The organism is Bradyrhizobium sp. 2S1, from assembly GCF_011516625.5.
GTDB classification, from domain to species: domain Bacteria; phylum Pseudomonadota; class Alphaproteobacteria; order Rhizobiales; family Xanthobacteraceae; genus Bradyrhizobium; species Bradyrhizobium septentrionale.
The window spans coordinates 2173874-2229196 of record NZ_CP147717.1 but is presented as its reverse complement, the minus strand read 5'-3'; the positions used below and the strand labels follow the sequence as shown (position 1 = coordinate 2229196).

Genomic DNA, 55323 nt, shown 5'->3' with positions numbered 1-55323 from the left:
GCGAACCTGGTCATCGGCGGCGCAATGACCGATGTGAAGGGCGATCGCGGGCGATCGCCGTCGCAGCAGGCCGATCCGGATCTTTTCCTTCACGTCGTTGGCGTCTATGTCAGCGGCGCGAAGGCGCATCAGACGGGCTGCCTGAATTCGCATTGGCTGATCGTGATGCCGACGATGCGACTGGAGGCTGCCGACAACGACTACGCGATCGCCGGCGCCATCCCGGTGGACGCCGACGGCATCACCTACATCTATGGCCGGCAATCCTGTGATACGCGCAGCGCCGAGGAGGGCAACATCGACGCCGGCAACGCGCGGTTCTCGGGCCAGGAAGCGATGATCGTCTTCGAGGAGGTGTTCATTCCGAATGAACTCGTCTTCCTCGACGGGGAGTTCGAGTTTGCCTCCACGCTGGTCGAACGCTTCACCTGCTATCATCGCCGCAGCTATGTGTGCAAAACGGGCGTGGGCGACGTGCTGATCGGCGCGGCCGCCGCGGTCGCGGATTACGACGGTGTCGAGCACGTCTCGCATGTGCGCGACAAGCTCGTCGAGATGACCCATCTCAACGAGACGATCTATGGGACCGGTGTCGCTGCGAGCCATCAGGGGATCGCGATGAAGTCCGGAGCGTATCTTCCGGACGAGATGCTGGCGAATGTGTGCAAACACCACGTCACGCGCTTTCCCTACGAGATCGGCCGCCTGGCGCAGGATCTTGCCGGCGGATTGATGGTCACCCTTCCCTCGGAGCGCGAGCTACGGCACGAAACGGTCGGCCCCCTGATCGAAAAATATCTCAAGGGACGTCCGGAGGTTTCGACCGAGGACAGGATCCGGGTCCTGCGCCTGGTGGAAAATATGACGCTCGGCAGGAACGCCGTGGGATATCTCACCGAGTCCATGCACGGCGCGGGATCACCTCAGGCGCAGCGGATCCAGATCGCCCGTTCGATGCAGATCGAGTTCAAGAAGACGTTGGCGAAGACCCTGGCCGGCGTCGCCGACGCCTCGCGCGCGCAGATATCGAACGACCTGTCCACCTACATGGCGCGGGTGTTCGCGCCGGTTCGCAATTGATGCTCGCTATGCATTCCCGAAAGCCCGGAGACGTTCCATGGCGATGACGATGACTGGAGAGATTCAACTTTCGGCGCCTCGGGAGGCGGTTTGGGAAAAGCTGAATGACCCCGACATCCTGAAGGCCTGCATCCCGGGGTGCGAGGAATTGGAGAAAACCGACGAGGGGGGCTTTCGCGCCGTCGCCCGGATGAAGGTTGGTCCCGTGTCGGCTCGATTTCGCGGGAAAGTCACCTTGAGCGATCTCGATCCTCCCAACGGCTACAAGATTTCAGGGGAAGGCGAGGGCGGTGTGGCGGGCTTCGCGAAGGGCGGCGCCAAGGTCGATCTCGTCGAACGCGAGGGAGGCACGCTTTTGAGCTATCACGTCGATGCCCAGATCGGCGGCAAGCTAGCGCAGCTGGGGCAGCGGCTCATCAACGGCACGGCCAAGAAGATGGCGGACGAGTTCTTCGCCAATTTCGCGCGGGCTCTCTAGAGCATTTCGGTTCCGATTGAATCAGAACCGAAGCTTTAGACTCTTGTTTTGACGCGTTTTCTTCACGGGAACCGGTGTCCACTTCGCTCGAAACGCTCTGGTGGTAGAATCCATCGTGCGGCTTGGCGCCCTGATGCCACCATGGAAGCTCGCGGGAGCTAACAGGATCGGCCTGAGGGCTCCCGTTGCTTCTTTGAACGGTGCCCCAGCATTTTGGAGCACCGATTTGTGTCACCCTGCCGTAGCGCTGTCGGTTGGAACCGCAAGCGATGCTTGAAACAGGACAGCGAGCAGCTGTGCGGGTTCACGTCACGAAAGGCGGGCAGAAGGTTCGAATCCATCGGCAGGATGAAGTCTTTTTGGCTGTCCTGATATCGGATCCACAATCCGGCAAAGTAAATTGCCGGCGCAAGCAGCAGCATCGGCTCGCAAGAGTTGCCATCGTCGATGCTGGACGAGATCGCTTCGCGCACCGAGGGCGCTTGAAGCGCATTGAGAGAACTGGTGACGTATGGCCCCTCGTTCAGTTCGGCCAGGCGGTAATCTCCGTGGTCTGTCAACACAGCATGAGCCGCAGCGATCGGCTCGAGAGCGTCGTTCCTGTCATAGATGAGAAACCGCCAACCGAGGATAGTCACTACGGAATCGAGCGCGGGCAACTCAATTGACGCGGGAGCCTTGGCGCCGTTGTTGGGCCGGATCAGACGACGCAACGTGTTCAATCGCAGCAGTGCAATGCGATGCGGTGCGCAAAGTCGGAGGTCGTCGCGATGGTCGCTGTGTGCGAAGCTTAGCTTGGGCGTCGCAAAGCCCCGCGTGGATGCTCGCTTGACCATGCCGGCAAGGACGGCGTTGCGGGCGCCATCTGAAAGATCAGCTGCTGAGATCGGCATGCGCTGCCCCCTTGGTGTAGTATGTGTCCGTCCAGGTGCCGCAGTTGATATAGCCGCGCGGGAATTCCTCGGCGTCGATGTCCGAGAGGCCCCACCAGGGGTCCGCGATTGCCAGGCCGCGGTCATCTTGCTGCTGCGCACCGGGCGCGGATTCACCGGCGTAGCCTTTGATCGTGACAAGGTGGGCCCCGCCGCCATTCCACACGATGCGCATGCATAGCGGGCGGGTGCCGCCGATCTCTTCCTGGGTCTCCTGAAAGGACGCGGGTCGGCGCGCCGTCCATTTGCTGAAATGGCCAACGCGGAACAGCGACGACATCAGGTAGCCGTAGACATTACATGTCTCGTTGCCGCCCACGCAGCAATCATCCTGGCCCAGTTGTCCGTTCGCGATGTCGCATTGGGTTACTGTGCTGGAGGGCCGATAAAAATGGGCAACGCACGCCGCGACCGCGGCCCAGCACCAGTTTGACTTCTCCTGCTGCTGGTTCTTGAAGTTGAGCAGCCGCCATCTTGATTGCGTGAGCGGAGGCAATTCAATCGGTACGCAGGTTGCGTTCACGAGAGAAACGGTTTCGTCTGCTGTTGACGTCATGATCGCTCCTCCGGTTTCGCAGTGGAGGTCGAATATCCGGATGGCAGGGTTAGTGTCCCGGCCCCGCCAGGCTCGCGTTTGGCCTCGATCAATGTCGTCTTGAATGTCGGACAAGTTTTAAGGATATCGAACGCCTGGCGTGCAATGTCCCTCCCCGCAGCCGTGTCGCTCGGATAATGGACGCCCGCCACCTCGCGATTGCGGCCAATGCGATCGGCCAATGCAACGAGTGCCCTTTTGGGATGCTGAGGATCGATCTCCGCAAGCGACAGCGCGATCAGGTGGCTTTCGAGCGAATGCGCGCTCGGAAATGAGGCGTGCCCCGGCGAATTGATCAACGGAACGAGAGCAGGACAGATCTGTTGCGGTCGAGCCCGATTGAATTTGAGTTTGAAGTGAATCGCGACCATTTGAGCGGTACGCATACGACGGAGGCCGCCTGATTGACGCATGCGCGCGGGCACGGCGAGGTCTATGATGGCATTGGGTGAAGGGTGAAGGTCAGGCGGCCTGCTGATTGGCTGGCTTGTCGGCCTGGCGCAGGAGCTTCCATTCCCAGGGCAAGAGCTCGTGCAGACGCGATGCGGGATGATCGGCGATACGGGCCAGGACGTCGGCGAGCCAGGCCTTGGGATCGACGTCGTTGAGGCGACAGGTCGTGATCATCGTCAGCATGATGGCGGCACGGTCGGCGCCGCGCTGGCTGCCGGCGAAGGTCCAGTTGCGCCTTCCCAAGGCGATGCCTCTCAATGCGCGCTCAGCGCAATTGTTGGTCAAGCAGATCCTGCCGTCGTCGAGGAAGCGGGCGAAGCCGTCCCAGCGCCTGAGCATGTAGTTAATCGGCTTCAGGACCTCGGAGGAACGCGAGAGGGTTTCGCGCTCGCGGAGCAGCCAGGCATGCATGTCCTCGAGAAGTGACTTACTCTGTTCCTGGCGAGCGGCACGCCGCTCGCCGGCACCGCGGCCGTTGATGGCGCGCTCGATCTCGAACAACGTATCGAGGCGTCTGACAGCCTCCAGCGCGATCGGGGAGACCGGTTTGCCTTTCTTGCCTTCCCGAGCATTTTTCTCGATATCAGCCAGCTCGAAGAAGCCCCGCCGCGCATGGGCCACGCAAAACGCCGGCGTAATCGGCAGCGCCTTCTTCTGCGGGTCGAACAGCGGCTCGAAGCCGCTGTAGCAATCCGCCTGCAAGATGCCGGCGAAGGCGGCCAGATGTCTCTGTGGATGCTCGCCTCGTCGGTCGCTCGAGGCGTAATAGACCGCTGCCGGCGGCGCAGGCCCGGCGAACGGCCGGTCATCCCGCACATAAGTCCAGATCCGCCCGGTCGTGCACTTGCCCTTCGCCAGAATACGGATGGTGGTGTCGTCGCCATGAAGGCGCTCGGCAGCGAGCACGTGGCGTTCGATCAAGTGGAAGAGCGGCATGACGGCGAAGGTCCCGTGGCCGACCTGGTCGGCCAGCGTCGACAACGGCAGGTCGATCCCCTCGGCCTTAAAGCGCGCACTCTGGCGGTTGAGCGGGATATGCATGCCGAACTTGTCGAACAGGATCGTCGCCAGCAATTGTGGGCCGATGAAGCCGCGCGGCGTGGCATGGAACGGCGCGGGCGGCTGGCTGATCTTCTCGCAATCGCGGCAGGTGAACTTCTCGCGTACCGTCTCGATCAGCTTGAAGCGGCGCGGGATCTCCTCCAGCGTCTTGGTCACATCCTCACCGATCTTCGCCAGCCGCGATCCACCGCAGCAGGCGCAGGTCGTTGGAGTCTCAATGACGACGCGCTCGCGTTCGATATCGTCAGGCCATGGCTTGCGCACCGGCCGCTTGCGCATGAAGGGGCGGACGTTCTGCGTCTTCGCCGCTGCGGCCTGTGCGGCAAGCTCATCCTCGCTCGCCGTGGTGACGAGTTCTTCGAGCTCCAACTCCAACTGCTCGAGCAGCCGTGCCGAGCGCTCGGATCGCTGCCCGTGCAGTTCGCGCTTCAGCTTCTCGATGCGCAACTCGAGATGAGCGATCAGCGCCTCGGTATCCGACAGTTTCGCCTGCGCATTCGCGGCTTGCGCCTGCCAGTTGGCGGCCTTCGCCTCGGCTTTCTGTCGCGCCTCACGCTCGGCCTGCAGCGCCGCCAGGGCACTGACAAGGTCCGATGGAAGATCATCCGGCTTCGATATCATGGAGCCATTGAATCAGATCGAGCAGCAGATTCAAACCGTAAAACGACTATCCGACCCGCGTCGGACGCTGGGTTTCTTGAGGGTTGCGCCAATCGATCCCGGACAACAGATAGCTCAACTGCGCCGGAGAGATCGTTACCGATTCACCAGCAACCGATGGCCAGATGAACCTGCCTCTCTCGAGTCTTTTGGTGAACAAGCAGGCGCCCTGGCCATCGTGCCAAATGACCTTCAATAGATCACCGCGTTTGCCCCGGAAGCAGAAAAGACCGCCGCCCATGGCGTCGCGCTTGAGCACTTCCTGCACGCGCAGAGCCAGGCTCGGAAAGCCGCACCGCATGTCGGTATGGCCCGTCGCCAGCCACACCCGCACGCCCGTCGGGATCGGGATCATCGGCGCGCCAGGCCCCGAGCAATTCGAACGACCGCCTCGATATCCGCACCGGGGCCGAAGACCACGCGCAGCCCCTGAGGGCTCACGATTTCGATCTGACCTGTCTCGACAGCTTCCGTCGTTGGCGGCGTACTTGCCGCAACTATCGCAGGGACGAATGTCGGGCCGATCGAATCCTCTTCGGCCGGATCATGACAGGTCCAAGCCTTGCGCCAGCTCAGCAGAAGCTGACGTGATATCCCATACCGGCGAGCCGTCGCCGACACCAGTCGTGCCCCCGAGAAGCTCTCCTCTACGATTCTGAGCTTCTCCGCACGCGTCCAGCGTCGCCGCCGACCGGTCTCCACCAAATCCATGCGGCTCAGCACCGCACTGTCCTTATGTCCGTCCATAAGGACAGTCAGCTACAGATCGGAAAAACTCGCAAGACGGCCGCCCTCGGACGGATACTTTGAGCGACCCGGATCGCCATCTCAATGATCTTGAGCGTGTTGGGATGTGACCACGCTGACATCATCAAGACCTCGGCAAAATAGCCGCGGAGTCTCGCATTTTGATCGAGAATTTCCCCGATCAGGCGCGGGCGCTCGTCGCGAGCCATGGCGGCCAGCTGATCAATTTCGACAACAATTCTTGCATGATCCGTTGGCGGACCGTCGTGCTGAATATAGCGGCGCCAATTGGTCTCGCCGAACTCCGCCAGGGCGATCACGCCAAAGAGGTCGGGTTGCCACCCCGACCAAGGGAAAACCGCATTGAAATTGAATTCCGACTCACGGATTTCACCGCCCAGCGGATCGAAGATCAGGAAAGGTGCGCCCTGCGGCGGTGGCGAACCAACATAGGCTCCGCCTGCACCATAGCTCTGACCGCCACCACCGCCGCCACCGCCATCCCCGCCGCCGTCGCCGCCACCGTCCCCGCCGCCATCACGCAAATGAAATTGCATTGCAACCTCCCAGCTCCAATGATCATTTTGTCAAATCGGGTCACTCCAATTCACGCAGGAAGTCCTGCGGCTTCCAGTCTTTGCACGTAAAGTGAGGCCTGCTCCGCCTTGAAAGGGCAACGCGGCGCATAGTGAGATACAGTGAACTGCGGCAAGACCAACCGATGATGCTTCGCCATCAGCGAGGCGTCCTCATCCCGGCCGACGGCCACCAGGCTTGCCGCGGCGATCCGGATCGCGTTTCCATACCGTGGATTGAGGCTGAGTGCCTTTCGCGACCAGCGAATGGCTTCCTCATAGGTGCCGTTCAAATAATGATTTTGGCAGAGCCGTGAATAATTGACGAAGGCTTGTTGATCCAGCGGGGACAGCCGAATGGCCCGTTCGGCGCGCTCAATTCCCGACGCTGCCTGGCCGATGAAGCCGTATGTTGCGCTGCTGAACATCCATGCCCAGGGATTGTTTGGCGACGCCGCAAGGGCACGATCAAAGCAGTCCAAAGCCGTGTCATAGTCAAAATGGAATGCACTCCGCGCGTGCCCTTGCAGTGAAAGAGCAAGTGCGTCGGATGGATCGCGTTCGATGGCGCAGTTCGAGAGCCGAATGATCTCGGCGACTTCGGCGTCGGGATCGGTCGATCGGCCCTCGGCAATGTTCAGCATATGCCAACGCCCAGAAAATGCATATGGTGCCGCATAGCCGTCGTCCTCCTCGCGCGCCCGCTCCAACAGGGTCCGAGCCCGCGAAAAGCTCGCGAAGTCCAGCTTGTAGAGGAGGTCAAGGGCGCGCAGAAAATAATCGTACGAGTTCAGATTGTGAGGACGCTTCCGCATCGCGCGTTTGACTTCGGCCTGTTGCACATGCGCCGAGATGCGACCCACGATCATGAGGGCGATTTCGTCCTGCACCCCGAAGATCTGCTCGATATCCGTCTCGTATTTTTCCGCCCATATGACCGATGCCGTCGATAAGTCCCCGAGCTCGACAGAGAGCCGAATTCGACCGCCGGCGCGCCGGATCTTGCCACTGAGAAAATATCGCACGCCAAGCCGTTCGCCGGCCACCGTTCCGTGATCGACGGCGCGGCGATCGATCATCATGGTCGATCCGCGAGCAACAACCAGAAGATGACGAATATTGCTGAGCGTTGCGATGATATCGTCGACGAATCCCTCAGCGAAATAATTGTCGTCGGCGTCGTCTGAAAGACTGACGAATGGCAGGACCGCGATCGAGGGCAGTCTTGCGCGTTTCGAAGGCGAGCCCGCGAACCCGACTGCCGCACCGCGATCCACCCCCGGCAATCGTAACGAGAACGCGGTGACGGCCCGCGTCAAATTCTTCAGCCGAAGGTCGCCAAGACTGTCGAATTTCAGTTCTCCGACGCCATCAAGATTATCGAGCATGGCCGACGACACCACGATTCCGCCCGCCGGCGCAGCCGTCTGAAGGCGCGCGGCGATATTGACGGCGCTTCCGTAGACGTCATCGAGATCGAATATGACGGGCTCCCAATGAAGACCAATTCGAAATGCGATGCGACGCTCGGGAGAATGCTGGCTTTCCCGAACCGGGATTTCCTGCTGCAACTCGGTCGCGCACTCCAGCGCATCCAACGGGCTCTCGAATACCGCGAGAAACCCGTCACCGGTATTCTTTACGATTTCACCGCGATGGGAGACGATGGTCGGATCGGTGATTTCGACACGTAGAGTCCGAAGGTGTTGATGGGTTTCGAACTCGGCCGCTTCCATCAGCCGGGTATAACCAACCACATCAGCCGCAAGGACAGCGCGATAAGCCCGCTCAAAGGGAGGCGTCACTTGAGGGGACAAGACAGGGTCAGTCTGCACTGCCATGCTCGATACACCGGCGCGTTGTGACCTTCTCTGTACTCTAGTACCCAGAATCAGAGCTGAGTGATACGGCGGCCTTTGAAACGGCGTTGACGGACCTTTTTCTTGGTCCAGACGAAGGGCTCGGCTCTGTCGTTGTATGCGTTGACGTAGGCATCGATGTGCTCCTGAAGCTGCGTGAGGCTTGTGAAGGAGGTGCCGCTGAGCGACTGCCCCTGCAAGATCGAAAACCATACCTCGACCTGATTGAGCCAAGACGCACTTGTCGGCGTGAAATGAAATTGCACGTTGGGGTGGGCCTTGAGCCAATGCTCGTTCTTCTTGTGGGTGTTGAGGTTGTCGAGGATGACGTGAAGCTTCCGGTTCGGAAAAGCCGCGGTGACGCTGTTCATGAAGTCGAGAAACTCGACGCGGCGTCGGCGTTTTGAATGCGCCGCGATGATCTTTCCGGTGGCGACTTCGAGCGCCGCAAACAATGTTGTGGTGCCATGCCGCTTGTAATCGTGGCTCTGGCCGGTCAAGGCGCGGCCATTGGGCAACTTCAGATAACCCTGCGCTCGCTCCAAAGCCTGGATCGAGGGCTTCTCGTCCACGCACAGCACAATGGCCTTCGCGGGCGGGGCGACATAGAGGCCGACAACATCGGCGGCTTTGGCCGTAAAGTTCGGGTCGCTGCTCTCACACCAGGACTTACGAGCCGCGAGGTCAATCTTGTGGCTGCGCAGGAACCGCCAGACATATTGGACGTCAACATCGCCCAGCGCCCCGGCCAGCAGGGGCCCGGTCCAGCGTGCGAACCCGTCCGGCGGCGGCTTGTCCAGCAGCTTCAGAATCCGCTTGTCGGTGGCCTTCGTATAGATTGGCTGCTTGCCCGGTCGCGGCTTGTCTTGCAGCCCTTCAAGGCCTTGGTCGGCATAGCGATGCCGCCAAAGGCTGACAATCCGCGGCTGGACCCCAACTTCCTTGGCGATCGACCGAGTGCTGCGTCCATCCGCCGCCAACAGAACTATCCGCGCCCGCTTCAAATCGCGCTGCAACGTCACCGGGGAGCGGCAACACGCCTCAAGCACCTTGCGATCTTTCCTCGAAAGGTGGACTTCTCTTGCTTCGGGTATCATCCCGACCTTGAATCACGACTCACGCTTTAAGAACAGTAGGTACTAGTACCCAGAATCAGAGCTGAGTGATACGGCGGCCTTTGAAACGGCGTTGACGGACCTTTTTCTTGGTCCAGACGAAGGGCTCGGCTCTGTCGTTGTATGCGTTGACGTAGGCATCGATGTGCTCCTGAAGCTGCGTGAGGCTTGTGAAGGAGGTGCCGCTGAGCGACTGCCCCTGCAAGATCGAAAACCATACCTCGACCTGATTGAGCCAAGACGCACTTGTCGGCGTGAAATGAAATTGCACGTTGGGGTGGGCCTTGAGCCAATGCTCGTTCTTCTTGTGGGTGTTGAGGTTGTCGAGGATGACGTGAAGCTTCCGGTTCGGAAAAGCCGCGGTGACGCTGTTCATGAAGTCGAGAAACTCGACGCGGCGTCGGCGTTTTGAATGCGCCGCGATGATCTTTCCGGTGGCGACTTCGAGCGCCGCAAACAATGTTGTGGTGCCATGCCGCTTGTAATCGTGGCTCTGGCCGGTCAAGGCGCGGCCATTGGGCAACTTCAGATAACCCTGCGCTCGCTCCAAAGCCTGGATCGAGGGCTTCTCGTCCACGCACAGCACAATGGCCTTCGCGGGCGGGGCGACATAGAGGCCGACAACATCGGCGGCTTTGGCCGTAAAGTTCGGGTCGTTGCTCTCACACCAGGACTTACGAGCCGCGAGGTCAATCTTGTGGCTGCGCAGGAACCGCCAGACATATTGGACGTCAACATCGCCCAGCGCCCCGGCCAGCAGGGGCCCGGTCCAGCGTGCGAACCCGTCCGGCGGCGGCTTGTCCAGCAGCTTCAGAATCCGCTTGTCGGTGGCCTTCGTATAGATTGGCTGCTTGCCCGGTCGCGGCTTGTCTTGCAGCCCTTCAAGGCCTTGGTCGGCATAGCGATGCCGCCAAAGGCTGACAATCCGCGGCTGGACCCCAACTTCCTTGGCGATCGACCGAGTGCTGCGTCCATCCGCCGCCAACAGAACTATCCGCGCCCGCTTCAAATCGCGCTGCAACGTCACCGGGGAGCGGCAACACGCCTCAAGCACCTTGCGATCTTTCCTCGAAAGGTGGACTTCTCTTGCTTCGGGTATCATCCCGACCTTGAATCACGACTCACGCTTTAAGAACAGTAGGTACTAGCATGAGGAAACGACGCTGTCGCCACCGGGTTGGGAGTCATCGGTGGGCGAGAACCGCCACAAAGGGGCTGGCAGAGGCCTGCTATGCGGGAATCAGGTGCAGATGACGGCCAGCAGTCGGTGCCGACATATCTCCTCCACGGATGGAAAGGACCAAGCGATAGCCCGACAGGGTGGCGGCGCAGCCAGCCCGGTCGCATTTCGATAAGAGCTATCACCGGGTTGAGAATTCCTACTTTGCGCTATGCAAATCGAGCCAGCTCGCGCAAGTGCCCGTCGATCACAGCGTCGACCTCGTCCGGGTGATCCACCTGGGGCAGATGCCCGGCGCCGGGGATGATCGTCAGCCGGCAACTCAGCATCGCCGCTAGCTCGGTCATCGGCTGCACCAGCAACTGGTCGCGCGCGCCCACGATCATCGTAAGCGGCAGCCGCATCGTCTTCACACCGTCGAGATAGGCGAGGTCTTGAATCGCGCGGGCGCAGCCGATGAAGCCTTCGGGATCGGTCTCGTTGATGCAGTTCAGCAGCGCAGCTGTGATCGTCGGATGCGCCGTGAGAAAGGCGGAGCCGAACCAGCGCTCGGCGGTCGGCGCGGCCAGCGGCGCTATGCCGCGCTCGCGCACCAGCGCGATCCGGTCGTCCGATGCCGCGGCAAACGGCGGCGGCGCATCGGCGCGTGCGGCGATTGCGCACAGGCTGAGCAGGCGGTCGGGATGACGCACGCCGAGACCGAATGCCGTCATGCCGCCCTGCGAGACGCCGATCACATGAGCTTGCCGGATGCCGAAGTGATCGAGCACCGCGACCGCATCCGCCACCAGATCATCCATGGTGTAGGGGCCGCGCGGCGCTTCCGAGTGTCCGTGACCGCGGCTGTCCAGTGCGAGCACGCGATAGCCGCGCCCGGCAAGGGCGATCGCCTGCCGATGCCAGATCGCGCTGCTGGTCAGGATCGAATGGCAGAGCAGCACCGGCGCCCCGCGCTCGGGGCCGCCGGCACGGACGCTGAGCCGTCCGGCTTTGCCCTGCACATCGAGCCGGACAAAGCCCTGCCATGCGGCTGTTACGATCGGGGCCGGTTCAGTCGACAAGACCCATCTCCGCGAAGACATCCTTGGCAATGCGGAAGCTGTCGAGCCCGGCGGGCATGCCGCAATAAACCGCGATCTGCAGGAACACCTCGCGCAGCTCGGTCTTGCTCAGCCCGTTGTTGAGCGCGCCGCGGATATGTACCTTGAGCTCGTGCGGCCGATTGAGCGCCGCGATCATGCCGAGGTTGAGCAGGCTGCGGCCGCGCTTGTCGAGATCCGGGCGATTCCAGATCTCGTCCCAGCAATATTCGGTCGCGAGCTTCTGGATCGGCCAGTTGAAATCGTCGGCAGCCTTCAGCGATCGCTCGACATAGGCGTCGCCGAGCACGGTGCGGCGGGTCTTGAGGCCGCGCTCGAATTTCTCGCCGCGGGGATTTGCGTCGGTCATCGTCTTCTCCTGTTGAGCTGTGGTCAGGCCAGCGCCGGCTCGGCGAGTGGCGCGGTCCAGGCGTCGTAGCCGTAGACCCAGTCCGGATCGGTCGGGTTCTTGAGCCAGGTGTTGGTCCGCGAGCTCGACTGCACGCGCGAGGTCCTGGGCTTGCGCGTCGCCTCGGAGCGGCGGAAGGCCTCGGCGACGCCGTCGCGATCGACGCCCTTCAGGCAGCGCGACAGCACCGCCGCATCCTCGATCGCCATCGCCGCGCCCTGCGCCATGTAGGGCGTCATCGGATGGCAGGCGTCGCCGAGCAGCGTGATGTTGCCGTCGCTCCAGCGCGGCAGCGGGTCGCGGTCGACCAGCGCCCATTTGTGTACCGACGGGCAGGCCTCGAGCACATGGCGGACCTGGGGATGGAAGCCGTCGAACGCCTTGCGCAATTCGCTGACGTCGCCGGTGGCCGACCATGATTCCACGGTGAAGCCGGGCTCCGGCTGGCTGGTCACGAAGTAGACCTCGCTACGGTCAGGCTTGACGTAATAGATGACGATGTGGCGATCCGGCCCCCACCATTTGGTGCAATCGTCGATCGGATAGCCGTTGAGCAGCGCCGCCGGGAACACGGTGCGATAGGCGATGCGGCCGGTGAAGTTTGGCTCGTCGCGGCCGAACAGGCGCTCCTTGACGAAGGAATGCACGCCGTCTGCGGCCACCACGGCGTCGACCGTCGTGGTGTGACCGTTGGCGAAGGTCAGCGCCACCGAGCGGTCGGCGCGCTGTTCGATCGCGGTCAGCTTGTGGTCGAGACGGATCAGGTGGTCAGGCACGGCGCTGGCGAGCGCCGCATGCAGGTCGCCGCGATGCCCGAGCAGATAGGGTGCGTCATAGCGCTCCTCGGCGACGAGACCGAACACCATGTCGAAGCGCACCGCGCCGGTGTCGTATTCCTTGTTGTTCCAGGAGCGCGGATAGAACGCCTCGCGGCGCAGTACCGGCTCCAGGTCCCACGCCCGCATCACCTTCATGGCGTTGCAGCCGATCTGGATGCCGGCGCCGAGCCGCGTGAAGCGTTGGGCCTGTTCGTACACCGTCACATCGATCCCTGCGCGGGTCAGCGCCGCGGCGGAGGCAAGCCCGCCCATGCCGGCGCCGATCACCGCCACCGAAAGTCTGCTCATTGTTGCTCCTCGTCCCTTGCGCCGGTTGACGGCCGGCTTCCCCATCCTTGTCGGTCAAACGGGGAGGCGCCCGCAAACGAGTAATGCTGACGGAGCGTGAGGTAGGCTCACGCGGCCTGCCGTCGGCCGCGCGCCCTTCGAATCAGGCCGACTCCGGCCTGTGAGCTGAGGTCACGCTGCCTGAGCTTAACTCGTTTGCGCTTTACGCAATCGCCCGCCAACGTCCCGCCGCTGCCGCATCGGTGCGTTTGCCGATGAAGTCACTCGCGCGGCCAACATCAAGATGTCCCGAGGATCGACGCCCATGTCCACCATCACCAATGACGGCGCCACCCGTCTCGACGCCGTCGCAACGCCCTGGCATGCGCGTCTTTACGTCCAGGTGCTGATCGGCATCGCGCTGGGCGCGCTGGTCGGCTATCTCTGGCCGGATGTCGGCGCAGCGCTGAAGCCGCTCGGCGACGCGCTGATCAAGATGATCAAGATGGCGATCGCGCCGATCGTCTTCCTCACCGTCGTGCACGGCATTGCGAGCCTCGGCGATATGCGCAAGGCCGGACGGATCGGCGTGAAAGCCCTGATCTATTTCGAGGTTGCGACGACGGCGGCGCTGATCCTCGGTCTGATCGTGATCAATCTGGCGCGCCCCGGCGTCGGCATGCACGTCTCGCCTGATACGCTGGATTCCCGCCTCGTCGCCTCCTACGTCACCCAGTCGCACGACCAGTCGGTCGTCGGCTTCCTGATGAACATCATTCCCTCGACCGTCGGCGGCGCGTTCACCAGCGGCGACACGCTCCAGGTGCTGTTCTTCGCCGTGCTGTTCGGCATTGCCCTGCAACGCTATGGCGAAGGCGGCAAGCCGGTGCTGCAGGCGATCGAGCGGCTGTCGAAGATCCTCTTCATCCTGATCGGCATGATCATGCGGATTGCGCCGATCGGCGCGTTCGGCGCCATGGCCTTCACCATCGGCAAATACGGCGTCGGCTCGATCGTCGCATTGTCGCACTTCATGCTGGTGTTCTATCTCACCTGCCTGCTGTTCGTGATCGTCGGGCTCGGCATCGTGTCGCGTCTTGCGGGCTTCAGCATCTTCAAGCTGATCCGCTATCTCCGGGAAGAGCTGCTGCTGGTGCTCGGACTATCAGGCTCGGAATCGGTGATGCCGCGTTTCATCGACAAGATGAAAGCCGCCGGCTGCGCGGAATCCATCGTCGGCCTCGTGATCCCGACCGGGTACACCTTCAATCTCGACGGCACCTGCATCTATTTGACCATGGCCAGCGTGTTTCTCGCCCAGGCCACCGATACGCCGATGTCGCTGGTCCAACAGATCGGTCTCGTCGTGGTCTGTCTTTTGACGTCGAAGGGCGCAGCCGCCGTGCCGGGCAGCGGCTTCATCGTGCTTGCGGCGACGCTGGGCTCGATCGGCCATGTTCCGGTGGCGAGCATCGCGCTGTTGCTCGGCATCGACCGCTTCATGTCCGAAGCGCGGGCGCTGACCAACTTCATCGGCACGGCGGTCGCGACCGTGGTGGTGTCGCGCTGGGAAGGCGACCTCGACCGCGCTCAGTTCGTCCGCGCCCTCGACAATCCGGACGCCACCGCGCTATCGTCCTGAGCCTTCCGGAGACGCGACACGATCATGAGAAAGTTGCCACCGCTCAATGCGGTGCGAACATTCGAGGCGGCGGCGCGGCATGTCAGCTTCACCAAGGCCGCCGAAGAGCTGCTCGTCACCCACGGCGCCGTCAGCCGCCAGGTCGCGCTTCTCGAGGAGTGGTTCGGCGTCAAGCTGTTCCGCCGCGCGCCCTCGCAACTGACGCTGACCGCAGCCGGGCAGATTTACTATCGCGAGGTCACGGCGATCCTCGATCGGCTTGCGCTCGCCTCGATGGACATGAAGCAGTACGGCTTGCCGTCGGTGCTGCGCGTCAGCGCGCCGCCGACGTTTGCGATGCGCTGGCTGATCCGCCGCATCTCCTCGTTCCAGCGCATGCGCGCCGATGTCGAGCTACGGTTATTGACCTCGATCGGGCCGCTCAACGTCAACGACCGCTCGTTCGACGTCGCGATCCGCGGCAATGTCGGCGAGCCGGTCGGCTGGATGTCGCAGCACTTCATGACCGAGCTGATCGCGCCGGTCTGCCATGTCGATCTGCTGACGCGCGGGCGGCTCGCCACTCCCGACGACCTGCGGCATCATACCCTGATCACCTATTTGACCGAGCCCTACGACTGGCCGCGCTGGCTGGCCCAGGCCGGCGCCGAGATGAGCGCGGATCAGGAGACCTTGCGGTTCGAGCAGATGTTCTTCGCGCTGCAGGCGACGCTGGAGCGCATCGGCATCGGGCTGTTTCCGCTGTTCCTCGTGATCGACGAATTGATCGCCGGCCAGCTCTGCCTGCCGTTCGGCGACCTCGGCTTGCGCAAGCGCGAATACCGCTCGTTCTATCTCGCCGACAATGAAAGCGTCGGCGCGATCGCCGACTTCACCGCATGGCTCGCCGATGCCGGTCGCGAGACCGAGCAATTCATGATGGACTGGGGCACGTCGAAGGGCTGGAGCTTCTAGGGACGTCTTCGGGCTGGACCGCGCGGCGATGCCGGCTCTATGACAGCACGAGGGGGAACGCACATGCCCAACATGTCTCGCCGGCCATTCCTGCAGCTCGCACTCGGCGCGGCGACGCTGCCGCTTGCTTCGTTTGGCGCACGCGCGGAAGCGCTTGCGCGTCCGGTCACGATGATCGTGCCGTTCGCCGCCGGCGGGCCGACCGATGTGCTGGCGCGGATCCTCGCCGAATACATGCGCAACACGCTCGGCCATCCCGTCATCATCGAGAATGTCACGGGCGCCTCCGGCACGGTCGCGGGGCTGCGCGCGTCGCGCGCGGCGCCTGATGGCACCACGATCACGATCGGGCATTGGGGCACGCATTGCCTCAACGGCGCGATCTATCAGCTGCAATATGACGTGCGCGAGTTCGCGCCGATTGCGCTGATCGCAAGCGGGCCGCAGCTCGTGATCGGCCGGCCCGATCTGCCGGCGCAAAATCTGAAGGAGTTGATCGGCTGGCTCAAGGCCAATGGCGGCAAGGCGACATCGGGCACCGCAGGTCCGGGATCGGGCGCGCATGTTGCAGGCGTGTTCTTCCAGCAGCTCACGGAGACGAATTTCTCCTTCGTGCCGTATCGCGGCGCCGGTCCGGCGCTGAACGATTTGATGGCCGGACATATCGACATCATGTTCGATCAGGCCTCCAACTCGCTGCCGCAGGTGAAGAGCGGGACCGTGAAGGCGTTTGCGGTGACCCAGTCGTCGCGCCTCGCATCGGCGCCGGAGATTCCGACGGTCGATGAAGCCGGATTGCCGGGTCTCTATATCGCCTATTGGCACGGCATCTGGGCGCCGAAGGGCGCGCCCGCCGAGATCGTGTCGACGCTGTCGAAGGCGGTGATGTCAGCGCTGGCCGAACCTGCCGTCCGGCAACGCTTCGCCGAACTCGGGCAGGAGATCCCGCCGCCGGACAGGCAGACCCCCGCGGCGCTGCGCAGCCATCAGTCTGCCGAGGTCGAGAAATGGTGGCCGATCGTCAAGTCCGCCAATATCAAGGCGGAATAGCCATGCGATCCTCGTGAAGGTCGCGTGTGCGTTTCTTGATATTTCCAGCAACGCCCTTCGCATCCAGCGACGCGTTGACCCGCTTCGTCCCGTCTCCTACAGGTTGCAAACGTGAGTGGCCGAACCGGCTCGACATCTGGGGCGGGCGATGAAATTACCCGAGCGAACCGACCAGCCGACCTTCTGGTTGTATGCCGTCCCATTGGCGCTCGCGCATCTCGCGTTGGGCTTTATCCTCATCAAGGGCAGCAATGGTGGGTTGGGCGGGATCGATACGGTCGTGATCATCGCGCTCGCGGCAGTGGTTGGAGGGCGGTTCAAGGATATCGGGTGGCCGGGCTGGATCGGTCCGACATTCATGCTCGGCACGATGCTGGTGATCCCGATCCTGGTCGCGGCCTACGCGATCACGAACAAGCTTCCGCCGGATCAGTTCATGGCGTTGATGAATCCGGTCGGACTGGTGGTCGGGGTTGCAAATTTTGTGTTGCTGGTCGTTGCCGGCACGATGCCGGGCAAGGAGCCCGCTGCGGCTGCTACCGCTCCCGCCGTCGAATCGGTGCAAGCCGCGGTCCAGCCTGATCCGTCGCTAACGGCCCCCGTCGCTGCCGCCGAGCCGCGTAAGGCGGATCCAATGGTGATCGGGGCCATCGCCATATTCGCTCTCGCGGTGGTTGGGCTGGTCGTCGTCTTGGTGCTGTTTCCGCAGCAGCACGCAAGCCAGGCCCTGTCATCCCCGCCGGCCCCTCCGGCTTCAGTGTCCGCGCCATCAACTGCCGTCAGGCCGAATCAGGTGCAAGGCTATGGCCTGACCAAGGACACCGCCGACTTCCTGCGGCAAATGTCGCAGCAGCCGCGCGGGGCAAACCAATAGCGCCACGCAACTGAGCTGCCGCCTCCGTCGGCTGTTGCGAGGAGAGTGGCTAGAGCTGGCCGTTCGCGGCGTTGCCGGTCATGGTCCGTTCGCGGGGGTTCCTCCCGTCAGCCCCTCCCAACCAAATCCGTGAAAACACCCAGCTTCGTTAACCATTGATTAACCATGCGGGCCGATTGTTAACCATTCGAAAAGACAGCCGAGTCAGGGTCGATGGACGCAACTCAACAGGTCGCACGTCAGCAGGTCCGCATGCGCGGCCGTTCCTATGTTGCGTTCGTTTTCTCGCCCGTCGTGCCGGTCGTGTCCTGGCTTGCCGAGATTGATGCGACACTGGCGAAATCGCCGGGCTTCTTCACCGGCAAGCCCATCGTGCTCGATCTGTCGGCCGTCGATCTCAGCCAGGCCGCGATCGCGCATCTGGTCGGCAGCCTGGGGGAACGCAACATCCGCATCCTCGGCATCGAGGGTGTCGACGAATCAAAGCTCGCCGCCAACATGCCGCCGCTTCTGACCGGCGGCCGGGCCTGCGCGATCACCCATGTCGAACCGAAGACGCCGCAGGTGCAGGAAAAAAACAAGGACAAGGACAAGAGCAAATTGCCGTCGCTGCTGCTGGAGAGCCCGGTCCGCTCCGGCCAGTCGATCGTGTTTGCCGAGGGCGACGTCACCGTGCTCGGTTCGGTCGGTTCCGGCGCCGAGGTTGTCGCCGGCGGCTCGATCCATGTCTACGGCACGCTGCGCGGCCGCGCGATGGCGGGAATCAACGGAAATTCGGCGGCTCGAATCTTCTGCCAGAGGATAGAGGCCGAGCTGCTCGCCATCGACGGCTATTACCAGACCGCGGAAGAAATCTCTGACAGCTTGCGCAACCGGCCCGCCCAGGCGTGGCTCGAGGGCGAAATGCTGCGCATCACCGCTTTGAACTGACCGACCACAAGGAGAGAGAGAAATGGCCAAGGTTTTGGTCGTGACGTCTGGGAAGGGAGGAGTCGGCAAGACGACCTCCACCGCCGCGCTTGGCGCGGCGCTCGCGCAAATGGGCCAGAACGTCGTCGTCATCGACTTCGACGTCGGCCTGCGTAACCTCGATTTGGTGATGGGCGCGGAGCGCCGGGTCGTATTCGACCTCATCAACGTGGTGCAAGGGGTTGCGAAACTGCCGCAGGCCCTGATCCGCGACAAGCGGCTGGAGAACCTCTGGCTGTTGCCGGCGTCGCAGACCCGCGACAAGGACGCCCTGACGGAAGAGGGCGTCAAGCGCGTCATCGCCGACCTCAAGACCAAGTTCGACTGGATCCTGTGCGACAGCCCGGCCGGCATCGAACGTGGCGCGACGCTCGCGATGCGCTACGCCGACGAGGCCATCATCGTCACCAATCCCGAAGTGTCGTCGGTGCGCGACTCCGACCGCATCATCGGCATGCTGGATTCCAAGACGGCCCGCGCCGAACGCGGCGAGCGGGTCGAGAAGCATCTGCTGGTCACCCGCTACGATGCCGGCCGTGCCGCGCGCGGCGAGATGCTGTCGATCGACGATATCCTGGAAATCCTTGCGACCCCCTTGCTCGGCATTGTCCCGGAAAGCCAGGACGTGCTGCGCGCCTCCAATGTCGGCTGTCCGGTGACGCTGAACAATGCCGGCAGCGCGCCGGCGCGCGCATATAGCGACGCGGTGCGGCGCCTGATGGGCGAGCAGATCGAAATGAAGGTGCCGGTCGAGCGAAAGGGGCTCATGGACCGGCTGCTGCGACGGAGGGCTGCGTGATGAACCTGATGCGGCTCTTTGGCGGCCGTGCAGGGTCCGCCCCCGTGGCACGGGAGCGGCTGCAAATCCTGCTCGCGCATGAGCGTGGCCGGAGCGGTGCGCCCGATCTTCTGGAGACCCTCCGCTCGGAAATCCTGAGCGTGGTGTCCAAACATGTCGATCTCGATCCCGACAAGATCGTGATCCGGATGGATCGCGGCAAGTTCGTCTCGATGCTCGAGGTCGACATCGAGGTTCCCAACGGCGTGCAACGATCAAAGATGGTGGCGGCCTCATGACGGCAGACAGCGACAGCCATATTGCCTGGCAGCGCGCGCAGCTCAAAAAGCTCCGCGCGGCGTTGAAGGCGATCGAGGCCGATCAGCTCGGCAAGGCCAATTGCGGCCGCGCCACGCAGATGACGATCGACGAATTGCAGCGCAAGATCGGCGAGTCAGGCCGCTGCATCGCCGAGTATGAGCGCCGCACCCGTCGCCCGCTGGCGACGGACCAGCGCAGCCTCGCCAGCGTGAGCTGGACGCATTGGAACGCCAACATGCCGATGGCCAAATCGCAGCGCCATCGGGCGTAGAGCGCCGGCGAGCGAGCGCTGATCTACAGCAGGAACGACAGCGCGGTCTCGCACTGGTCCTCGACCTTGAGCGTGAGCAGGTCGTCGGCGCGGGTGCGCCCGAGATTGACGGCGGCAATCGGCAACCCGCGTTGCTCGGCCATCCGCACGAAGCGGAAGCCGGAATAGACCATCAGCGAGGAGCCAACGATCAGCAGCGCGTCGGCCTGTTCGAGATGCGTCTGCGCCGAAGCGACCGTGTCGCCCGGCACGTTCTCGCCAAAGAACACCACATCAGGCTTCAGCACGCCGCCGCAGGCCTCGCAGGCCGGCACCACGAACGATGAAAAATCCTGTTCTAGGTCGGCGTCACCGTCGGGTGCATCGGTGGCATCGAGCGCGAGCCAGGCCGGGTTCAGCCGCGCCAGTTCGCCCTGAAATTGTTCGCGCGGCATCGTCGCAGAGCAGCCGAGGCAGCGGACCACATCGAGCCGGCCGTGCAGGTCGATCACGCGCTGGCTGCCCGCGGCCTGGTGCAAACGATCGACATTCTGGGTCACGAGCTGCTCGCAGCGGCCCTGTTGCTCGAGCTTGGCCAGCGCGCGATGCGCACCATTCGGTATCGCGCGGCCGAACCGCCGCCAGCCGACCATGCTGCGCGCCCAATAGCGCTGCCGCGTCGCCGCCTCGCCCAAAAATGCCTGGATGGTGACCGGCCGCGTCCGCTTCCAGTTGCCGTCGCTGTCGCGATAGTCGGGAATCCCGGAATTGGTGCTGCAGCCGGCTCCGGTCAGGACAAACAGGCGTTGATGGCTGGCAATGAAATTCTGGAGAGCGGGGTGCTGCATGGCAGCACATCTAGTGTGGCGGCTGGGCGTGCGCCAGATGCAGGGGCTTGGCGCGCGAGGACCTTTCATGCGGCCTCTGCGTTGACGGCATGGCACAAGCGACGCGGTGTTGCGAGCTTGCGCAATTGCCGACGGAGTGATCGATGCGGCCCAGATTTTTCATCGTCCTGCTTTGCGCACTGGCGTTCCTGCCGCTGCGGCGGTCCCATGGCCAGGATGCGGGCGTGTCCGGCGAGCAGGCGTTCAACAATTCCTGCCGCACCTGCCACACGGTGAAGGACGGCGATAACCGCGCCGGCCCGAACCTGCACAACATCATCGGCCGCAAGGCCGGATCGGTGGCGAATTTTCCCTACTCGGAGGCGATGAAATCATCCGACATCGTCTGGGATGAGCGCACGCTGTTGCGCTTCATCGAGGATTCGGAAGCCGTGGTGTCGGGCAACGGCATGAAGCCGTATACCGGCGTGCGTTCGGCGGAGGATCGCGCCGGGATCGTGGCCTTCCTGAAATCTCCGGGCAAATGACCGCCGGCGGAATGCCGATCTCACCGCGCCGGCAGGACGAAAACCTGGCCGGGATAGATCAAGTTCGGATTGCGGATCTGCTGCTGGTTGGCCCGATAGATCACCGCGTAGCGCTGTCCGGCGCCGAGTGCGCGCTGGCTGATCCGCCACAGACTGTCACCGCGGGCCACGGTCGTTGTCGTGATCTTCGGCACGATCACGGCGGAGGGCGAGCTCACTGCCGCGGTGGTTGTCGCCGCCGCGAGCTGCGGTGTGGCCACATCCGCGCGGCCGGACGACGCTGCAGGCGCCGGGATCGACGCGGTCGACGTCGCATCGGGAACGTTGAACGGCACCTCGGCGCGCGCGCGGACCTTGCCGGAGCCGGGATCGACGTCGTCAAGCCGGACCCGATAATCGCCGGCCGCTACGCCCTTGTTGATGGTGACCGAGAGGTGCCCCGCCTCGTCGGCCGTGGCGGATGTGATCAAGCTGTCGTTGAGATAGAGCCTGACGGTCGCGCCGGGAGCTGCCCGACCGCTGACATGGAGCTTGCCGCCCGGCTCGGTCTCGACGGCCTCGACAGCCACCTTTCCGGCCGCAGGCGCCGCGGCCGCAGGTTGCGACAGCACCCGGATCGGTTTGTCCGGCGCCATCAGCGCCACCATCGGCCGCTCCCTTGCCGCAGCCTCGAGCGCCACGGCCACGCTCTGCTTGGAAGTCACCTGCTTGCCGTCACGCGTGATGCGCAGGGTCAGGTCATAGTTTCCCGGCGGAAGCGGGCGCGGCACCATGACGAACTGGCCGGATGCATCAGCCACGATGCGATCGTGCACCTCGCCATTGCGCAGCAATTCCACCGTCGCGCCCGGCGCTGCCCTGCCGGCGACAACGGTCTCGCCGGTCGGCTCGATGCTGACAACGTCGAACTCCGGCACCGCATCGCCGCCCGGTGCTGGCGGCGGCCCTGCCAGCGCGTTGGCGAGCGCCGCGGTCTCGGTTTGCGCCTTTGCCAGCGGCGTCTTGTCCTCGTCTTGCGCGGGAACCGCCGGCGCGGATGGCGCCGTCGCCATCAAAGGCGTGCTCACGCCGAGGATTTGCTGGGTTTGGTGGATGCCGTAGACGAGCGCCGCCGTGCCGCCGGCGGCAAGTGCCAGCAACGGTATCACCAGTCTGATCGCCGTGACGTTCATGATCGTCATCCGCGGATGTCCCCGCGCGTCCGCGCGCGCCCCTGCAGCCTGAGGGGATTCCGGGTGAGACTGCGCCGATTTGCGCTGCCCATCAAGTCGAATGAGAGGATTACTCCCCCCCGGGCCGCCCGGCCGACCGAGCTCACCGCCACTCTGCGGCATTGATCAGTCAGGCTCAAAACTCCGGTGCCGCATGGTCCACCACCTCCTTCATAACGAAGAAGGAGCGGGTCTGCCGCACGCCGGACGGCGCGCTCAACCGGTTGCCATGGAGGCGCTTGAAGCCGTCGACCTGCGCCGATTTTCGACGGCTGCGCATTGCCTATTGAGAGTACGACAGCTGCTCTTCCGTCACCACGCGCTCGATGTTGCCTGCTTTGCTCCTGATGCGGTATCGAAGCCGCCCGTCTGCTTCAATCGGCATGCGTTGAACGATGGTGTAGACCGCCGGCTGATCGGCCTCGGCACGACCTTGCGGCCCCTGGGCCCGGTGGTGAACGTCTTCATTCAGCTTGTAGGCATATGACATCTGTCCACCTCTGCAGTGTAGGGGGTGCTCTAGAGCATTTTCGGCTCTGATCAAATCAGAACCGAAGCTCCAGCTTTTTGTTTTGACGCGTTTTCTTCACGCGAACCGGTGTCCACTTCGCTCGAAAACGCTCTAACGCAGGACTGGGCTGTGACGCAATGGAGCTGTGGCTTCCCGTATCGACGCAACTTGCTGCTACGATTGCCGCGTCAGGCCTCTCCGGAGTCCGCAGGAGCACGTAAGTCACATTGACCGAATACGCCGCAAATAGCCACCGAATACTCGCCTTCGACGAAGGCTGTATGAGGGCGTTGGAAGGGGTTCCCCGGTCGTTTTTGCGGCCTCAATTGCCATTTGGTCTCCGCAGGCAGATGCTGCCAGCAAAAAGCGCAAGGGAGAGCAGCATGAGCAAGCCAGGTCTCGACAATCGGCATCCCAACAAGGACGGCGAAATCAGCGGCAAGCACGGCGACACGCTGCTGCGCACCCTGCGCAAGGTTTACGGGCCGGGTTTCGCGGCGGGTTATCCCGAAACCGAGAAGCTGAGCGATGTCCTGGCCGCACTGAATGAGACGTCGCTGAGCCAACTCCGCAGAGATCATCAGACCGGCCATCTCGGGCACAAGATCGCCAAGGCATCGAAGTAAGTTGCCGAGCGGAGCTAAAGCATGATCCGGAAAAGTGCGAAGTGGTTTTCCCTCGCGACAAACGCGGAACGCATTTGCGCGGAGATCATGCTCAAACAACGAGCTAAAGCGCGATGACGATTCAACCCAATCTCATCGCGCTTTAGCGGCTCAAAACTCCAGCGCCGCATTGTCCACCACCTCCTTCATCACGAAGAAGGTACGGGTCTGCCGTACGCCGGGCAGTGCGATCAGCTGGTCGCCATGGATGCGCTTGAAGTCGTCGACGTCGCCGGCGCGGATCTTGAGGAAGTAGTCGAAATCGCCGGCGACGAGGTGGCAGTCGAGCACGCATTTGAGCTTCGCCACCGCCTGCTCGAAGCTCGCAAAGCTCTCCGGCGTCGAGCGGTCGAGCACGACGCCGACCATCACCAGCGTGCCCTTGCCGAGCTTGCGCGGCGCCACCATGGCGCGGACGCCGCTGACATAGCCCTCGTCGAACAGCGCTTGCGTCCGGCGATGGCAGGTGGCGGGGCTGACGCCGACCTGATCGGCCAGATCGGCATTGCTGAGCCGGCCGTTCTTCTGCAGCAATCTCAACATCTTGAGGTCAATGCGATCGAGCCGGGCGGACATGGAAGAATCTCTCACTGTTGGGCTGGTTATGAAAGAAAACATAGCATCTGCGCCAGAATCAGCAATCATCAGTAGCTGCGAGGGCTGAGTTAGAGAACACCTTTCGCGCCTGGGGTGATAGGTGTCGCCGCCGTTCCAGACCACCAAAGAGGATGCCAGTATGCTGGAGAAGTTCGCGCGCTATCCGCTCACCTTCGGACCGACCGCCATCGAGAAGCTCGATCGGCTGTCAAAGCATCTCGGCGGCAAGGTCGAGCTCTATGGCAAGCGCGAGGATTGCAATTCCGGGCTCGCCTTCGGCGGCAACAAGCTGCGCAAGCTCGAATACATCATCCCCGACGCGATCGCCTCCAACGCCGACACGCTTGTCTCGATCGGCGGCGTGCAGTCCAACCACACCCGCATGGTTGCCGCCGTCGCGGCCAAGATCGGCATGAAGTGCCGGCTGGTGCAAGAAAGCTGGGTGCCGCACGAGGACGCGGTTTACGACCGTGTCGGCAACATCCTGCTCTCGCGCGTGATGGGCGCCGATGTGCGCCTGGTCGACGAAGGTTTCGACATCGGCATCCGCAAGAGCTGGGAGCAGGCGCTCGAGGAGGTGAAGGCCGCGGGCGGCAAGCCCTACGCCATTCCGGCCGGCGCTTCCGTGCACAAATATGGCGGGCTCGGTTATGTCGGCTTTGCTGAAGAGGTGCGTGCGCAGGAGCGCCAGCTCGGCGTCAAGTTCGATTACATCGTCGTCTGCACGGTGACCGGCTCGACCCATGCCGGCATGCTGGTCGGCTTCGCCGCCGATGGGCGCGCGCGCAACGTGATCGGCATCGACGGTTCGTTCACGCCCGCGCAGACCAAGGCGCAGGTGCTGTCGATCGCGCAGAACACCGCGAAGCTTATCGAGCTCGGCCGCGATATCGTCGAGGACGATGTCGTGCTGATCGAGGATTACGCCTATCCCGCCTATGGCGTGCCGTCGGAAGAGACGAAGGAGGCGATCCGCCTCAGCGCGCGGCTCGAAGGCATGATCACCGACCCCGTCTATGAGGGGAAATCGATGCAGGGCATGATCGATCTGGTGCAGAAGGGCTTCTTCCCGGCCGGATCGAAGGTGCTCTACGCCCATCTCGGCGGCGCACCGGCGCTCAACGGCTACGCCTACGCGTTCCGGAACGGCTGAGGCGGCTATGCTGCTCCAAACCTCCCCTTGAAAAGGGGAGGTCGCTTTGCTCGCCAGAGCAAAGCGGGTGGGGATCTGCTTTCTCCGCTTGCAGCGTCGCCTGCGGCTGACCCCCATCCCGACCTTCCCCCTTTCAGGGCAACAGATTTGGCAAGTCTTAGCGGAAAAACTGCCACGATATCAATGCATTGTAAATTTGAGGCTTTGATCGTGTCCTGTCAGTGTCCCGGCGAGATTTTAAGGCCCGCCGCAGGCTCACAGCGTGGCCCGTGGTGAGCTGACGAGGCTTGGCCGGTGGTCCTATAGCCCGGCGCTGGCGGGGGTCTGTATGGCCTTCCTGCGGTCCGCACTGAGGCGGCGCGGTTGCCGTAGTTGGACCGATTACTTTTTTTGCTCGGTGGTTATGGTGCCGTCGCGGGTGTCTCGTCGCTCGGCGCGTCCTGTGCGCCGCTCCTGACGCCGCTCTGCGCGTCCCGTGCGTCGTTCTTGTCGTCGTTCCGCTCGCCCGCTTCGCCGTTCCTGTCGCCGCTCCGTGCCAGACCTCGCGGCATCCGTGGGCGGTGTCGTTGGCGCGGTGGGCGTCGTGGTGGTTTGGGCTTCAGCCTGCGAGACGGTCAGCACCGCAGAAGAAGCGACAAGCCCAAATGCAGCCGCGTGTCCAAGGAAAGCGAGTGCGCTGCGACGACAAACTTGTTTCGGCTCCGAACGTTCATTCATTTTCAGGCTCCCGGTTTGCTGCCCTGTCGGAGCATGTCACTTAAGGTCGAGAGCCTAGTTATTGATCTGGATCAACTTGGCCGCGCGGTTCAAGCCACGCTGGAATTTCCACCGATGGGATTGATACTCTTGGCAGGTGCGGGAGGAGGGTCCCCGCAGTAACGATCAATCCGTCGTTGAATTTGGCTCGCGCAAAATCCTTAGCCTCTGCCTCTGTTGCGAACGTCTTGGTTAAGCGCGGATGTCGCCGCCTTGACAGCGTGCCATCTGTCGGAACTTCAAAAGTGACATACCACGTGTGCTTCATACCGCGATGCCGCCACCCAGTATCGGTCGCCTGTCCTCCGCGCCGGGACGATAAAAAGCCATCACCGGGACGAAGCGGTGACGGCTTCTCCTTCGCTCGTGACCGCGAACAAGCTCTTACCGCCGCGCCCCAACGCGATTGACGCCACCATTCATGTTGCCACCGGCGTTATGACGGACCGCAGCGCGCGCCACCGGACGAGGCCTCAGCACGACGCCTGCCCGGGCAACGCAGCCAGCCGGATACTCGGTGTACTGGCAGTACACGACCGCCTTGGCTGGCGCTGGATTGAGGGTGACGCCTGCAAGCCCCAACAGGGCGCTAGCAGCAATCCCGGCAACAGTCGCTGACTTGATCGAAAGACGCGGATGCATGGCGGACCTCCCTCTCGTGCTGTTTGAACACAGCCTGAGTGCCAAAGGATCGCTGACGTTGACCTAGATCAAGGGAGGGCCTGTCTCGCGCGGCTGACGATGGTGGCGCGGTTTAGGCAGGCCCCGAAGGACGAGAAGAAGTAGTCCCGAGAACGGATTGAGACGTTCACTTCGGGGGCGCGCGGGCAGTGTTTTTCCCAGTATCGGCGCCCCCCAGAAACGTTCTAACCGTCACCTACGACACGGCATGTAGGTGAGGAAATATGTCCTTTGACCCGATGGCCGCTGCGGTTGATTGGCTAGACGCCTACCGCGCTGGCGATATTGAAGCTGTCCTTGGCATGTATGCCGATGATGCAGTGATCTACTGTGAATGCGGGGGTACGAAAACCCTGACTGGCCGAGCAGCGCTTCGCGCCTATTGGGTTGATCGCCTCAAGAGTTCGCCAGCATTCGAGCTGGATGACCTCCAGCTAAGCCGAAACGAACCCGTGATTTCGTATTTCACGAGCAGCGGCCTCGTCAAAGCGGTTCTTGTGTTTAACGCTGCCGGACAAATTAGGGCGCTTAGCTGCGGACCCGTTAAGTGAGGCGGCCCCTTATAGAGAATGGCCCCAGCAACCTTGGGGGCCTGTGTAGGGGCAGGCGGTTGCTGGGGCCATCTACCAGCCCGTTTGGTGCGGGCGGGCTAGGTAGTCACATGAACAAAACAAATGCAGCAAGGGCGAGCGGGCAAATTCCCAGCACGACAATGCCGATGTAAAAGAAAATCTCTGGCATAGAGCAAGCCTCTGGTGCTTGCTAAATCAGCACACGGCTCGGCTCTCGTCTGAGCAAAATTGTTCACTTTTCCTCTCTTGCAGGGAGCGCCCGACTACATCAAATTAGGACCAGCACGGAAAGTGCGATTGTGGCGCAACCGGCTATCGTTATTGCGTCCCATTTCATGCTGTGAACGCTGGAGCCGTTGCCGTTCCGCTCGTTGATTTGGATCAAGAACGAATTGCGACCTATTGAAATTTATGTGCCTAGAACAGTGAATAGGCTTCTCGATGTAAGCGATGGCGAGTTTATTTCGCTATGTATGTCGATGGCTTGCCGCCCGTAGAGATCAGCCCGCGTGACACTGCAAAAAAAGCCATGGGCGCGGCAAGTGTGTCCGAGATCGCACTTTTTCGTCGGCTTCCGGGCGTATTGCGGGTGTGGGATTATCATCATCACCGCCCTGCCTTCGGCTGTTATCGGTGACTGAGAGTGTTGCGCTCCCGCCTGCCCCATGGGGAGCGCATCACATGCCGGAATGTCATTCCCCTCGCATGATCGAGCGATCTCGATGCCCCAAGTGCGACATTCGCATGATGCTGGTCGGCGTCGAGCGCAGCTTTGCTGGTCCCGATTTGTGCACGCTTGTATGCCCTAAGTGCGAACTGGCCTACAAGGCGCTGGCAGACCAATGAAAGAACCAAGCGGCTGGCTCATCCGCCCTTTCACCAGAGCCGCCGGTCGTCAACGATCAGGCCAACAGCCGCGCCACCACCCTGCTTGATTTTTGGGTCCCTTGGGGCATGTCATAAACCGGGGGGTCCGCGCGACGGCACGCTTTCAGCATATTTGCAGTTTTCGTTTTTCGTGTTTCGTTTGGCCGATCCGTTCGAAAGGGAACGCGAATGCGGCGCATCGATCTGGCTGCGATAACTCTGGAAAGCTGGTCGAGGCTGGATGATCTCCAGCGCCAGCGGTTTGCCGAGATGTTCCTGCGGGCGGCATTGCGGCTCGGCGGGACCGAGCTTCGCCGTTGGCTTCGGCGGCGTGTCAGGACCGCGCCGCTCGCGGCTCCGGTCGATCCGGCGCGCTTCGCAATCTCGGATCGCGACATCGCCGCGCTGCTGAGGGCATTGCCCTTCGGGCCGGACGACGCCGATCGCGGGACCGGGCTGTGATGCGCAACCACGGATTTTCTCGCACCAGATATCCTCAGTAAGTCCGGTAGCGCGGTCCCGGCATTATCTCGCGGCCTTCACAGTAACTTAGTTTGGGGGTACGTCATCGGCACGTCGAGCAGCTCCATTCTGAGGTCCTTCCCGGAAAAAATCTGGAGCGACCCAAGGTATCCGCTGATGGCATCGCGTCTTGGAAACCTGTTGTACTGGATTGCCTCATGGATCGCCGTGATCGTGATCGCTGGTGGGATCGTCGTCTGGCTCTTCTTCGCTCGGCCGAACTACGATCCCTTAGGATTGTTGATCAGTGCGTGGGGCGTCATCATTTGGCTTGGCGGTCGTGTGATCCGGTATTGGCTTGGTGGTCGATAGACATTCGCCCCTGTAACTGTAACCACGGATTTTCTGGTACCTAATATCCTCGATAAGCCCGATGGCGCGTTCCCGGCGGTTACCTACGCTCACAGAAGGACCCAAAATTTAGTGGCGGGTCCATGGAGACTGAAGCGCGCAGTAGTGGCCTCCGATGCGATTTGCCGCACGGGACCGTCCTTCTGATGAGTTAACGTTAGGGAAGATGGCTGGCCTGACGGAGGATCGCCGCTATGGGGTCGTTTGAAGCACTCGCCATCGTCGTTCTTTTTGTTGTGGCAGCAGTGGTCGTGACCATGCTCGTGCGAGCCCGGAGACGATAGCAGGAGGGCGTCACGATCCAAGACACAGCCGTCGCGCATCACGTCACCACGCAACACGGTGCAAACCATCAACGAAGGGGGTGTCCGTTTTTGGGGCCAAAGCAGACGTGCGCTGGTCGGCCCGGAATTTCGCCTTTTGACCCATGGCAGACATCGGCCAACCTATCTATCCAGTGTCACTTTTGCATGCAGATGGGCCTAAGCGTCTCGTCAAGGCCACGGGCCTTGGCGTAGTCGATCACTGCCTGCCGGGCTGCTTCGCAACGCTCTGCGCTCGTAAATTCCTGTGTCGATATCGCGGCGCCATTGACAGCCCCGAGCCAGCTCATGACGATTAGAACATGGGTCATAATATCCTCATCACCGTCTCGTTTGGCGGCTCATCACCTCAAAAAGGCGCACGTTGCGCCTGTGCACTTTGCGCCCAATGAGCGGCTGACAATTGATCTGTATCAACGCGAAACACTGACCGGCCGGTGCTGCTGGCCAGCGCCGGTTGCATCTCAATCGCACTTTCCGTGCTGGTCCTGTCGCGCTGGGAATTTGCACGGTCGCCCTGACTGCATTTGCTTTCTTCATCTGACCATCTGGGCCGTCCGCTCCAAGCGGGCGGGTAGATGGCCCCAGCAATTGCCTGACCCCCTACACAAGGCCCCAAGTTGCTGGGGCCATTCTCTATAAGGGGCCGCCTCACTTAACGGGTCCGCAGCTAAGCGCCCTAATTTGTCCGGCAGCGTTAAACACAAGAACCGCTTTGACGAGGCCGCTGCTCGTGAAATACGAAATCACGGGTTCGTTTCGGCTTAGCTGGAGGTCATCCAGCTCGAATGCTGGCGAACTCTTGAGGCGATCAACCCAATAGGCGCGAAGCGCTGCTCGGCCAGTCAGGGTTTTCGTACCCCCGCATTCACAGTAGATCACTGCATCATCGGCATACATGCCAAGGACAGCTTCAATATCGCCAGCGCGGTAGGCGTCTAGCCAATCAACCGCAGCGGCCATCGGGTAAAGGACATATTCCTCACCTACATGCCGTGTGTAGGAGAGGCTAGAACAGTTCTAGAGGTTTCGCCAATATTAGGGCGCGTCTCCGGTGAAATCACCGATGCCCACGACGACCGCGCGTCATGCAGCGGCGGGTGCAGTCAATGCCGACGATGCCGTGGCACGACGACGGGCGGTGATCTTCCCGATGTCGGGAACACTCATCCTCAGGAAAACCTGAGTGTCAGCGCAAAGCGGCGCGCGTGGGCAACAGGATGACGCAACCTATTCGATTTTGATGGAGACCTTGACGGTGCCGCCCACAAGAATTTCCCTGATGCCCGTCGGCGCGCCGGTCCAGTATGACTTCGCGGTAGCTACGCTCGTATCGACGAAGGCACCTTGATGGGCGTCGGTCAACGCGTCGTAGTTGCCAGCGTGCGTGTTTACGGTGTCTTCAACCTCTACTTGGTAGGTGCTTTCCCCGGTAGCGAACCGGTCTCGAAACGCCTTTGCGCTCTCAATGTCCTCGGTGCAGAACACGCAGTAGTGAGCGTCGATGATTATCTGTGAGGGCGTCGCCGGTTCGTGCATGGCGGTTGCCGTCCCAAGGCGCACAGCCTCTTCCTGCCCTCGCTGGTTCAATCCAATGACGTCGATCGGCCCATAGTCCGGCGTGAAGCCCTGCTCACGCATCACCATATAAGCCTGCCGCAGATCATGCTCGGTGATCCCAAGCGCCGATTTAACTTGGTCTCTCTTCACTCCCCATGCGTACTGACCCGCGCCGTGTTCGTAGACGTAGCGAATGACGTTGTCGCGCACGGTCTTCAGGCGCTTCGGATCAATGGGTTGTTCAGGCATTTATTGGTCTCTCTCTCGGTTGCAAATCAGGTGCCCCAACGATGGCACAATGCAGGGTAGTGATGGGGAGGCCGGGACGGCTATTGCGGGCTATCCACAGAGGTAACCACAGCAAATCAGGCGGGGATGGGCGCGGCCCGGCTCCCGCTCTATCCTCCCACCCATGATCCAGCGGCGGCGTCCCTCCGGCTTCGTCGAACCGTGCCTGCCGTCGAAGGTGGCGCGGCCCGCTGTGGGCCACGAAATCAAGTACGATGGTTACGGGCTGATGGTGCGCCGGGACGGCGCGCGCAATCTGCCGCTTCACGCGCAACGGCTTATGACTGGTGACCGCTGCCCGCGATGGAGCGAGTGACGGAACAATCCCGTTCACGTAGATGAACGCGAGGTTTGTTTGATCCAAGTCAAGGGCGTGAAGCTCCCGCGCGCGAGGCTTCGGACAGACCCGCGGTCCGGCGCGATGCGCAGGTGCCTGCGGCGTCATCTCTCTCCCGAAGGAGTACGCTGATGTTGCGTCGAATTCTCATCGCTTCGGCAGCTGCGGCCATGCTGCTAGTCACCTTCACGCCCGACGACGCCGATGCTCGCGGTCGCGGAGGGGGCGGCTATCGGGCCGGTGGCGGAGGCTACCGCGGCGGCGCTGTAGCAGTTCGAGGGGCTCGGGGCGGCGCTGTCGCAGTGCGCGGCGGGCGCTACGGCTATCGTGGTGGGGCCTATCGCGGCTACGGCTATCGCGGCTACGGTGTCGGTGCGGCAGCGGTGGGCGCCGCTGCGGTCGGAGCAGCCGCGGCTGGGGCCTACCGCGGCAACTGCTACGACGCCTACGGCAACTACGTTTGCGGCGGGTACCGTCCGTACTAGCGGCGCGATGCGGTTGGCCTATGGTATTCGAAGCCGTGATGAGGTCATTTGCATAGGCGGACCTTCATAGTCGGGCGGCACACCCTGCGCCAGCGAGGTGGCCGCTCTGACACGTTAGATTGCCGGGCTGGCAGGCGGCGCCCCGGCTGCACGATCGGTGTCATCGCTGTCGCCCTCCAGCGAGGTCCCACGCGTGGCCGTAGCTGGTGCCTGATGGCTCTGCACGCGGTACGGTGCGAAGAGCCACCCCGATCGCGCACATCGGCGTCGTGTCGGCCCTGAAATCAAGAATTTCGCCGCGCTCGGCAGCGGCCCAAATCAAGCTGCACTCGGCTCTCTCCGCAGCCAGCCTGTCTGCGCTGATGGTCGCAAGCATTTCCGCGCGCTGCCGCTCGTCGAGGGCATCGCCGTCCGCAATCTCACGGAAACCGCCGCTGATTTTTTTCAAAAGCTCCGGGCCGAACAACCAACAAATCAACCCGATAGCGTCTTCGCTCTCGATGAATGCGATGGCTCCGCGCGCATCGACATTGTGAACCAACCCCGACAACCGTGTCGTCGCAAAGCTGATCGGTTGCCCATGTTCGATTGCGTTTTCGAGGTTGGGCCTGCCAGCGTCCCCACGTCTCGCGATCAGATCGACCGCATCGGCTTCGCCCACCGAAACCGGCCACTGCTGCGAGCGCACCCTGTGAGCATCGGCATCACACTCCCTCTGCCGCAATCTGTACCGCTCGACTCCGTCGCTTAGAGTTTCGTTTTTCTTCAGCAACTCGGCAACCGGTGCATCCGAAACCACGTCGAGCACACAATCGGTGGGAATTCCGCGCAAAACCCAATCGTTGACGGATTGACGCAGTTGTCCGGTAGCAGTCGATCTGACCGTGCGGGTTTCCTTCAACTCGGTCACTCGCGCGAGTTCTTTTTCGGCGCGCTCCAGTTTCTTGCGTTCGGCGCGGACCTGCGGCGCATCCTGCGGCAAGCCGAAGCCGCCTTCGCTCTGATGCCGGGTCAGATCACCGATGCGATTTTTGTAGCCGAGTGTTTCGAGCCGTACCTCTTGCTCCTGTTCAAAGGTTGGTATCTGCGAAAACAAATCGGCGTGGCGCTGGTCGATCCATGTCCATTTGTCCAGCGGACGACCATCGAGCAGCACTGCCGGATCGTACGGCGTTCGGTCGCCGTGAAAGGTGACCGGCCCAAAGTCCGCCGCTGTTGCCGGTGTGAAGCCGCCTGTTGCTTGTTCTGTGGTCGCCTCCATTCGCGGCGACATCTCGATCACGCTTTGCCGCCAATCCTTGTCCTGCTGTTTCGCCATGGGGTCACCTCCATCGATGTCGATGACCGAAGCGAAACACAGCGCGTGGGCAACGAATAATCGAAAGATCACTGGCGCGCGCGAGCCGCCGCCGCTCTGACCATCCGGTCGCACGGAATGTGATCGTGCAGCGTAAGTAGCGCCCAAAACAGTAACCTGTAGCCTGCATATTGTGGCGGGCAAGGCGCAGCGCGGTCTCTGTCCCATCGACCATTGCGGTACACCTTGAGCGCGTCGAGAAGCTTCCTCGCAGTCTCGCGATTACTGTCGGAAGGAAAGTACCCTGCGGCCATCTCCAGCAGGATGTCGCGCGCTCTGATCATCCGCAGAGTGTGATCGTAGCGCTTGCCTCGATAATCGGCGGGTTCGGCGTTCGTGACCGGCTTCATCGCGGGTCCAGCCATTTGCCGTTCGCGATGATGGATCGAAGCGCCCTTGCTGCCTCGCGTTCGACAACATCCAGATCACGCCAGCATTGATCGCAGAATGCCGTCACGCTGGCGTTTGTCGGCGCGACCGCTGTTGTCGAGAACAGGAACGCGCCGGGAGTGACGTTGTTGCGGGTAGCCATGGTGTCGCTCCACTCTCTGGGCGACCTCTCAAGTACCCACTTTTCCCCAGCAACGCAGCAACGGAAAAGAGATAAAGCAGTTCTTGTTAAGCATCAACTTCGAGTTGCGTTCGACGGACGCCGTCGCTCAGCCGGTTTTACGGCATGCTAACAGGCGCTTCTTAAATTCGGGAACCGGAAAGTCGGGTCGTTCGGTCCCTCGTCTCTAGCACAACCCTCGCTGGCGGTCGGGGACGACTTACGCCGCCGCCCTGCGCATCCTCGCTCATCGTAGCATCGGAACGACGTTGCCAGCCACAGGCGCGTCGATGTCGAACACCGCCCGGCGCATCTGCTCGTCGCCGTGATGGGCGATGTGCTTCGAGTAGGTCTTCTCGATCATGGCGACCGATGTGTCGAAGCTCGACGCGACCAGCCTGACCGGGACGCCAGCGAGCAGCGCGCGCGTGATCGCGGTATGCCGCAAGCAATAGATCGTTGCACCGTCCGGCAGGCGTGCGGCCTGAGCGGCAGCGGCGAACAGCAGGCGATGATCCGCCGAACTCCAGCGGTCGCCGTTCGAATTCATCAGCAGCAGCGGCTCGTTGGCATCGCGTCCCGCTGCGAGAGCCTTCAACCGCTTCGCCAGACTTGGCGCGATCGGGATCGGCTTTCGGGTCCGCGTCTTGCGGTTCTTGCCCTTCAGCGAACTCGGCATCATCAGCTTCGGTTCTTTGCCAGCGTGCAGGTCGCCGACATCGAGCAGGGCGATCTGGCCGGAGCGCGCGCCGGTCGCGGCATGGACTTCGACGTACACGCCGAAGGTCTTGGCATCGATGCCATAGGGCGCGGTGATGGCCTCGTCATAGGCGATGCTGACGACATCGCGGCGCTGATCGTCGCTCAGCACGATGTTGCTTCCGGTGTCGTCGTCCTCTGGGATCGCGGCAAGCCCGGTCGTCCACGCCTTGGCGTTGGTGATGCGGTCGTCGTGCGAGGCAGCGAGGTTGAGCGCGGCCTTCAGCGCCTTGCACATGCGGTTGATGGTGCTGGCCTTAACGCCATCGGTAAGCAGCGCATTGCGCCAGTTCCGAAGCTCTTTGACCGTCAGCATGCTGACCGGCTTGCTCAAAAGCGCGGGCGTCAAATGGTGGCGCGGATAGGTCGCGTTGCCCGCGTTTGCGCCGCGCACGGAAAGGTCGGCGGCATAGTCGGTCAGGGCTTCGTCGACGGTCGAGGGACGACCCGCGTCGGCATCCTGCCCCCGCGCAAGTTGCTTCGCCTTGTCGGCTGCCTGCCAGAAGTCGAGGACGTTCGCGCCGTCGCTGTCCTCGTGATCGTCGGCGACGGCAAAGCCCTTGATCCAGTTGCCGCCCTTGCCGTCAGCGGCGCGGACGTTCCACGCGCCGGGTCCGGCATTGCGGCGGTAGCCAAGCGCGATGCCGGGCGCGACGGCGACGAAGTACGGCTTGCGTTGCTGCGCCAACTTCGCGCGTGCGGAACGGGTTTCGAGTATGCTGGAGCGGATACGGCGAGCCATTTTGGGGGGCAGGGTCCTGTGTCAGTGTCCCGGATGTGTCCCGGCCACGGGTGTGGAAGCGTATGGACGCCAGCATAGCCCAAAGGGAAGTAGTTCAGCAAGAACAATGGCTTAATGGAAGATCAGTGGAACGGTATGGAAGCGTAGGAAGTGCAAATAACCCCTTTCAGGGGGAAGGAGAAGACAGCACCCTCTGCGGAAATACCGTCCCGGATTTCGCGGAGCCTGTCATCGGGCGCGCGTTCGCGCGACCCGTTGGCTCCATCCGGGCTGCAAGCCCCCTCCGTTGCCGCGTCAGGTCCGCGTCAGCTTCGCCCGGTATTTTCATCGTGCCGGGCGAGTCGGGAGACCTTCGCGTGAGGATGATGAATGCGGCCGGCCGAGCCATCGCCGCGCTCGGCATTGGCATCGTCGCCGTGGGACATTGGTTCTGGGTCTACCAGAACCATGGCTACATGCCGCGCACCCACTTGCTGGCGCTGAACAGCGAGGTCGAGCTCTATGCCGGCATCTTCCTGATCGGCGTCGGCGTGCATGCCCTCGCATCCTGGTACTGGTTCAGCGATCCGGATCCGCCGGCGCAGCCCTCGGTTCGGGAGCCGCAATAGCATCCGGTCTGGCAGCGCTGGATCATGTCCGGGTTGACATCTTAGGAACAAAATAGGAACATGTCGCCCTGTAACCTGAGGGTGTGGCGAACGCCTCATCCGCGGCGGTATTGCGTGGCCGCAGGACCAAAGACCAAGCCGCGCACCACTTGCGGATGAATTTCTCCGCCTCCTATGATGGGGTTGTGGCTGGGGAGTGCGCATCATGAGAGTTGTGATCTGGGCGGTCGTTGCGGCCGCTTGCCTGCTTGTGTCTGCAGCTCCGTCGAGCGCCCGCGGCCCCTACGGCTCGATCACGGTCGGCAACTGGAAGGGCGGCGCCTTCACGGACGACAAGAGCGGCGCGTTCACGCATTGCTCGGCGGGGTCGACCTACCAGAGCGGCATCTTCTTCATGGTGGCGATCGCCGAAAATGGCAGCTGGCGGTTGGGCTTTGCCCATGAGAGCTGGCGTCTGACGCCGGGCGAGGCCTTTCCGCTTGCGCTGACCTTTGACGGCCAGCCGGCGTTCAATGTCTACGGCATGCCGCTCGGCACCACGCTCGTGAATGTCGAGATGCCGGTGAACTCCAACCTGATCAATCAGTTCCGCAAGGCGCGCCAGATGACGGCATTCGCGCAGGGACAATTGTTTCAGTTCAACCTGAATCAGACCGGACAATTGCTGCCGGCGCTGCTCAACTGCGTCATGTCGGTGAAGAAGAACGGCGTCGCCAGTGCCGGGGAATTCGCGGTCGCGGCGAAGCCGGTGGCGGCCCCGCAGGCTGCACCGGCGCAGTCTGCACCGAACCCGCCACAGAAACAGGCCAGGGGCGGGACCGGCACCGGTTTCGTGGTCAGCAGCACCGGCCATGTCGTCACCAACCATCATGTCATCGACGGCTGCAGCGAGGTCACGGGCAATCTCAGTGGCGAGGCGCCAGTCAAGCTGCGGCTGGTGTCGAGCGATGAAACCAACGATCTCGCGCTGCTGCAGGCGCCATCGCCGTTCAAGGACGTTGCCAAGATCAGGCAGAATGCCATTCCGGTCGGCAACGGCGTCGTGGCGATCGGTTACCCCTATCACGGGCTGCTGACATCAGATTTCACCGTGACCACGGGCATCGTCTCTTCGCTGAGCGGCATCCTCAACGACACCCGTTTCCTGCAGATCAGCGCCGCGGTGCAGCCCGGCAACAGCGGCGGGCCGCTGTTCGATCTCGGCGGCGGTGTGGTCGGCGTCGTGGCCGCGAAGCTCGACGCGGTCAGGGTCGCGCGGGCCACGGGAAGCATCCCGGAGAACATCAATTTCGCGATCAAGACCGGCGCGTTGCGCGATTTCCTCGACAACAGCGCGGTGCAGTACCAGATCGCCGAATGGCATGATGCGTCAAAGCGGGAGACCTCCGAGATCGCAAAGGACGCGCGCGGCTATACGCTCCTGATCGTTTGCAAGGTGAACGAACAAAGCGCGGGCGCGAAGAAGCCTTGATGGTGGCGCTGCGGTCTGCGGCGTCAATCGCCGAGGCGGCGCAGCGTGTGCACCGTGATCTCGGCCGGGCAGTTCAGCCGCACCGGCGCCAGGCTGGTGCCGGCACCGGCCGATGTGTATCCGGCAAGCGTCTGGAAGCGCCAGGCGCCTCTGCCCATGCGGCGCGGCAGCCGCGCCTCCAGCTTGATCGCGATGCCGCCGGGCAGGCAGAGCTGGCCGCCATGGGTATGGCCGCTCAGCATCAGGTCGAAGCCGGCCGCCGCCGCCGCGCGATAGGATTCCGGCGTATGCGCCAGCAGGATCGAGAACGCAGCGCGCGGGATCGCCGCTGCGGCCTTCGGAATGTCGTCGGTGCGATAGAAATGCGCGTCATCGATCCCGGCGAGATGGATCGTCGCGCCGTCGTGCGTGATCGGCTCCTGCTCGTTGAACAACATCCTGATGCCCATCGCCTCCAGCGCCGGCGTCATGCGGATGCTGTCATGATTGCCGAGGATGCCATAGCGCGGCAGCTTGATCCGCGCGCAGAGATCCCTCATCAGCGCGAGGCTTTTCTCGAACGAGCCAAACGTCTTGCCGCGATAGTCGCCGGTCAGGACGCAGATGTCGCAGGCGATGGTGTGCACGATATCCGTGAGATGCTGCATCGCGCCGGCGCTGATGTCGGCGTGGAGATCGCTGAGCTGAAGGATGGTGAAGCCGTCAAACGCTGCAGGCAGGCGTGCCGACGTCACCAGATTGCGTCGTACCTCGACCCGGTCGGCGTTGTGCCGCGCGCGGCCGTAGAGTCCGGCCGCCCTAAGCGCGGTCGTGACGATCCGCGGCGCCAGATTCCAGTTCTCGACATTGAACACCAATGTGCCTTGGCCGAACAGCTGCTTCTCGTGCGCGGCCTCGATCGCAAGCCGGCGCACCACGTGATGTGCGCCGATCCGCTCGACCAATCCCTGCAGTGCCGTGTCGGCCATCGTCCCCCGTGCGGCCCGCGATGCGCAGCGCGGGCCGGGACGACACTATCATGCGCGATCCCGGTGGGGATACCACTGCTGCTCAGACCATGGGAACGCGCCTGGCGGCGACCGCGGCCGGCGAGATCACCTCGATGTCGAGCGGCACCTGCCAGCGCTCGGTGAAGCGCACCTGCGGCGGCGAATTGCCGTTGCGGCCGCCCTGCAGCACGAAGCCGTCATAGCCCGAATTCATCACCTCATTGCATTTCTGCACATAGATCGGGAAGCCGCCGATATAGGGCATGAACACGCGGGGACGGCCCGGGATGTTGGCGCCGACATACCAGGAGCTGCAGGTCGAGCGCAGCGAAACCGTGGAGACGTCGTTGACATGGGCGACCCAGGCGTCCTCGTCGTCGCGCACCGCCTCGATCGTGCCGGCGCCGATGTCGCGCATATGACTGATGCAATCCGCCAGCCAGTCGACATGCTGCTCGATCGCCTGGATCATGCTCGCGAGCACCGACGGGCTGCCGGGTCCGGTGATCATGAACAGGTTCGGAAAGCCTTCCGAGGCGAGGCCGAGATAGGCGCGCGGGCCGGCGCGCCATTTCTCGGCGAGCGTCTGCCCGCCGCGGCCGGTGATCGCGATCTTGTCGAACGAGCCGGTCATCGCGGCAAAGCCGGTCGCGGAGACGATCGCATCACACCTGTACTCGGTGCCGTCGACCACGATGGCATCGCCCGTGATGTGTTGGATCGGCGTCTTCGACACGTCGACCAGCTTCACATGCGGCAGATTGTAGGTCTCGAAATAATTGGTATCGACGCAGAGCCGCTTGCAGCCGAACACGTTTTGCGGACACAGCAGCTCGGCTGTTGCGGGATCCTTGACGATGCCGCGGATCTTCTCCCGCGCGAAATCGGCGATGGTGTCGTTGGCGGCCTGCTCGAACAGGAGGTCGCCGAACGCGCCGAGGAAGGGCAGGCCGCCGCGCTGCCAGGCTTCCTCATAGAGCCGCTCGCGTTCCTGCTCGCTCGCCTGCAAAGCCGGCTGGGCATTGAACTGAAAATAGAAGCCGGTCGGGCGCGCGCGGGCTTTGGCACGCAGCTCCGGATAATGCGCCTTGGCCTCCTTCAGATACTCCGCCGACAGCCGCTCGTTCCACGCCGGCACCGACCAGGTCGCGGTGCGCTGGAACACCGTGAGCTCGGACGCCTGCTGCGCGATGATCGGGATCGACTGGATTGCGGACGAGCCGGTGCCGATGACGCCGACGCGCAAGCCGGTGAAGTCGACGCCCTCATGCGGCCATTCGCCGGTGTGATAGATCGGCCCGCGGAAATCCTCCATCCCGGTGAAGGCCGGACGGTTCGGCGCCGACAGGCAGCCCACCGCCATGATGCAGAATTTCGCGGTGACCCTGTCGCCGCGGTCGGTCTCGATCAGCCAGCTGCCGGCCGTCTCGTCGAAGGTCGCCGCGGTGACGCGGGTGTCGAACACGATCTGGCTGCGCAGGTCGAAGCGGTCGGCGACGTGGTTGGCGTAGGCGAGAATTTCGGGCTGCGGAGAATACTTCTCCGACCAGCTCCAGTCCTGGTCGAGCTCCTCGGAGAATGAGAAGGAGTATTGCAGGCTCTCGACGTCGCAGCGCGCGCCGGGATAGCGATTCCAGTACCAGGTGCCGCCGACGCCGCCGCCGGCCTCGAACACCCGGGCCGTGAAGCCGAGCCCGCGCAACCGATGCAGCATGTACATGCCGGCAAACCCCGCGCCGATTACCACGGCATCAAATGAACCGGTTTCGGCAGGGCGCGCAATCTTGCGCGCGGTGCTCTCCTGAGCCATGGCCCGTCTCTTCCCTATGTCTTGTCGTTATGGCTTGTCGTTGTATCGTTGACTCGGCCGCGCCTCGTTGGACGGGCGAGGCAAACATTAGGGCGAGCGCGGCGCGGCCCGCAAGCGCATGCGTTGCCGCGCCGGGTATGGCTCCTATGCCGCTGCGTTGACAGCAGCGGTATCCGGGCGCCGGTTCACTCCAGCCGCTCGACCTTGTGCAGCGAGGGGAACAATTTCATCCAGAGCAGCGCCACCGCGACCGTGCCGAGGCCGCCGATCAGGGCGGCGGGCACCGCACCGAACAGCGCGGCGGTGATGCCGCTCTCGAACTCGCCGAGCTGGTTGGAGGCGTTGACGAACAGATAGTTCACGGCGCCGACGCGGCCGCGCATCTCGTCCGGGGTTGCAAGCTGCACCAGCGAGACGCGGATCACGACGCTGATCGTGTCGGCGGCGCCCATCGCGGCGAGCGCCAGTGTCGACAGCCAGATCTGCCGCGACAGCGCGAATACGCAGATTGCCAGCCCGAAGGCGATCACCGCCTGGAACATGCGCAATCCCACCCGCTGCGCGATCGGATGCCGCGTCAGCACGGCCGTCATCACGAGCGCGCCGACCGCGGGCGCGGCGCGCATCACGCCGAGCGCCCAGGGGCCGGCTTGCAAAATGTCGCGCGCATAAATCGGCAGCAGAGCACTGGCGCCGCCCAGCAGCACCGCGAACAGATCGAGCGAGATGGTGCCGAGGATCGCCGGATTGCCGCGAACGAATTTGACGCCGGCGAACAATTGCCCGAGCGACGGCGGATCCGGCTCGGCCGCCGGCCGTTCCAGCCGGATCGCGCCACAGCAGATGGCCGCGAGCAGCCAGAACGTCGCCATCACGGCGTAGGGGACGGCCGGCGAGATCGCGTAGGTGAGGCCGCCGATCGCCGGACCCGTGACGATCGCGACCTGCCAAGCGCCGGTCGACAGCGCGGTGGTGCGCTGCAGCTGGCCCTCCGGCGCCACGGCCGGCAGCAGCGCCGAGGCGGCCGGGTCCCCGAATGCCCCGGCGACACCGAACGCGATCAGCACCGAGAAGATTTCCGGCACCGTCAGATCGCCGGCAAAGCTGCGCCAGCCGAGATAGGCGGCCGCCAGCCCCCTGGATGATCTGGCAGGCCTGAACGACGCGGCGGCGATCGTAGCGGTCGGCGGCGTGGCCTGCGATGAAGACCAACAACGCGTTCGGGATGAACTGCACCAGCCCGACGAGGCCGAGATAGACGGCGCTGCCGGTCAGCGCGTAGACCTGCCAGCCGATCGCAACGGTGGCGATCTGGTAGGCGAATTCGGAGAAGCTGCGCGAGGCCACGAACAGCAGCAGTGGCGGGTGCCGGAGCAGCTCGGCGGACGCGGTCTCGGATTGCGCGGACATGCGCCACGGATGGCGGAACAGGAGACGGTCGTCAATCTCTGTGATCTGGAGACCCTCGAATCTCGTTGGGGCCGGCGCGGTCGGATATATTCGGGCTACCGAACCTCCTGAGAGCAATAGGCATGCACATGGCGCAAGCCCGAAAGCGATCCGCCTCCGACATTGAAGCCGTGGTTCGGACCGACCGATTCGATCTTGCGGCGTTGCGGGAGATCGCTGGTGACAAAATCTTCGCTCGCGGCAGCGCTTATCAGGCGGATGGCCGGGTGGAGATCATGACGATCGGCGAGGCCCGCGTGGTTGCGCGGGTGGCTGGTACCGAAATCTATCGCTGTGAACTGACCGGGCGAGGCAAGAGCTTTTCCGGCGATTGTACTTGTCAGGCCTTCGCTGATCGGGGCTTCTGCAAGCATCTGACAGCGGTAGCCTTGACCGTCAATAATCTGGGGCCGGGCGAACTGGGGCAGGCCTCGAACCGGCTTGGCAAGATACGTGACCATCTACGCGCGAAGGGTATCGATCGCCTTGTCGAGATGGTTATTGGGCTCGCTGAGCGCGATCCCAAGTTGCTTGAAGAACTGCAACTGTTGGCCGCGCTCGACACGGCAGACGATGCCACGCTGAGCGCGCAACTCAAGAAAGCCATCACTGACGCGACCCGAGTCCGAGGCTACATCGAATATCGCGATATGCGCGACTGGGCTCGTCAGATTGATGGCGCCCTTGATCGCATTTCGGTTCTGCTCGAAGGCGGGAGAGCGTTGCTTGTCCTTGCGCTGCTGGATCACTTCTTCGCGCGAATGGACGAGGCCTTGACCAAGGTCGATGATTCCGATGGCGGCGGAGGAGCCTGCTACGCACGGGCTTGCGAAATTCATCATGCTGCCTGCGAGCAGGCAAAGCCTGATCCCATCGGATTGGCGCGCGTGTTGTTTGCCCGCGAAGTCAATTCCGACTGGGAGTTCTTCTTTGGCGCGAGCGAGATACCTATGCTGACGTCCTCGGTGCGGTGGGGCTCGCCGAATATCGCAGGCTGGCAACCGAAGCGTGGCAAAAGGTGAAATCCAGGCGAGGGAGGCGAGCAGAGGTCCAGCCCGGCGGAGAATATGCGCTTCGAACCATGATGGAGCGTTTTGCTGAACGAGACGATGATGTCGACGGGATCATCGCCATTCGGGCGAATGATCTGTCGACCGCGTATCACTATCTCGGTGTTGCTCAGCTCTGTCTCGACAAGGGGCGGGAACAGGAGGCGCTGAAATGGGCCGAAGAGGGGCTGTGGAAATTCGAGGATGAGCCCGACAAACATCTGGTTCTCTTTGCTTGTGATCTGCTTCAGCGCAGCGGACGAAATGAAGACGCCAACGAACGGCTCTGGAAGCTGTTCAGTCGGGAACCCAGCGTCGAACTGTACTTGCGATTGAAATCTGCCGCCGGCGATGACAAGGCCCAGATCCTCGTCCGCGACAAGGCCATCGCTGCGCTGAGCGTCCGGGCTGGGAACTCGGGCCCGCAATCGGAATGGAGCGTATTCGGAGCAGCCGACGTTCTAGTTCGAGTGCTCATGGCGGAGGGACTGCTGGCGGACGCATGGGCGGCGGCCGGCAAGCACGGATGCCGCGAAATTCTGATGGAAGAACTTGCCAAGGCGAGCGAAGCGGATCTCCCTGCCGAGGCGTTGAAGGCCTATGCTCAATTGGTAGAGCGCAAGGTTCGGCTAGAGCATTTTCCGATCACGTTGCGTCGTAACCAGCCGCGACGAGATAATTTTGGCATTCCTCGGGTGAGAAGCGCTTGAGAGCGTTGGCGATTGCTTGCCAGAGATCGGGCATGGTGCGCGCTGCGGCGGCCCGCAACAGGGCTTTCAGTTTAGAGAAGGCCATTTCGATCGGGTTGAAGTCTGGACTGTAGGGCGGAAGATAGAGCAGGCTTGCTCCGACCGCCCGGATGGCCTCTCGAACGCCATGGACCTTGTGAGCGGGCAAGTTGTCCATGATAACGGTATCGCCCGGCCGCAGCGATGGGGCGAGCAATTGCTCGACGTAGGCCAGGAAAGCGTCGCCATCCATTGGACCGTCCAGAACAAGCGGCGCGATCAGACCGTCGGAGCGCAATCCAGCGGTGAATGTCGTCGTCTTCCAATGTCCGTGTGGGATAGCTGCACGACATCGCTCGCCGCGTGGCGAGCGGCCGTAAAGCCGCGCCATTTTGGTGTTGGCACTGGTTTCGTCGATGAAGACGAGACGCTCAGGGTCAAGATCGATTTGCCCTTCGAACCACTCCTCACGCGCGGCATTTATATCGCCGCGCCGTTGCTCGGCGGCGTGCGCTGTCTTTTTTTAAGTGTGATCTTTCTGCGCTGGAAAAAACGCCAGAGCGACGCGATGCCAGTCGATATTCCACGACGTTTCAACAGTTCTCGCAACTCGGCGAGCGTGATATCCGGCTTCGCTGTCACTGCCTCCAGAATCAATTGCGAATGCGCTTCGATGCGCTGCGATTTGCGGTCACCGCCCTGGCGTTTAGGAACGATGTCGCCAACTTCCTTGAGGCGACCGCGCCAGCGGATCGCACTGGCCGCGCTGACACCAAAGCGCTCAGCAGCCTGTCGACAGGACATGCCACCGTCAATCGCGGCTATCACCCTTTGACGAAGATCAACCGAAAGCGCCCTGGCCATACATGCTGGCCTCCCTCGCCAGCATGCAGCTTGAATCTGACTCGCGCCGTTTTGGGAATCCCCACCCGATTCATTCCGGTCGGAAAATGCTCTAGGTGGCCAGAGCAACTACGGCGACGCACACGCCATGATCAAGCGGATGCGGCGGCTTGACGGAGCCGCCCAGCATTCGGCCTACCTCGCCGATCTCATGACGCGCCACAAGGCGAAGCGGAATTTTATCAAGCTGCTGACGTCGAAGAAGACCTCGTGAGGAAGGTTCAGCCGTCGTTCGCCTTCACCAGCCTGATCAGCTCGTCGCCATAATGCTCGAGCTTCTTGTCGCCAATCCCGGCAATGTTGCGCAGCTCATTCAGCGTGTCCGGCCGCATCGCGGCGATGCCGTCGATGGTGGAATCGTGCAGCACGACATAGGCCGGCACGCCACGCTGCCGAGCCACCTCGGAGCGCCAGGCGCGCAGCGCTGCATGGAGCGCGGGGTTGGCCGCCGCGCCCTTGCCGTCGGTAGCCGGCGCCAGCTCACCGCGGCGCGACTTGCCGCGGATCGCGCGGTTGCGTGCGCCTTCCGGCTGCTCGCGCAACATCACCGCGGTCTCGCCCTTCAGCACGCCGCGCGCGCTGTCCGTCAGCTTCAGCGCGCCAAAGGCGTCGCTGTCGGCGCGCAGATGGCCCATCGCCACCAACTGGCGCAGCACCGCGCGCCATTGCTTCTCGTTGAGCTCGCGGCCGATGCCGAATACCGACAACTGGTCGTGGCCGAACTGCTTGACGCGCTCGGTAAGCCGCCCGACCAGCACGTCGATCAGGTGCATGGCGCCAAAACGCTGCCCGGTGCGATAGGCGCAAGAGAGCAGTTTCTGTGCGAGCACCTTGCCGTCGCGGACCCGCGGCGGCGTCAGGCAGTTGTCGCAATTGCTGCAGCTTTCCTCCGCGCGGGTCTCGCCAAAATAGCCGAGCAGGCGCTGCCGCCGGCAATGCACGGTTTCAGCCAGCGCAACCAGCGCATCGAGCTTGCCGATCGAGACGCGCTTGAAGGCGTCGGAGCCGGTCGATTCGTCGATCATGCGGCGCTGCTGCACGATGTCGGAGAGGCCGTACGCCATCCACGCGGCCGAGGGCTTGCCGTCACGGCCGGCGCGGCCGGTCTCCTGGTAATAGGCCTCGATGCTCTTGGGCAAATCGAGATGCGCGACGAAGCGCACGTCCGGCTTGTCGATACCCATGCCGAAGGCGATGGTCGCGACGATCACGATGCCGTCCTCGTTGAGGAAGCGGTCCTGATGCCGGGCGCGCACCGACGCGTCGAGCCCGGCATGATAGGGCAGCGCCGTAATGCCGGCCTCGCTGAGCGACGCCGCGACGTCCTCGACCTTGGCGCGGGACAGGCAATAGACCACGCCGGCGTCGCCGGCATGCCGCTCCTTGATGAAGCTCTTCAGCTGCGTGGTCGCGTTCTGCTTGTCGACGATCTCGTAGCGGATGTTGGGCCGGTCGAAGCTCGCGACGAATTGCGGCGCGTCGGTGAGCTGCAGCCGCTCGGCGATCTCCTTCCGCGTCGACGCATCCGCGGTCGCGGTGAGTGCGATGCGCGGCACCTTGGGGAAGCGCTCGGCCAGCGCCGACAGCCCGATATATTCCGGCCGGAAGTCATGGCCCCATTGCGACACGCAATGCGCCTCGTCGATCGCAAACAGCGCGATCTGCGCCTGGCCGAGCAGATTGAGGCAGCGCGGCGTCAGCAGCCGTTCCGGCGCGACATAGAGCAAATCGAGATCGCCGGCGAGCAGCCGTCGCTCGACCTCAGAGGCTTCCTGATAGGACAGCGTCGAATTCAGCACCGCGGCGTTGACCCCGGCTTCGGTGAGGCCGGCGACCTGGTCGCGCATCAGCGCGATCAGGGGCGACACCACGATGCCGCAGCCGTCGCGCAGCAGCGACGGCAGCTGGTAGCACAGCGACTTGCCGCCGCCGGTCGGCATCAGCACCAGGCAATTGCCGCCATCGGTGACGTGGCCGATGATCTCTTCCTGCGCGCCGCGGAAGCCCGGCAGGCCGAACACGGAACTGAGCACGGCGCGCGCGTCGCGAGGCGGCGTGGATGCGTGGTCGAGGGCGGGCTGGGCAGTCATGATCCGAGATAGGGTGATTCGAGTTCCGTGGTCGAACGATTCCGGAACAGAACGTGTTAATACACCCTCCCGCGATAAACTCAATTCAGGCGTTGGCTGCCTGTCGCCTGTACGTCTGTGTCACCTGCAAGCGGCCGAGCCACAGCCGCAAGCGGATCGGGCGCAGTCGATCGACGTGCAGCGACGTCACACCGTCGGAGCAGGTGGGGCCGGTGGCGGCGTCATCGGCTCGACCTTGTAGGTGGTCGGCAGGTTGATCGGCCGGTAGGTCGGATCCTTCTCCATCCGCTCCAGCACCGAAGCATGGATGGTGGAGTTGTCCGGAATCAGCCGCGGCTCGCCCATCGGCAGATAGAAGCCGAGGAAGGATTTGCGCGCGGGCCATTCCTTCCATTTGTCGCTCTTCGGAATCCATTCCAGGATTTCCCAGGCGCCCGTCAGTGAATTGTGCAATGGGGCCGTCGCGCTTGGCGGCACGTAGACATGCGTGCGCGGCGGCAGCGGCATCCCCCAGGCGAGATGATCGATCAGCGCCTGGTCCATAGGCAGCCCGGCGGCCTTGACCTGTTCGAGCATCCAGATCAGCGGAAATTTCGACGGCCCGCTCTGGTCCTCCGGATAGCCGCCGCCGACGTCGGAATGCACGCCGGCGAACCAGACCTGTCGGATGTCCTGCTCAATCGCGGTCGACGGGTCGAACGAATCGGAGCGGAATTTCTGCGGCTCGATCCAGCGGTTGAGGCGGAACATGCGCCTGCGCTCGTCGATCGAGATCGCCTGGCGGAAGCGCTTGACGCTCGAATTGGTGCGGGTGAACAGCAGCGTCTGCAGATCGAACAGGAAGTTGTCCTGCCGCGGCACGATGATCGAGGCCACGGTGTCCCAGACCCCGACGAACTCGATATCGATGTTGCGGCCGCCGGCGATCTGGCTGAAGTGCCAGGCCTCCTTCAGCGGGGCTTCGTCGAACGTTCCGTCCGGCTTCTGGGCGTCGGAGCTGGCTTTCTTGTAGGTGTTGAACGCGTAGTCGGCAATGTCGAGCTGGTCGACCGGCAGCAGGCCCATCACATGGACGAAGGCAGCCAGCACGCGCACGGTGTAGGCGCCGCGGCTGAAGCCGAACATCCAGACCCGGTCGCCTGGCTCCCACGTCCGGCACAGGAACTGGTAGGCGCCGAGCGTGTCCTTGTCGAGACCGGCGCCGAAGGCCAGCCCGAACAGGCCGCGCACCTGCTGCTTGAAGCGGCCCCAGGTGTTTTGCAGGCCGATCGTGCCGAGGCCGGGATGGTAATAGACCCGCTCGCGCTCGTTCTTGTCGGTGACGCGAAACAGCTTCAGCACATTGGAAATATTGGCGCCGATCTCGTTGCCGGTGCCGTCGCAACAAATCACAATATCCTTCGGCATCCGTTGCCCCCGCGGTCGCCGTGAAAATCCGCGGCCTCAATGTACGGCAGAACGCGGGCAAGATTCAATCTCCAATTGAATACGGTTCTGTGTACCCGGCGTGAACGCGGCCGCCGCGCAACCCGAATCCTCTGGCCGCCATTGGCATCAGCTGCATACTGGCACTTGAGGACGATCCGCAGAATTCAATTGCAACACTTTGGAAAAGGTGGGAATCTGCCTCCTGATCATTACAGTATTGCGTCGATATTTTCTCCCTTTCGGGGATTTCACCGGTGCGCGCGATCGTCTCGCCTGCGGCTTTGCGCAGCGTCCTCACCATGGACAGAAGCGGATCGGCATGAGCCATCAAGCTCTCGTGACGGTCATTCTCGCGGGTCTGGTGGTGATTGCGTTCGGACTGTTCTGGTGGGTCGGCAGCTATTCCGATCGCGTCTTTGCCAACAGATTCCGCAGCCGCTTTCCCGAGAAGACGTTGAGCTACAGCGGCGACCAGCTCGGCGAGCTGGTCCAGTCCGATCTCCGGATGAAGTATGTCTTCCCGATCCTGTTCCCGCTCGATCTCGCCGTCATGCTGGCGCTGGCCGGCGCGATGGGGGCGGCGTCATCGTACTGGCTCAACCTGTCCTACCCGCCGGCGGCGTGGCTCGGCCTCGTGGTCCCGGCGGTCTATCTGCTGAGCGACCTGATCGAGGATTTCCTGCTGGGCTGGCTGTTGCTGCGCGGCGATCCGCATGGAGCAGCGCGATCGGCCTCGATCCTGAAGGCGATCACGACGATCAAGCTTGTCAGTATCTCGGCGTCGGTCGCGCTGACGCTGATTGCATTCGCCGGGTGGCTGTTCCACGGCGACGCGCTTCGTCTCTAGAGCATTTCGGTTCTGATTGAATCAGAACCGAAGCTCTAGCCTTTTGTTTTGACGCGTTTTCTTCACGCTAACCGGTGTCCACTTCGCTCGAAAACGCTCTAAAGCGCGACAAGCATGATCTTCCCGGAAAACCGCGTCGCACTTTTCCGGGGCATGCTTTAGGCCGCCAGCGGCCTATTGATACGTCGCCACGATGTCGGAGACGGCGCGCTCGAGCTGCTGCGCAGTCGCGCATTGGCGCACCACGGTGCAGAACGTCGCGTAGCGCGGCATCTCGGAATCGCCAAAGCCCCAGACCATGCGGCCCTCGGGGTTGAGCCACACCAACCGCTTGGAGCGCTCGCCGATGCGGCGCAGGATGTCGGCGCGCGGATCGAGATTGTTGCTGCGGGCGTCGCCGAGCACGATTACCGTGGTCTGCGGCGTGATCGCGCTCATCCAATTGTCCTCGAAATCGGCGAAGGAATTGCCGTAGTCGGACGAGCCGAAGCCGACCTTGGACATGATCTCCTTCATCGCCTCTTCCGGCGATTTCGATTCCAGGATGTCGCTGACCTCCATCAGATGGCCCGAGAAGGCGAATGAGCGGACGTCGTCGACGACCTCGTGCAGGCTGTGGATCAGCAGCAGGAAGAAGTCCGAGACGCGTGCGACCGAGCCCGAGACGTCGCACAGCGCCACGATCTTGGGCCGATCGCGATGCTTGCGCTTCCACGCGGTGAGGAACGGCACGCCGCCCCAGGCCGCGTTCCGCCGCAGCGTGCGGCGGACGTCGAGATGGCCGCGGCGCTGACGTTTGCGCGGCTTGGAGTAACGCTCGCGCAGCCGGCGTGCGATCCGGCGGATCAGCGCGCGCATCTGCTCGACCTGACGCGGCTCGATCCGCGCCAGCGGCGCGTTGCGCAGGATCTCGTTGCGCAGGTTCTCCGCTTCTTCACGGCCGTAGAGCAGCAGGGCTTGCGAGACGGTGTCGCGCACGGTGCCGCGCAGGCCGTTGAGCGCCTCCTGCAGCCGCTCGGCGAGCCCCGGATTGCGCGTGGTCAGGTCGTCGATATCGTCGCGCAGGCGCTGGATGCCCATCGCATCGAGGATGCGGGTCTGGAAGATACCGCGCTGGGTAAAGTAGCGGATGTCGGGCAGCGAGGCCGCGCCGGAGGCATTGGCGATCGCCGTCGATATCGCGGAGCGATCCTGCGACAGCAGCATCTGCGCCAGCGGCCCGATATTCTCGTTGGGGGTATTCTCGTTGGCGGCACCGCCGGCCGTGTCGCCATGCTCATCGGCGGACGGATTGCTGCCCTGCTCGCTGTTGTCGTCCGTCTTGCTCTGCTCGGTGCTCTCCTGCTGCGGCTCGGGCTGGCTGAAGAACAGGTCAAAGCAGTCGCCGAGCGCGCGCTTCTCGTCCTGCGTCTTGGCAAGCGTCAGCAGGAACGTGTCGCGCAGGATGTCGCGGTCGGCAAAGCCGACCTGGGCAACCGCGCGCATCGCATCGATGCTTTCGGCGGGCGAGACCCGGACCCCGGCTCCCCGCGCCGCACGAAAGAAGCGATGCAGGTTCTCGCGCATCTTGGTCTAGCTGAACACGCCCTGGCGCGACGCCTTGGCGATGAAGGACGATATCTGCGGCGTCGCGGCCTCGATATCGGCCTCGTATTTCAGCAGCACGTTGAGCGTGTCCTTGACGATCTCATGGTCGAGCTCGCTCGCCTGCAGCAGCACCAGCACGCGCGCCCAGTCGATCGCCTCGCTGACCGAGGGCAGCTTCTTCAGGTCCAGCGTGCGGATCTCGTGGATGAAGCCGACCATCTGCTTGCGCAGCGTCTGCGAGATGCCGGGCACTCGGCTCTCGACGATGCGCTCTTCCAGCTTCTGCTCGGGGAAACCGATATGCAGATGCAGGCAGCGCCGCTTCAAGGCGTCGCCGAGGTCGCGCTCGCTGTTCGAGGTCAGGATCACGGTCGGCGGCGCCACCGCCGAAACCGTGCCGAGCTCGGGGATCGTGACCTGGAAGTCCGAGAGGATTTCCAAGAGCAGCGATTCGAATTCGGCGTCCGACTTGTCGATCTCGTCGATCAGCAGCACGCAGCCGGCCGGCTGCTCCAGTGCCTGCAGCAGCGGGCGCGGCTCGACGAACTCCTTGGAGAAGAACACGTCGCCGAAGGTGTGCAGCTGGTCGAGCGCGGCAGCCAGTGTCTGCGCGCCGCCGAGCACCTCGCCGAGCTTGTCCTTCAGGATCTGGGTGTAGAGCAGCTGCTTGGCGTATTTCCACTCATACAGCGCCTTGGCCTCGTCGAGGCCTTCATAGCATTGCAGGCGGATCATCTTCAGGCCGCGCCAGGCGGCGATCGCCTTCGCCAGCTCGGTCTTGCCGACGCCGGCGGGGCCTTCGACCAGGATCGGCTTCTCGATCTGCTGCGACAGATAGACCGCGGTCGCGATCTGCCGGCTCGCAATATAGCCTTGCGCGGCGAGGCCGCTTTCCACGGCCTCGATCGAGGCGGTGGGCCTGGTGTCAGCCACGAGGATCAGCTCCGAATTTGCCTTGAACTCGGACCTGTTTTGCGCCTGTTGCGGGCAAAGCACAAGGCTCGTTTGGCTCGTAATGGCATGGGGTTAGCGCATGGTTCCCGGGATATTTCCGCCGAGCGCAATACGCAGAAGCGTAGCCCGGACAAGGAAGGGATCACGGTGCGATTTCGCGATCGTGCCGTGACCCGTGGGGAGGCCGAGGATTAGAAGCTGTCGCCTGATTGCGAAGTGAATAGGGGGGAAACCGCTTCACCTCAGCGTAAGGCCGGTCGCGGCTTCGAGCTCGGCGATCGCTTGCGCTGAATTCACGACCTTGATCGTGGTCATGCCCATCTCGCGCGCCGGCTTCAGATTGACGCCGAGATCGTCGAGATAGATGCAGTTCTTCGGGTTCACCTGCAGCGTCTCCACCATCATCTGGTAGATGCGCAGGCCGATCTTCGCGGACTCGATGATGTGGTCGAACAGTGCCATCACCTCGGCGACGTAGAGTGAGCGCCCGCTGCGGCTGCCGATCGCATTCGCCGGCAGATTGTTGGTGATGCAGCCGGTCTTGAACTTCGCCTTGACGCGCTTCAGTGCCTCGACCATCTCGGGGCGCAGGTCGCCCGAGAGCAGCGGCAGCACGTCCTTGCCGCGCACCTCGGCGCCGAGTGCTTTCGATTCCGTGGCGAACAGATCGTCGAAGGCGTCGATATCGATCTCGGCGCGCTCGAACTTGGCCCAGGCGTTCTCGAGATGGTTGGCGGCGTTGGTGCGGCGGATGATGTCGATCGGCAGGCCGCGCTCGGTCTCATAGCGTGCGAATGCCTCGAATGGCGAGGTGGTCAAGACGCCGCCGAAATCCCAGATCACTGCCTCGATCATACTTTCCTGCCCAATGACGCGTTGCTTGAGCAGCGGCTAACACGGATCGGCGGCCGGGGCCAGCCTGATCCGGTGCTTGATCCAGTGCTTGGCGGCCCGCGCGGAGCGGGCTATTGCTTCGCCGATGAAGACATATCGCTTGATCCTCACGGTTCTCGTGTCGCTGGTGTCGGCTCCCGCATTCGCCATCGTCGGTGGCGGCGCGCCGTCGACCGATGGCGTGGCGGGCGCCGTCGTCACGATCGTCGGCTCGCGCGGCAATTTCTGCACCGGTGCGCTGATCGCGCCGAAAGTGGTGCTGACGGCTGCGCATTGCGTGCAGCCCGGCGCCGACTACAAGATCGTCGAGTACGGTGCGGACCGACAACCGAAGCTGCAGGACGTCAGGACGGTCGCGATCCATCCTGGCTTTCGGATGCAGGCGATGACCAACCATGTCGCGACCGCCGATGTCGCGCTGCTGCAACTCGCAGCGCCTGCTGCAGGCAAGGCGCCGGCCACGCTCGGCATGCCCAACATTCCGATCCAGGTCGGCGGCCGTTTCACCATCGCGGGCGTCGGCGTCAGCGTGCGCGGCGACGGCAAGAGCGGCGGCAGCATTCGTGTCGCCGGCCTGATCGCAAGCGGCAAGCCCGGCACGCTGCAGATTCGTCTCGTCGATCCGGTCGGGCAGGGCGCGCGCGCCGGGCTCGGCGCATGCACCGGCGATTCCGGTGCGCCGGTGTTCGAGGACAAGCCAAACGGGCCAGCGATCGTCGGCGTGGTGAGCTGGTCGACGGGGCCGAACGGTATCGCCGGCTGCGGCGGCATTACCGGCGTCACGCCGCTGACGCTCTACCGCGATTGGGTGATGCAGACCGCGCGGCAATGGGGCGCGAGCTTTTAGCGCGGCTCCAGTCCCGTCATCCTGAGGTGCGCGCTCTTGCGCGCCTCGAAGGATGCACGGCCCCACTGTGGCCGATTCATCCTTCGAGGCTCGCCCAGCGGCGCAAGTGCGCCGCAAGGCTCGCACCTCAGGATGACGGGTCGAGAGAGTTGACGAGCCCAACTTCGCTTAGTGCCCCGCCGCCTTGTTGGCGGCGGCGTTGTTCAGCACGATCAGGCCGTCGACGGCGACGCCGAGCTTGCTGTTGATCAGGAATGGGTTGACCTCGATCGAGGCGATGCGGCCGTTGGCATCGGCCCTTCACTGCCGACGGCTCGTGCAGCGCGGGCTTGCCGCGATAGCCCTTCAGCTTGACGCCGGCCTTGGTCTTCGCGATCAGCTCCTTCGCCTCGGCGGCATCCAGCGGCGCGCCGGCCAGGGCGACGTCCTTCATCAGCTCGATATCGACGCCACCGGTGCCGAACAGCACCACGGGGCCCATCTCGGCGTCGAGCGAGGCGCCAACCACGAGCTCGAGGTCGGCCTTGACCTGTTGCGCGATCAGGATGCCTTCGAGCTTCGGCTTGCCCTTCAGCTTCTTCACCCGCGCGGTGATGTCGTTGAACGCCTTCTTCACCTCGGCTGCATTGGCGAGGTTCAGCACCACGCCGCCGATATCGGACTTGTGCAGGATGTCGGGGCTGACAACCTTGGCGACCACCGGAAAGCCGATCGACTTGGCGATCTTCACCGCTTCGGCTGCGGTCTGCGCGACCTCTTCCTTGGAGATCGGAATGCCATAGGCCTTGAGCAGCTTCTTCGAGGCAACCTCGTCGAGCGCGGCAGCGCCATTGGCCGCCTTCAGCGTCTTCTCCAGCACCGCGCGCGCGGACGGCTTCGAGCTCGACGCGATGTCGGGCACCTCCTTGCGCAGACCGGCATATTCGATCAGCGACTTGATCGCGCCGACCGCGCGGTCGAGGCCCTGCATCACTGCGATATCGGGCAGCGTCTTGCGCAGTCCCTTGGTGAATTCGGTGAAGCCGATCGACATCGCGCTGATATAGATCGCCGGCTTGTTGGCGTGGCCCGCCATCTCGTTGACGATGCGCAGATTGCGTTCGCGCAGCTCATGCGGCGCCTTCGGCAGCTCGGCATCGATGATGACGATGTCGGTATCGGGGTCGTCGATCATGATCTCGATCGACTTCATGTAGACGGAGGGATCGACCACCGCGGCAAAGCCGGCATCGAGCGGGTTGCCGACGATGCTGCCGGGCCCGAGCATCTTGGCCAGCTGCTCCGATGCGCTCTCACTCAGCGGCGCAAAATTCAGCCCGGCGGAATAGAACGCGTCGATCAGAAGGCCACGCTTGCCGCCTGACAGCGACACCGCCGCAAGGCGGTTGCCCTTCGGCGGATCGGCATGGACGAAGCACTCGGTGGTCTCGATCAATTCATCCAGCCCGCGCACGCGGATCACGCCTTCGCGGGTCGAGATCGCATCGAATGTCTCGATCGAGCCGGCCAGCGCGCCGGTATGCGCCATCGCGGCGGCGCGGCCGCCTTCGGAGACGCCGAGCTTGAGCGCGATCACCGGCTTGCCGGCGGCGCGGGCGGCCTTGCAGGCGTCGCGGAACACTTTGGTGTTCCTGACGCCTTCGAGATAGACCACGATGACGCGGATGCTCGGATCGGCGGCGAAATAGCTCATCAGGTCCGGCGTCTCGAGGCCGGATTCATTGCCGGTCGTGACCATGTAGCCGACGCCGACACCGCGATCCTCCAGCGCCTGGCGGATCGCCATCACGATCGCGCCGGATTGGCCGGCGATCGCCACCGCGCCCTGCTCCATGGTGA

At 63.1% G+C, this 55323-nt stretch carries 57 protein-coding genes and 3 pseudogenes (2 of these 60 only partly in view); 24 read left to right on the top strand and 36 right to left on the bottom strand.

Features of this window, described 5'->3' with window-relative positions; genetic code table 11:
- Positions 1-1080: the 3' portion of a 4-hydroxyphenylacetate 3-hydroxylase family protein gene (locus HAP54_RS10595; protein ID WP_166299832.1), read on the top strand. 459 nt of this gene lie to the left of the window's left edge; 1080 of the gene's 1539 nt are visible here — the last part of the coding sequence; its start codon lies beyond the left edge, outside the window; it ends in the stop codon at positions 1078-1080.
- Positions 1081-1117: 37 nt separating this feature from the next.
- A complete protein-coding gene (locus tag HAP54_RS10590; RefSeq protein ID WP_029080510.1) occupies positions 1118-1558 on the top strand; it encodes an SRPBCC family protein in 441 nt (146 codons plus the stop codon).
- A 158-nt stretch (positions 1559-1716) separates the two neighbouring features.
- Here HAP54_RS10590 and HAP54_RS10585 read toward each other — a convergent pair whose 3' ends face one another.
- The 13 genes from HAP54_RS10585 to HAP54_RS10525 form a co-directional block, all read right to left on the bottom strand.
- Complete coding sequence (locus HAP54_RS10585) at positions 1717-2451, bottom strand: hypothetical protein (RefSeq protein WP_166299830.1); 735 nt, start codon at positions 2449-2451, stop codon at positions 1717-1719.
- Positions 2432-3046, bottom strand: a complete 615-nt coding sequence (locus HAP54_RS10580) for a papain-like cysteine protease family protein (RefSeq protein WP_166299828.1) — start codon at positions 3044-3046, stop codon at positions 2432-2434. The genes HAP54_RS10585 and HAP54_RS10580 overlap by 20 nt, the downstream gene beginning before the upstream one ends.
- Positions 3043-3456, bottom strand: coding sequence for a phosphatase PAP2 family protein (locus HAP54_RS10575; RefSeq protein ID WP_166299826.1), 414 nt, complete (start codon positions 3454-3456; stop codon positions 3043-3045). The genes HAP54_RS10580 and HAP54_RS10575 overlap by 4 nt, the downstream gene beginning before the upstream one ends.
- Positions 3457-3547: 91 nt before the next feature.
- Positions 3548-5221: an IS66 family transposase gene (tnpC, locus tag HAP54_RS10570; RefSeq protein WP_166205228.1), complete on the bottom strand. Its 1674-nt coding sequence runs from the start codon at positions 5219-5221 to the stop codon at positions 3548-3550.
- 46 nt (positions 5222-5267) lie between these two features.
- Complete coding sequence (tnpB, locus tag HAP54_RS10565; protein ID WP_063676425.1) at positions 5268-5615, bottom strand: IS66 family insertion sequence element accessory protein TnpB; 348 nt, start codon at positions 5613-5615, stop codon at positions 5268-5270.
- Entirely contained in the window at positions 5612-6007 is a 396-nt protein-coding gene (tnpA, locus tag HAP54_RS10560) for an IS66-like element accessory protein TnpA (protein ID WP_166299824.1), read from the bottom strand. The genes tnpB and tnpA overlap by 4 nt, the downstream gene beginning before the upstream one ends.
- Positions 6008-6015: 8 nt before the next feature.
- On the bottom strand, positions 6016-6564 hold the full coding sequence (locus HAP54_RS10555) for a hypothetical protein (RefSeq protein ID WP_175619404.1): 549 nt from the start codon (positions 6562-6564) through the stop codon (positions 6016-6018).
- A gap of 50 nt (positions 6565-6614) precedes the next feature.
- Positions 6615-8417: an adenylate/guanylate cyclase domain-containing protein gene (locus HAP54_RS10550; protein WP_339156839.1), complete on the bottom strand. Its 1803-nt coding sequence runs from the start codon at positions 8415-8417 to the stop codon at positions 6615-6617.
- Between the two features lie 56 nt (positions 8418-8473).
- Positions 8474-9538, bottom strand: coding sequence for an IS630 family transposase (locus tag HAP54_RS10545; RefSeq protein ID WP_166298619.1), 1065 nt, complete (start codon positions 9536-9538; stop codon positions 8474-8476).
- Positions 9539-9593: 55 nt separating this feature from the next.
- Positions 9594-10658: an IS630 family transposase gene (locus tag HAP54_RS10540; protein ID WP_166204319.1), complete on the bottom strand. Its 1065-nt coding sequence runs from the start codon at positions 10656-10658 to the stop codon at positions 9594-9596.
- Positions 10659-10945: 287 nt separating this feature from the next.
- On the bottom strand, positions 10946-11797 hold the full coding sequence (locus HAP54_RS10535; protein ID WP_166299820.1) for an alpha/beta fold hydrolase: 852 nt from the start codon (positions 11795-11797) through the stop codon (positions 10946-10948).
- Complete coding sequence (locus HAP54_RS10530) at positions 11787-12185, bottom strand: carboxymuconolactone decarboxylase family protein (RefSeq protein ID WP_166299818.1); 399 nt, start codon at positions 12183-12185, stop codon at positions 11787-11789. Before HAP54_RS10530 ends, HAP54_RS10535 begins: the two co-directional genes overlap by 11 nt.
- Before the next feature lie 23 nt (positions 12186-12208).
- On the bottom strand, positions 12209-13351 hold the full coding sequence (locus HAP54_RS10525) for an FAD-dependent monooxygenase (protein WP_166299816.1): 1143 nt from the start codon (positions 13349-13351) through the stop codon (positions 12209-12211).
- 304 nt (positions 13352-13655) lie between these two features.
- On the opposite strand from HAP54_RS10525, the gene HAP54_RS10520 reads away from it, so the two are divergent.
- The 8 genes from HAP54_RS10520 (at position 13656) to HAP54_RS10485 (ending at position 20189) form a co-directional block, all read left to right on the top strand.
- Positions 13656-14972 carry a dicarboxylate/amino acid:cation symporter gene (locus HAP54_RS10520; RefSeq protein ID WP_166299814.1) on the top strand — a complete coding sequence of 439 codons (1317 nt, stop codon included), beginning with the start codon at positions 13656-13658 and terminating at the stop codon, positions 14970-14972.
- 24 nt (positions 14973-14996) lie between these two features.
- Positions 14997-15926 (top strand): LysR substrate-binding domain-containing protein, encoded by a 930-nt coding sequence (locus HAP54_RS10515; RefSeq protein ID WP_166299812.1) that lies wholly within the window; start codon positions 14997-14999, stop codon positions 15924-15926.
- Positions 15927-15998: 72 nt separating this feature from the next.
- A complete protein-coding gene (locus tag HAP54_RS10510) occupies positions 15999-16976 on the top strand; it encodes a tripartite tricarboxylate transporter substrate-binding protein (RefSeq protein ID WP_224741949.1) in 978 nt (325 codons plus the stop codon).
- Between the two features lie 148 nt (positions 16977-17124).
- On the top strand, positions 17125-17850 hold the full coding sequence (locus HAP54_RS10505; protein ID WP_166299808.1) for a hypothetical protein: 726 nt from the start codon (positions 17125-17127) through the stop codon (positions 17848-17850).
- A gap of 213 nt (positions 17851-18063) precedes the next feature.
- Positions 18064-18780, top strand: a complete 717-nt coding sequence (minC, locus tag HAP54_RS10500; protein WP_166299806.1) for a septum site-determining protein MinC — start codon at positions 18064-18066, stop codon at positions 18778-18780.
- 22 nt (positions 18781-18802) lie between these two features.
- Positions 18803-19618 (top strand): septum site-determining protein MinD, encoded by an 816-nt coding sequence (minD, locus tag HAP54_RS10495; protein WP_029080500.1) that lies wholly within the window; start codon positions 18803-18805, stop codon positions 19616-19618.
- A complete protein-coding gene (gene minE, locus HAP54_RS10490) occupies positions 19618-19896 on the top strand; it encodes a cell division topological specificity factor MinE (RefSeq protein WP_029080499.1) in 279 nt (92 codons plus the stop codon). Before minD ends, minE begins: the two co-directional genes overlap by 1 nt.
- Positions 19893-20189: a hypothetical protein gene (locus HAP54_RS10485; RefSeq protein ID WP_166213405.1), complete on the top strand. Its 297-nt coding sequence runs from the start codon at positions 19893-19895 to the stop codon at positions 20187-20189. Before minE ends, HAP54_RS10485 begins: the two co-directional genes overlap by 4 nt.
- Before the next feature lie 23 nt (positions 20190-20212).
- On the opposite strand, the gene HAP54_RS10480 is transcribed toward HAP54_RS10485, so the two are convergent.
- Positions 20213-21085, bottom strand: a complete 873-nt coding sequence (locus HAP54_RS10480; RefSeq protein ID WP_166299804.1) for an NAD-dependent protein deacetylase — start codon at positions 21083-21085, stop codon at positions 20213-20215.
- A 74-nt stretch (positions 21086-21159) separates the two neighbouring features.
- Between HAP54_RS10480 and HAP54_RS10475 the strand changes: the two genes are divergently transcribed.
- A complete protein-coding gene (locus tag HAP54_RS10475) occupies positions 21160-21543 on the top strand; it encodes a c-type cytochrome (protein WP_166299802.1) in 384 nt (127 codons plus the stop codon).
- Between the two features lie 20 nt (positions 21544-21563).
- Here HAP54_RS10475 and HAP54_RS10470 read toward each other — a convergent pair whose 3' ends face one another.
- The 3 genes and pseudogenes from HAP54_RS10470 to HAP54_RS10460 all read right to left on the bottom strand — a co-directional run bounded on the left by HAP54_RS10470 (position 21564) and on the right by HAP54_RS10460 (position 23244).
- Entirely contained in the window at positions 21564-22724 is a 1161-nt protein-coding gene (locus tag HAP54_RS10470; protein WP_166299800.1) for a LysM peptidoglycan-binding domain-containing protein, read from the bottom strand.
- A 166-nt stretch (positions 22725-22890) separates the two neighbouring features.
- Positions 22891-22998 (bottom strand): annotated as a pseudogene (locus HAP54_RS10465) (AsnC family transcriptional regulator); the annotation flags it as partial.
- 39 nt (positions 22999-23037) lie between these two features.
- Entirely contained in the window at positions 23038-23244 is a 207-nt protein-coding gene (locus HAP54_RS10460; RefSeq protein WP_029080494.1) for a hypothetical protein, read from the bottom strand.
- Between the two features lie 404 nt (positions 23245-23648).
- Between HAP54_RS10460 and HAP54_RS10455 the strand changes: the two genes are divergently transcribed.
- Positions 23649-23891 (top strand): hypothetical protein, encoded by a 243-nt coding sequence (locus HAP54_RS10455; RefSeq protein ID WP_166213408.1) that lies wholly within the window; start codon positions 23649-23651, stop codon positions 23889-23891.
- 150 nt (positions 23892-24041) lie between these two features.
- On the opposite strand, the gene HAP54_RS10450 is transcribed toward HAP54_RS10455, so the two are convergent.
- Complete coding sequence (locus HAP54_RS10450) at positions 24042-24506, bottom strand: Lrp/AsnC family transcriptional regulator (RefSeq protein ID WP_166299798.1); 465 nt, start codon at positions 24504-24506, stop codon at positions 24042-24044.
- Positions 24507-24666: 160 nt separating this feature from the next.
- Between HAP54_RS10450 and HAP54_RS10445 the strand changes: the two genes are divergently transcribed.
- A complete protein-coding gene (locus HAP54_RS10445; RefSeq protein WP_166307667.1) occupies positions 24667-25680 on the top strand; it encodes a 1-aminocyclopropane-1-carboxylate deaminase in 1014 nt (337 codons plus the stop codon).
- 1140 nt (positions 25681-26820) lie between these two features.
- Here HAP54_RS10445 and HAP54_RS10440 read toward each other — a convergent pair.
- Positions 26821-27078: a hypothetical protein gene (locus HAP54_RS10440; protein ID WP_166299794.1), complete on the bottom strand. Its 258-nt coding sequence runs from the start codon at positions 27076-27078 to the stop codon at positions 26821-26823.
- Between the two features lie 263 nt (positions 27079-27341).
- Here HAP54_RS10440 and HAP54_RS10435 point away from each other — a divergent pair, with 263 nt between their 5' ends.
- From HAP54_RS10435 to HAP54_RS10425, 3 genes are all read left to right on the top strand, one after another.
- On the top strand, positions 27342-27668 hold the full coding sequence (locus HAP54_RS10435; protein WP_166299792.1) for a nuclear transport factor 2 family protein: 327 nt from the start codon (positions 27342-27344) through the stop codon (positions 27666-27668).
- A gap of 1077 nt (positions 27669-28745) precedes the next feature.
- Positions 28746-29018, top strand: coding sequence for a hypothetical protein (locus HAP54_RS10430; RefSeq protein WP_166299790.1), 273 nt, complete (start codon positions 28746-28748; stop codon positions 29016-29018).
- Between the two features lie 177 nt (positions 29019-29195).
- Positions 29196-29390, top strand: a complete 195-nt coding sequence (locus HAP54_RS10425; protein ID WP_166299788.1) for a hypothetical protein — start codon at positions 29196-29198, stop codon at positions 29388-29390.
- Positions 29391-30403: 1013 nt separating this feature from the next.
- On the opposite strand, the gene HAP54_RS10420 is transcribed toward HAP54_RS10425, so the two are convergent.
- Complete coding sequence (locus HAP54_RS10420; protein WP_166299786.1) at positions 30404-30715, bottom strand: nuclear transport factor 2 family protein; 312 nt, start codon at positions 30713-30715, stop codon at positions 30404-30406.
- Between the two features lie 267 nt (positions 30716-30982).
- Positions 30983-31561, bottom strand: coding sequence for a hypothetical protein (locus HAP54_RS10415; RefSeq protein WP_166299784.1), 579 nt, complete (start codon positions 31559-31561; stop codon positions 30983-30985).
- A gap of 507 nt (positions 31562-32068) precedes the next feature.
- Between HAP54_RS10415 and HAP54_RS10410 the strand changes: the two genes are divergently transcribed.
- The gene (locus HAP54_RS10410; protein ID WP_166299782.1) at positions 32069-32422 is read left to right on the top strand and encodes a hypothetical protein; all 354 of its coding nucleotides are present in this window, start codon (positions 32069-32071) and stop codon (positions 32420-32422) included.
- A gap of 160 nt (positions 32423-32582) precedes the next feature.
- Here the strand turns inward: HAP54_RS10410 and HAP54_RS10405 are convergent, their stop codons facing one another.
- The 4 genes from HAP54_RS10405 to HAP54_RS10390 form a co-directional block, all read right to left on the bottom strand.
- Complete coding sequence (locus HAP54_RS10405; RefSeq protein ID WP_166299780.1) at positions 32583-33740, bottom strand: hypothetical protein; 1158 nt, start codon at positions 33738-33740, stop codon at positions 32583-32585.
- 68 nt (positions 33741-33808) lie between these two features.
- On the bottom strand, positions 33809-34129 hold the full coding sequence (locus HAP54_RS10400; protein WP_166299778.1) for a hypothetical protein: 321 nt from the start codon (positions 34127-34129) through the stop codon (positions 33809-33811).
- The gene (locus HAP54_RS10395; RefSeq protein ID WP_166299776.1) at positions 34126-34311 is read right to left on the bottom strand and encodes a hypothetical protein; all 186 of its coding nucleotides are present in this window, start codon (positions 34309-34311) and stop codon (positions 34126-34128) included. The genes HAP54_RS10400 and HAP54_RS10395 overlap by 4 nt, the downstream gene beginning before the upstream one ends.
- Positions 34312-34576: 265 nt before the next feature.
- Positions 34577-35830, bottom strand: coding sequence for a tyrosine-type recombinase/integrase (locus tag HAP54_RS10390; protein WP_166299774.1), 1254 nt, complete (start codon positions 35828-35830; stop codon positions 34577-34579).
- 362 nt (positions 35831-36192) lie between these two features.
- Here HAP54_RS10390 and HAP54_RS10385 point away from each other — a divergent pair, with 362 nt between their 5' ends.
- Positions 36193-36438, top strand: coding sequence for a hypothetical protein (locus tag HAP54_RS10385; protein WP_224741950.1), 246 nt, complete (start codon positions 36193-36195; stop codon positions 36436-36438).
- Between the two features lie 205 nt (positions 36439-36643).
- Positions 36644-37909 carry a S1C family serine protease gene (locus HAP54_RS10380; RefSeq protein ID WP_166299773.1) on the top strand — a complete coding sequence of 422 codons (1266 nt, stop codon included), beginning with the start codon at positions 36644-36646 and terminating at the stop codon, positions 37907-37909.
- A gap of 23 nt (positions 37910-37932) precedes the next feature.
- Here HAP54_RS10380 and HAP54_RS10375 read toward each other — a convergent pair whose 3' ends face one another.
- The 3 genes and pseudogenes from HAP54_RS10375 to HAP54_RS10365 form a co-directional block, all read right to left on the bottom strand.
- Positions 37933-38877 (bottom strand): metallophosphoesterase, encoded by a 945-nt coding sequence (locus HAP54_RS10375; protein ID WP_166299771.1) that lies wholly within the window; start codon positions 38875-38877, stop codon positions 37933-37935.
- A gap of 82 nt (positions 38878-38959) precedes the next feature.
- On the bottom strand, positions 38960-40708 hold the full coding sequence (locus HAP54_RS10370) for a flavin-containing monooxygenase (protein WP_166299769.1): 1749 nt from the start codon (positions 40706-40708) through the stop codon (positions 38960-38962).
- 185 nt (positions 40709-40893) lie between these two features.
- Positions 40894-42118: pseudogene (locus HAP54_RS10365) on the bottom strand (MFS transporter).
- 128 nt (positions 42119-42246) lie between these two features.
- Between HAP54_RS10365 and HAP54_RS10360 the strand changes: the two are divergent.
- Positions 42247-43179 (top strand): SWIM zinc finger family protein, encoded by a 933-nt coding sequence (locus HAP54_RS10360; protein WP_166299767.1) that lies wholly within the window; start codon positions 42247-42249, stop codon positions 43177-43179.
- Between the two features lie 59 nt (positions 43180-43238).
- Complete coding sequence (locus HAP54_RS10355; RefSeq protein ID WP_166299765.1) at positions 43239-43916, top strand: hypothetical protein; 678 nt, start codon at positions 43239-43241, stop codon at positions 43914-43916.
- Here the strand turns inward: HAP54_RS10355 and HAP54_RS10350 are convergent.
- Positions 43852-44798, bottom strand: a protein-coding gene (locus tag HAP54_RS10350) for an IS630 family transposase (RefSeq protein ID WP_166293531.1) whose coding sequence is annotated in 2 segments (ribosomal slippage) — positions 43852-44459 and positions 44459-44798 — 948 coding nt in all. Because the reading frame shifts where the segments join, the coding sequence is not laid out codon by codon here. The two genes, HAP54_RS10355 and HAP54_RS10350, sit on opposite strands and share 65 nt — an antisense overlap.
- Positions 44799-44925: 127 nt before the next feature.
- On the opposite strand from HAP54_RS10350, the gene HAP54_RS10345 reads away from it, so the two are divergent.
- On the top strand, positions 44926-45051 hold the full coding sequence (locus HAP54_RS10345) for a hypothetical protein (RefSeq protein WP_283843063.1): 126 nt from the start codon (positions 44926-44928) through the stop codon (positions 45049-45051).
- 7 nt (positions 45052-45058) lie between these two features.
- Here HAP54_RS10345 and recQ read toward each other — a convergent pair whose 3' ends face one another.
- The 3 genes from recQ to HAP54_RS10330 all read right to left on the bottom strand — a co-directional run bounded on the left by recQ (position 45059) and on the right by HAP54_RS10330 (position 48683).
- Positions 45059-46927, bottom strand: a complete 1869-nt coding sequence (gene recQ, locus HAP54_RS10340) for a DNA helicase RecQ (protein ID WP_166299763.1) — start codon at positions 46925-46927, stop codon at positions 45059-45061.
- 186 nt (positions 46928-47113) lie between these two features.
- Positions 47114-48334 carry a DUF2235 domain-containing protein gene (locus HAP54_RS10335; RefSeq protein WP_166299761.1) on the bottom strand — a complete coding sequence of 407 codons (1221 nt, stop codon included), beginning with the start codon at positions 48332-48334 and terminating at the stop codon, positions 47114-47116.
- A gap of 64 nt (positions 48335-48398) precedes the next feature.
- A complete protein-coding gene (locus tag HAP54_RS10330; RefSeq protein ID WP_166299759.1) occupies positions 48399-48683 on the bottom strand; it encodes a hypothetical protein in 285 nt (94 codons plus the stop codon).
- On the opposite strand from HAP54_RS10330, the gene HAP54_RS10325 reads away from it, so the two are divergent.
- Positions 48675-49202 (top strand): hypothetical protein, encoded by a 528-nt coding sequence (locus HAP54_RS10325; RefSeq protein ID WP_175619403.1) that lies wholly within the window; start codon positions 48675-48677, stop codon positions 49200-49202. The genes HAP54_RS10330 and HAP54_RS10325 overlap by 9 nt on opposite strands.
- Positions 49203-49376: 174 nt before the next feature.
- On the opposite strand, the gene HAP54_RS10320 is transcribed toward HAP54_RS10325, so the two are convergent.
- The 3 genes from HAP54_RS10320 to HAP54_RS10310 all read right to left on the bottom strand — a co-directional run bounded on the left by HAP54_RS10320 (position 49377) and on the right by HAP54_RS10310 (position 52598).
- Positions 49377-50768: a VWA domain-containing protein gene (locus HAP54_RS10320; RefSeq protein ID WP_166299757.1), complete on the bottom strand. Its 1392-nt coding sequence runs from the start codon at positions 50766-50768 to the stop codon at positions 49377-49379.
- 6 nt (positions 50769-50774) lie between these two features.
- On the bottom strand, positions 50775-51722 hold the full coding sequence (locus HAP54_RS10315; protein ID WP_166213419.1) for an AAA family ATPase: 948 nt from the start codon (positions 51720-51722) through the stop codon (positions 50775-50777).
- Between the two features lie 258 nt (positions 51723-51980).
- On the bottom strand, positions 51981-52598 hold the full coding sequence (locus tag HAP54_RS10310) for an HAD-IA family hydrolase (RefSeq protein ID WP_166299755.1): 618 nt from the start codon (positions 52596-52598) through the stop codon (positions 51981-51983).
- A 124-nt stretch (positions 52599-52722) separates the two neighbouring features.
- Here HAP54_RS10310 and HAP54_RS10305 point away from each other — a divergent pair, with 124 nt between their 5' ends.
- Positions 52723-53484: a S1 family peptidase gene (locus HAP54_RS10305; protein WP_166299753.1), complete on the top strand. Its 762-nt coding sequence runs from the start codon at positions 52723-52725 to the stop codon at positions 53482-53484.
- Positions 53485-53652: 168 nt separating this feature from the next.
- Here HAP54_RS10305 and HAP54_RS10300 read toward each other — a convergent pair.
- Positions 53653-55323 (bottom strand): annotated as a pseudogene (locus HAP54_RS10300) (acetate--CoA ligase family protein); it runs 526 nt beyond the window's last position.

Coding starts and splice junctions, on each gene's coding strand:
- HAP54_RS10590 (WP_029080510.1), top strand. CDS start 1,118: ATGGCGATGACGATGACTGGAGAGATTCAACTTTCGGCGCCTCGGGAG.
- HAP54_RS10585 (WP_166299830.1), bottom strand. CDS start 2,451: ATGCCGATCTCAGCAGCTGATCTTTCAGATGGCGCCCGCAACGCCGTC.
- HAP54_RS10580 (WP_166299828.1), bottom strand. CDS start 3,046: ATGACGTCAACAGCAGACGAAACCGTTTCTCTCGTGAACGCAACCTGC.
- HAP54_RS10575 (WP_166299826.1), bottom strand. CDS start 3,456: ATGGTCGCGATTCACTTCAAACTCAAATTCAATCGGGCTCGACCGCAA.
- tnpC (WP_166205228.1), bottom strand. CDS start 5,221: ATGATATCGAAGCCGGATGATCTTCCATCGGACCTTGTCAGTGCCCTG.
- tnpB (WP_063676425.1), bottom strand. CDS start 5,615: ATGATCCCGATCCCGACGGGCGTGCGGGTGTGGCTGGCGACGGGCCAT.
- tnpA (WP_166299824.1), bottom strand. CDS start 6,007: ATGGACGGACATAAGGACAGTGCGGTGCTGAGCCGCATGGATTTGGTG.
- HAP54_RS10555 (WP_175619404.1), bottom strand. CDS start 6,564: ATGCAATTTCATTTGCGTGATGGCGGCGGGGACGGTGGCGGCGACGGC.
- HAP54_RS10545 (WP_166298619.1), bottom strand. CDS start 9,538: ATGATACCCGAAGCAAGAGAAGTCCACCTTTCGAGGAAAGATCGCAAG.
- HAP54_RS10540 (WP_166204319.1), bottom strand. CDS start 10,658: ATGATACCCGAAGCAAGAGAAGTCCACCTTTCGAGGAAAGATCGCAAG.
- HAP54_RS10530 (WP_166299818.1), bottom strand. CDS start 12,185: ATGACCGACGCAAATCCCCGCGGCGAGAAATTCGAGCGCGGCCTCAAG.
- HAP54_RS10525 (WP_166299816.1), bottom strand. CDS start 13,351: ATGAGCAGACTTTCGGTGGCGGTGATCGGCGCCGGCATGGGCGGGCTT.
- HAP54_RS10520 (WP_166299814.1), top strand. CDS start 13,656: ATGTCCACCATCACCAATGACGGCGCCACCCGTCTCGACGCCGTCGCA.
- HAP54_RS10515 (WP_166299812.1), top strand. CDS start 14,997: ATGAGAAAGTTGCCACCGCTCAATGCGGTGCGAACATTCGAGGCGGCG.
- HAP54_RS10510 (WP_224741949.1), top strand. CDS start 15,999: ATGTCTCGCCGGCCATTCCTGCAGCTCGCACTCGGCGCGGCGACGCTG.
- HAP54_RS10505 (WP_166299808.1), top strand. CDS start 17,125: ATGAAATTACCCGAGCGAACCGACCAGCCGACCTTCTGGTTGTATGCC.
- minC (WP_166299806.1), top strand. CDS start 18,064: ATGGACGCAACTCAACAGGTCGCACGTCAGCAGGTCCGCATGCGCGGC.
- minD (WP_029080500.1), top strand. CDS start 18,803: ATGGCCAAGGTTTTGGTCGTGACGTCTGGGAAGGGAGGAGTCGGCAAG.
- minE (WP_029080499.1), top strand. CDS start 19,618: ATGAACCTGATGCGGCTCTTTGGCGGCCGTGCAGGGTCCGCCCCCGTG.
- HAP54_RS10485 (WP_166213405.1), top strand. CDS start 19,893: ATGACGGCAGACAGCGACAGCCATATTGCCTGGCAGCGCGCGCAGCTC.
- HAP54_RS10480 (WP_166299804.1), bottom strand. CDS start 21,085: ATGAAAGGTCCTCGCGCGCCAAGCCCCTGCATCTGGCGCACGCCCAGC.
- HAP54_RS10475 (WP_166299802.1), top strand. CDS start 21,160: ATGCGGCCCAGATTTTTCATCGTCCTGCTTTGCGCACTGGCGTTCCTG.
- HAP54_RS10470 (WP_166299800.1), bottom strand. CDS start 22,724: ATGACGATCATGAACGTCACGGCGATCAGACTGGTGATACCGTTGCTG.
- HAP54_RS10460 (WP_029080494.1), bottom strand. CDS start 23,244: ATGTCATATGCCTACAAGCTGAATGAAGACGTTCACCACCGGGCCCAG.
- HAP54_RS10455 (WP_166213408.1), top strand. CDS start 23,649: ATGAGCAAGCCAGGTCTCGACAATCGGCATCCCAACAAGGACGGCGAA.
- HAP54_RS10450 (WP_166299798.1), bottom strand. CDS start 24,506: ATGTCCGCCCGGCTCGATCGCATTGACCTCAAGATGTTGAGATTGCTG.
- HAP54_RS10445 (WP_166307667.1), top strand. CDS start 24,667: ATGCTGGAGAAGTTCGCGCGCTATCCGCTCACCTTCGGACCGACCGCC.
- HAP54_RS10440 (WP_166299794.1), bottom strand. CDS start 27,078: ATGCATCCGCGTCTTTCGATCAAGTCAGCGACTGTTGCCGGGATTGCT.
- HAP54_RS10435 (WP_166299792.1), top strand. CDS start 27,342: ATGTCCTTTGACCCGATGGCCGCTGCGGTTGATTGGCTAGACGCCTAC.
- HAP54_RS10430 (WP_166299790.1), top strand. CDS start 28,746: ATGCGGCGCATCGATCTGGCTGCGATAACTCTGGAAAGCTGGTCGAGG.
- HAP54_RS10425 (WP_166299788.1), top strand. CDS start 29,196: ATGGCATCGCGTCTTGGAAACCTGTTGTACTGGATTGCCTCATGGATC.
- HAP54_RS10420 (WP_166299786.1), bottom strand. CDS start 30,715: ATGGCCGCTGCGGTTGATTGGCTAGACGCCTACCGCGCTGGCGATATT.
- HAP54_RS10415 (WP_166299784.1), bottom strand. CDS start 31,561: ATGCCTGAACAACCCATTGATCCGAAGCGCCTGAAGACCGTGCGCGAC.
- HAP54_RS10410 (WP_166299782.1), top strand. CDS start 32,069: ATGTTGCGTCGAATTCTCATCGCTTCGGCAGCTGCGGCCATGCTGCTA.
- HAP54_RS10405 (WP_166299780.1), bottom strand. CDS start 33,740: ATGGCGAAACAGCAGGACAAGGATTGGCGGCAAAGCGTGATCGAGATG.
- HAP54_RS10400 (WP_166299778.1), bottom strand. CDS start 34,129: ATGAAGCCGGTCACGAACGCCGAACCCGCCGATTATCGAGGCAAGCGC.
- HAP54_RS10395 (WP_166299776.1), bottom strand. CDS start 34,311: ATGGCTACCCGCAACAACGTCACTCCCGGCGCGTTCCTGTTCTCGACA.
- HAP54_RS10390 (WP_166299774.1), bottom strand. CDS start 35,830: ATGGCTCGCCGTATCCGCTCCAGCATACTCGAAACCCGTTCCGCACGC.
- HAP54_RS10385 (WP_224741950.1), top strand. CDS start 36,193: ATGATGAATGCGGCCGGCCGAGCCATCGCCGCGCTCGGCATTGGCATC.
- HAP54_RS10380 (WP_166299773.1), top strand. CDS start 36,644: ATGAGAGTTGTGATCTGGGCGGTCGTTGCGGCCGCTTGCCTGCTTGTG.
- HAP54_RS10375 (WP_166299771.1), bottom strand. CDS start 38,877: ATGGCCGACACGGCACTGCAGGGATTGGTCGAGCGGATCGGCGCACAT.
- HAP54_RS10370 (WP_166299769.1), bottom strand. CDS start 40,708: ATGGCTCAGGAGAGCACCGCGCGCAAGATTGCGCGCCCTGCCGAAACC.
- HAP54_RS10360 (WP_166299767.1), top strand. CDS start 42,247: ATGGCGCAAGCCCGAAAGCGATCCGCCTCCGACATTGAAGCCGTGGTT.
- HAP54_RS10355 (WP_166299765.1), top strand. CDS start 43,239: ATGATGGAGCGTTTTGCTGAACGAGACGATGATGTCGACGGGATCATC.
- HAP54_RS10345 (WP_283843063.1), top strand. CDS start 44,926: ATGATCAAGCGGATGCGGCGGCTTGACGGAGCCGCCCAGCATTCGGCC.
- recQ (WP_166299763.1), bottom strand. CDS start 46,927: ATGACTGCCCAGCCCGCCCTCGACCACGCATCCACGCCGCCTCGCGAC.
- HAP54_RS10335 (WP_166299761.1), bottom strand. CDS start 48,334: ATGCCGAAGGATATTGTGATTTGTTGCGACGGCACCGGCAACGAGATC.
- HAP54_RS10325 (WP_175619403.1), top strand. CDS start 48,675: ATGAGCCATCAAGCTCTCGTGACGGTCATTCTCGCGGGTCTGGTGGTG.
- HAP54_RS10330 (WP_166299759.1), bottom strand. CDS start 48,683: ATGGCTCATGCCGATCCGCTTCTGTCCATGGTGAGGACGCTGCGCAAA.
- HAP54_RS10320 (WP_166299757.1), bottom strand. CDS start 50,768: ATGCGCGAGAACCTGCATCGCTTCTTTCGTGCGGCGCGGGGAGCCGGG.
- HAP54_RS10310 (WP_166299755.1), bottom strand. CDS start 52,598: ATGATCGAGGCAGTGATCTGGGATTTCGGCGGCGTCTTGACCACCTCG.
- HAP54_RS10305 (WP_166299753.1), top strand. CDS start 52,723: ATGAAGACATATCGCTTGATCCTCACGGTTCTCGTGTCGCTGGTGTCG.